Consider the following 56,892-nt stretch of genomic DNA (forward strand, 5'->3'; position numbering starts at 1 on the left):
GAATCTCCTGTTTTTTCCAAAGAGTATCCAACATTACCACCTACTAAAAGTGAATTTTTTTGTGCGCTTGCAATTGTTGAAATAAGGATTGCAGCTGCAAATAATAATTTTTTCATGCTTATTTTTATTTTTAATTCTGCAAACATAAAACAAATTAAATTGTAAGAAAAAGTCTTTTATTTTATTTTTTAAAAGAAAGTATATTTTTACAAATAAGATTGTGGTTTGATTTTTAAATTTGGGAAAGGAAAAGCTTTTATTTGTTTTAGCTGCTTTTTCCTGATGTTTTTAAGATTTTATCTGCGATAACAATAAATTGAGAAATTCGCAAAATCAGCAATCTATTGGTTTATTATGTTTTGTTTTTGAATGGATAGACTGTTTTTTTTGCGAAAATGAGTTATATTCGCAGAACTTAAATAAAATAACATGAAAAAAATAGTTTTATTCTTGACTATGTGTCTCATGGCTTTTCCTGTAAGGGCTGATGAGGGAATGTGGTTCCTGATGTTTATCGAAAGATTAAATCACAGGGATATGCAAAAAATGGGCTTACAATTAACAGCCGAAGAAATTTACAGTATTAACAATCATAGTTTAAAAGATGCGATTGTACAGTTTAATGGAGGCTGTACAGCTGAAATCGTTTCTAAAAACGGTTTGGTGTTAACCAATCACCATTGTGGTTATAATGCGATTGCAGAACTTTCGACTGCAGAGAAAAATTATCTGAAAGATGGTTTTTGGGCAAAAGAAAAAAGTGCCGAAATGAAACCTAAATCTTTATACGTTCGTTTCTTTGTTCGTATGGATGATGTTTCTAAAAGAATTTTATCAAAAGTAAATGATGCAATGACTGAAACTGAAAGAAATAAAATCATTCAGCAGGAAATTGCTTTGATCGAAAAAGAAAACAGCGAAAATGGAAAATACACTGTTTCTGTTCGTCCTTTCTTTCAGGGAAATGAATATTACTATTTCGTTTACCAGGATTACACAGACGTTCGTTTAGTAGGAACACCGCCGGAAAGCGTTGGTAAATTTGGAGGAGATACAGATAACTGGGAATGGCCTCGCCAGACAGGAGATTTCTCTATGTTTAGAGTATATGCTGATAAAGACGGAAATCCAGCCGCTTACTCTAAAGACAATGTGCCTTTAAAACCAAAGCATTATTTGCCGGTAAGTTTAAAAGGGGTAAAAGAAAATGATTTTGCAATGATTTTAGGATATCCGGGAAGAACAAACCGCTGGATGCCGGCAGGAGGAATTGAGCAGAATATTAAATTTGCTTATCCTGCATGGGTTGAAGGTGCTAAAACCGGAATGGATGTAATGAAAAAGTATATGGATAAAGATGCTACTGTTCGTTTACAGTACGCTTCTAAATATGCTTCGACTGCAAATTACTGGAAAAACCGTCAGGGTATGATTGATGCTTTAACAAAAGCAGGAACAGTAGATACAAAAGCAGAGCAGGAAGATAAATTCTATGAGTGGGCAAGTAAACCGGCTAATAAAGAGAAATACGAAAACGTAATTCCAACTATTAACGATTATTACAGAGAAACAAACTTAAAAGCGCGTCATGATAATTATTTAATGCAGCTTTTACGTACTTCAAGCTACGCAACAGGTCCTGCTAATTTAGGAAATGCATTAATCGCATATTTCAATGAAAATGATGCTAAAAAAGCAGAAATGCTTCCTAAGATCAATTCAATGATCGAAAGTATTTACGGTGAATTCTATGAGCCGTTAGAAAAAGATATTTTAATTGCACAGTTAAACTTATATGCTGCAAAAGCTTCTGAATATGGTTTAGCAACTCAAATTGCAGCTATGAAAGCGGCTAACAATGGTGATTTTACATCAGATGTTAATAAAGGTGCTGAAATGAGTTATTTTTCATCTAAAGAAAAAATTCAGGCATTTATGGCTAATCCAAAACCATTGGCAATTGTACATGATCCTTTGTATATTATTTCTAATGATTTATTGACTAAATACCGTACTAAAACAGACGATCAGTCAAAAGCAGATGATGGTTTTGCCATTGCTTACCGTAAATTAGTTGAAGGTTTAAGAGAATCAAAATTAAACGCAATTAAATATCCGGATGCCAACTCTACTTTAAGATTAACTTACGGAAAAGTACGCGCTTTACCTGCTGATCCTCGCAACGATGCTGCGATCAATAACTATACTACTATGGAAAGCATGGTGAAAAAGTATAAAGCAGGAGATCAGGAATTTGATTTGCCGTCTCGTTTATTAGAGTTGAACAAGAAAAAAGATTACGGACAATATGCTGATAAAGCAGGATATATGCCGGTAAACTTTTTAACTGATAACGATATTACAGGAGGAAATTCTGGTTCACCGGTTCTTAATGGAAAAGGAGAATTAGTAGGAATTGCTTTTGATGGAAATATCGAAGCTATGGCCGGAGATGTTATTTTCGATTCTAATTTACAAAGAACTATTAACGTTGATATTCGTTATGTACTTTGGATTATCGATAAATACGCGGGAGCTAAAAACATTATTGATGAATTGACGATTGTGAAATAATCTCAATTTTTTATAAAATTAAACCCGACAAGTCCTGGAACTTGTCGGGTTTTTTATTTTTTTCCGTCGCGAATTCACGTGTTTTTTCCATACGATTCCTGTGATGGTAAACTCTAAAGTAATTCAGGAATAATTTTGATAAGTCCGTAAATTACTTCGTCAGTTCGCTGTCGCTTGGGTTGCGGTGGCATCTTTTTAAATTTTAATCAACCGTAACTCTGATTCCTTTTGTGTGGCTTGCAAATTCCGGAGCGTACATGCTTTGAATCGTTGTGATTCCGTTTGAGAATTCACCGCTGTTGTTTACACGAATGTCGTATTCGAGGATATAAGTTCCTTTTTTTATTCGATCAAAGAAGAAATGTGTTGCAGCATCTTTTGTACTCATATAATATCCTAATCCATCTTTGTATTTATATTCCGAAAGAACATTTACAGGTTCAAAACAAGAAGCCCGCATATCTTTTAAATGAATATATTCTACATCTTCTCTGGCGGTAATAATTAAACGGACAGTAACTAAATCCCCTGTTTTTAAATGATTTTTAGCCGTAATTTTTTCCAATTGATTTCCTTCTAAAGTGTTTTTCTTTAAATACAATTCTTTGGAAAGATTTAACCCTGAACCCGAATCATTTTTTATTTTTTCCAAATCTTCAAAATACTGCCAGTACACACCGCCATAACCCGGAACTTTAGATTTGTTTTCAATTTTTATCGAAGCCATTTCTTTTTTGATTTCATCGGCTTTCCAATTTAGTTTGATGTAACCGGTTTCAGCTTCTTTTTCGTTTTCGGATAATTTTTTGGTCATGATTTTTTCATCTCCCAATTTTATAATTGTATTATCTTTTATAGAAAGCCAGCCGGTTCCCTGCATCAATAAGGCATAAACGGCCTCTGTGGTTGATTTTGTGGTAGGCCAGTTTTTGGTTTGTTTATTTTTTAATAACCAGACTTTCATTGCATCTACAGATTTTGTGTCGTTATTTATTTCGGCGAAAGCCTCAATTAGTAAAGCCTGAGTTTCTATAGGCGCCTGATACCAATACCATCCGGCTTTGTTGGCAATCCAGTACATTCCCCAGTCTTCGTTGTTCGAAGAAGTTTCTTTTAAACTCTCAAGAATTTTTTTCGCACTGTCTTTTTCTCCAAAACGGTTTAAAGTCAATGCAGCCAGTCCTTTTTCATAGATAGAATAGTTGAGCCAGTCTTTTTTAGCCGTTTCAAGATATAGTTTCGTCGCTTTTTTTAGTGTATCAGAAAGCGGATATTTCTCTAAATAAAAACTTCTGGTATATAAATAATGAAGATCAGAATACGGATTGAACCAAATGAGCTTTTCTGATGCTTTTAAATCTCTGGTTCTTGCTTGATGATATTCTAAAAATTTACGGTCTATAAAGGGTATTCCGGTTTTAGCAATTTCTTCAATTTTGGAATTATTAGTGTTTTTGCTGAGTCTTTCCAAATGTCCTAAACCAGCCAGAATATGTCTGGTAATATATTCGCTTTCGTCGCTTCCGTCAAACCAGCTAAATCCGCCTGAAGGTTTTTGCTTTTGTTTTAATTTTTCAAAAATACTTTCCTGTGAAGATTTCATTTTTTCTAAATCAAATAAAAGAGATAGGTTCTTTTTCTTTTCGTCTTCATTTTGTGCATCCTGAATCCACGGAGTTTCGGCGAGAATAAGTGATTTTAGCTCTTCGTTTTCTTCAAGTTTAGAAGCTGGTTTTCCTTTTTTTCTCCACTCTTCAAAAACAGCTGCAATTTTAGGATTATTTGAAATGATTTCAGTAGCCAAAGCATTCGCATAAAATCTTGCAAAAGTCTGTTCGGCACATTCATGCTCGTATTCCATTAAATAAGGAAGTGACTGAATTGCCAGCCAGGTTGGGTTAGATGTATATTCAAAAGTAAACAGATGGTTTCTTAAAGTTGTCGACGTATTGTTTTTTAAGTTCTCAAACGTATATTCTTTCGCTGAATTCTCACGAACCCAAACCGGAATACTTTCTGTTACGAGCATAGTATTGGTTAGAACAGGAATTATACTTTCTTCTCCATCCGAAAAATTACCAGCTTTGGCTGCGATTTTATACTGAACGCCTTGTAAACCTTCGGGAATTGTGATTTTCCAGTTTGCGATTGTATTTCCGTACGCCGGAATTGTAAAGTTTTTAATATTTTGTGCGTTGAGCATTTTTGCATCAATTGGTTCCATAGTTACGGCATCAAAAAACTGCAGACTGGCGATTCCGGTTTTTGCTTCAGCGGTAACATTTGAGATCTTGGCACTTATTACAATGGTATCTTTTTCTCTTAGGAAACGCGGTAAATTCGGCATAACCATTATTTCTTTTTGGGTAATTACGCTTTTCTCCAGATAACCTGAAACAGCATCTTTATTATGCGCCAGTAAACGAAGTTTCCATGCAGTCAAGGATTCGGGAGAAGTAAAGTTGAAACTTACTTTTCCTTTAGCATCGGTTCTTAAATCAGGAAAAAAGAACGCGGTTTCAGAAAGGTTTTTTCTGGCTTTAACCTGGTTTAGTTCCTCGAGGGCATTTTTGGTTGTGATGATGATTACGCCATTTGATGCTTTTGATCCGTAAGAAGCTAAGAGGTTTTTATCTTTTACCACAGAGATGTCTAGTATGTCTTGTGTTTTTAGACTTTTAAAATCAGTTTGAGAGATTATTTTGCCGTCAAGAATAAATAAAGGAGAAGAGTCTCCTATATCGGCGGCACCTCTAATTTGAATTCCCGAGGCCATTCCGCTAACCATTTCTGCCATAGAGCTACTGCTGAAAACACCTTCGTCTTCTTCTCCTTCTTCTATCACCTGCGATTTTATTGCAACTACTGATGCGGTCATAGATTTTTTTTTCTGTGTTCCGTAAGCTGTAACAACAACTTCTTGTAATTTACTTGTGTTTTCGATTAAGCTGATGTCAATTGTTTTTTTATTACCTACTTTGACAGACTCAGTGTCAAAAGCTAAGTATGAAAATATAAGTTCTTCTTTTGGAGCAGCTTCAATTTCATAATAACCGTCAAAATCACTGCTTGTCATTCTTTGAGTTCCTTTAACGGTAATTGAAACCCCTGGAAGACCTTCATTATTTTGATCTGTAATAATTCCCGAAATCATTTTGGCATTTGCCGGTTTTGGGATTTTCTTATTCAGCTGTTTTTGATATTCCTGCTGCTGTTTATAAGAATTACTTGTTGTATTGAAATTGAATCCAAACCAGATTAATTTAAGCGCTTCATCTTTCAATATAATACGATTCGAACGTTTGTTTAAATTTTGAAACGGAATGTACAGTTTTTGTGAGCCAAGCATAGATTTAGTATTAACCTGCATGCTGTACGAGTCATTGATGTTTAGTAAATTCCAGTTCTGTTTGGTAAATTGATCCAAAGAGCTGTCGTACATAGATGCCAGAATTTCAGCTTCATTTTTTGTTCCTGAAGCATTTAGTTTAAATGACCAGTTTTCTTTAATTCCGGGTTCCAGTTTGTTTCTAAAAGTTTGTACATCGAATTTTAATTCTGGAGTTTCTGATTTTAGAAATACATATAAATTGCTGTTGAATTTTTCGTTTTCAAAAACAGATTCAAAATTGAATGTAAGAGCATTTTGAAATTCTTTTTGAATAGGAATCTTAACCATAGTTTCATTGTTTTTCAAATGATAAGTTTCTTCTGAAAAAACATTGTTGTCAAAGCTTCCTGTGGCTGTTATGTAAAGTTCGGGAATAACGGAGGTTATTTTTAACTGAACAAAACCGTCTTTTTTTGGATCTGTATTGATTTGCGAAACAGTAAAAAGTTTATCGGTGTCAAATTTGTCTCTGCTTTGTTTGATGGTAACATTTGAAATGTCTTCTATTAAATTGTCATAACTGTCTTTTGCAGAAAAAACAATCTTGTAGTTTCCGGATTTATAATCTGAAATAAAATCGAGAGGAAGGATTTTGTCTTTCTCTGTATCGATATTTTTAGAATAAACGAGTGTTTCTTTTATTTCCTCTTTTGGATTTTCGTTGTTTTCAAAAGGAAATAATTGTTCGAAGTCCTCTTTTGTGATGTCTTCAAAATCCGGTTTGTTGAAAATTCTGGTTTTAAATTTTGTTGATGACGGATTTACAAAATAGATTTTCAGTTCTCCTTTTGCAGCTAAAAATTCATCGTTTAAATTGGTACTGTGAAGCTTTATTACGTTTTTATTTTTTGTTTCAATCTGAGTATCAACAGCTGCTTCTAAGTCAAGATTATGATAGCCTGCTTTTAGAATTGTTTCCGCGTCATGTGTTTCACCGTTTATATCGGTAACTGAAACTTCAATTTCATAATTGAAAACAGGAAGGTTTTCTTTTATACTGTTTTTAGAAGGAAGAGCCGTAAAATCAATTGTAAATTTCCCCGAAGAATCGGTTGTAGTTTCTCCCTCAGCTATGGTTTCACGTTCTTCATAAGCATAAAAACGTCTTGAATAATTGGTAAAACGAGTTATTGAGTAGGTTACTTTTGCATTAGAAATACTGCTTCCTGCAAAAGCCTTAGCGCTTCCTTTTATTTTAACGGACTGGTTGATCTGATAATTTCCTTTCTTAGCATCAAATACAACTTCAAATTTAGGACGTTTGTATTCTTCAACCTTAAAAGCAATATGTGAATTTTCAAAATCAATATTTTCCCAAAAAGAATCTTTCTTTTTATTCTTATTATAATTTTTACTGTTTTTATTAGTATTGGGTTCTTCGGCATTTAAGGTAAAGCGGCCTGTAAGTCCGTTGTTAGGAAGCATAAAATCGCCTGAAAATGATCCGAATTCATTTGTAGTTACATCAAATTCTGTAAAATCGTTTCCTTTTGCGTCATCAACGATAATTGTGAAAGTAGTATTGGGAACTACTTTTTTTGTTGCTTTATTTTTAAGAACAGCAATTCCTTTGTAATAAACTTTTTGACCGGGACGATAAATAGCACGGTCAAGATATAACTCAACTTTTAGATTTGATAACTTTTCATCTTCCTCATATTTGTATCTGCCATTGTACGGGATATAGCCTTTTTGAACAGAAAGAGTGTCATTCTCAGTTGTTATGAGAATAGGATCATTTCTGTAGTTTTCTTTTTTGTTAGTATAAAGAGCAGTGCCGTTTTTGTTTGTTTTAATTTTAAAAACGTCATTTTTAATTACAGCATTTTCTACAGGTTTTCCGGTTTTTCGATCCACAACCTGATAGCTTTCTCCTTTACTGCTTTGACTTGCCAGTGCAGTAAGGTTAGAAACAGTCATGGTTTCAAATGTATAAGTCTTTTTTTCTTCTGTATCTGAATCACTTTCAAAACAAACTAAGTAGGATCCCTTTTTTAATTGAGGGAGCAGCACCTCGGTTGAATATTCAAAAAAGTCCTTTTTATCTTTAAGTACGTATAATTTTGCAGCCGAGGGTTGTACTTTTTGAATAATATCATTTCTGAGACTGTCTTTTTTTCTGCCGTATTTTTCTAATTCTAAAAGTTGTTTGTTTGCAATTTTAAAGAAAGAAATTTTTAAATGGGCAGCATTTTTATGTCTTATTAAAGCTCTCGTATTTTCCTGTTCATAAGTATATTTTTGAAGCTCGGCACGAAGTGATTTATAAAGTATATTTTCTTTTTTTTGATAGGCTAATCTGTAAGCATTTGATCTAACGCCGCTGTTCAGAATGCTGTCCAGTAAACTAATCGCTTTTATGTTATAATCTGGATGTAATTCTTTTGAAGCATTTTGAGTGTAAAAAACTGCTTTTTCAAACTGTATTTTTTGAGTTAATGAAAGATCACTATTCTTTTTTTGCAGAGTATTCAGCGCATGGATGTAATCTTCGTTTACAACGAGCAGGTATTTTTTGCAGAATTCAATTCGGTTCCAAAGATTTTCTAAATCAGGATTGTTCTTTTCCTGTTTTTGATATAATTGAAGAACAGTTTTGATTCTCTCATTTGTTAGTAATCCAAAATCAGCATTTATAAAATCATTAGATTCTCCTAGCAGAACTTTTTTATATTCATTATAATCATTTTTTTGAAAAGTATATATGTCAATTCTGCTTGTACAAATACTGATATTTTCTTTTACAATAAAGTCAAAGAGATTTTGCTTTTTGAATTTTTCTAAAACAGGATAGTCAAAAATCAATTCATATTTTGTTAAAGGAGTATTTTTTAAGATATTTTCATTCTCCAGACTTTGCTTTAAAATGGCAGTAATCTGATTAGTTAAATTCTTTTCGGTCCAGGTTAGGAAATTATCATCAATAGTTTCAAGGTTGGTGCGCTGCCTTATTTTATATTCATTTAAGCTGAAATAATCATTTAGACATTTAGCATAAACTACATTTAAAATAGCTTTTGAAGGAATAGATGCTTGATCTTTAATCGATTTGAGGTTGTCGATAATCTTAGCCTGTGCATTTTCTTCGAGAGTCTGGATGTATTTTGACTGAAAGAAAAAGCATTTTATCATTTGTACTTCATCTTTTTCTAAAACAGCTTTTTTGTAGATTTTCTCCACTATTTCATTTGCTGATTTTATTTTGCCTTCGTTTTCAAAAGTCATAACGTTCTTCCAGTTTCTATCATTTTGCTGCGCAAATGCAATTGTAGAAAGGAATAGAAAAGCAAGTAATATTTTTTTCATAAAGTAGTTTTAGAATATAGAGGACTTTTAGAAGATAAAGGTTGGGAAGATTAAAAATAATTTTCGTACAAAGTAGTAATTTATCAGTAAATGCAATAAGAGATTTTATATTTCTTATTTTTGAAGCATGAAAAAACTGCTCATCATTCTGTTAATTCTCCCAATATATGGCTGGGCTCAGACTAATTTTGAAAAGGCAGAAAAATTGTTTCATTCTAAGAAGTACAATGAAGCAGAAGTTCTTTTTGAAGGAATTTTAAAAAGCAGTCCATCTGATATAAAAACACTGGAATATTTGGGTGAAATAGCAGGGCATCAAAAATCCTGGGTAAAAGGAGCGGCATATTTTAAAAAACTAAAAACATTAAAACCCAATACAGCAGATTATTTCTTTAAATATGGAGGCTGTCTGGCTATGAGGGCGGTAGAAGTAAACCGGTTAAAAGCTTTTACTATGGTAGGAGACATGAAAGAGGCTTTTGAAAAAGCAATTGAACTAAATCCGAAGCATGTTCAGGCAAGATGGGCTTTAATCGAAATATATTTGCAACTGCCCGGCATTTTGGGAGGCAGTGAATCCAAAGCTATTGCATATTCTAATGAACTGGCTCAGTTTTCGCCTGTTGATGGGTATTTATCTAGAGGCAGGATCGAAGATTATTTTAAAAGATACAATCTGGCCGAGAAAAATTATAGGAAAGCACATGAAATTGGCAATTCAAAAGTAACATTTCAAAAATTATATAATTTATATTTGAACAAATTAAAAGACCCTAAAAAAGCAGGGGAATTAAAACAAAAATTCGAATCATCATAACTCAATTGCAATAGTACGTTTGACAGTCTATTTTGATTGGGATTTTTATAAAAATGGATTTTAAATGAAAACACATTTTATCGCTATTGGCGGCAGCGCGATGCACAATTTGGCATTGGCATTACATAATAAAGGATATCAGGTTACAGGAAGCGACGATGCTATTTTTGAACCTTCAAAATCAAGACTGGAGAAAAAAGGAATTCTTCCTGCAGAGATGGGATGGTTTCCTGAGAAAATAACTTCGGATATTGATGCCATTATTTTAGGCATGCACGCAAAAGCTGATAACCCTGAATTATTGAAAGCACAGGAATTAGGATTGAAAATTTATTCGTATCCTGAATTTTTATACGAGCAGTCTAAAAATAAAACGCGTGTGGTAATTGGAGGTTCACACGGTAAAACAACCATTACTTCAATGATTTTGCATGTAATGCACTATCATAATATTGCGGTAGATTATATGGTAGGGGCACAGTTGGAAGGTTTTGACACGATGGTGCATCTTACGGAAGAAAATGATTTTATGGTTCTGGAAGGCGATGAATATTTGTCATCTCCAATAGACCGTCGTCCAAAGTTTCATTTATACCAGCCAAATATTGCTTTAATTTCAGGAATTGCATGGGATCACATTAATGTTTTTCCAACGTATGAGAATTATGTAGAGCAGTTTGAGATCTTTATAGAAAAAATTACCAACGGTGGTATTTTGGTTTATAACGAAAATGATTCTGAAGTGAAACGTGTTTCAGAAGCTGCAGCAAATCCAATTCGTAAACTGCCTTACCATACTCCGGAATATTCTGTAAATGATGGCGTGACTTTATTAAAAACTCCGGAAGGCGATATGCCAATCGAAGTTTTTGGCGCGCATAATTTAAATAACCTTGCCGGAGCAAAATGGATCTGCCAGAATATGGGAGTTGACGAAGCTGATTTTTACGAAGCTATTGCCAGTTTTAAAGGTGCCTCTAAACGTCTTGAAAAAATAGCAGAAGGAAAAGGAAAAGTTGCCTATAAAGATTTTGCACACTCACCAAGTAAAGTTGCCGCAACGACTAAAGCAGTTAAAGAACAATACCCGGATAGAACTTTAGTTGCCTGTCTGGAATTACACACCTACAGCAGTTTAAATGCCGAATTTTTAAAAGAATACGAAGGTGCTTTAGAATATGCCGATACAGCAGTTGTATTTTATTCTCCGGATGCTGTAAAAATTAAACAGCTTGAAGAAGTGACTTACGAGCAGATTGCAAAAGCTTTTAATCGCGAAGATTTAGTAATTTATACCAATCCAGCTGAGTTTAAAGAATATTTATTCAATTTAAATCTGGATAATTCTGCCCTTTTATTAATGAGTTCAGGAAATTACGGAGGTTTGAATTTTGATGAAGTAAAAGGTTTAATAGAGTAATTAATCAATTAGAAAATTTTATAAGGTGCCAATTGTTATGCAGTTGGCACTTTTTTTTTATCTATTTCCTAGTTTGAGATTTCTTCTCCAAATTTATAATGTCCCGCGATTTTGTACTTAAATAAACAATCTTCTAAAACTTGCCCGCGGCCAACATTATGAACGATTAAATTTCTCTTTCCATCTTTGGATTTTTTGTTGGTTACAATTCCAATATGAGGCAATTTTTCATTAATAAGCCAGGTTACGATTTCTCCGGTTTTATAATCTTTCGGATTTTTTGTAACAGATAGTTTTGAACCTTTTCTTTCAAAAAATGTTTCAAGGTTTGGTACTCTTCGATGATCAATATTGGTATCGGTTTTGGTTAGTCCCCATTTTTTAGGATAAACAGCGAAATTTTCAAGCATATCTTCATGAACTTCCTGCTGTAAGTCTATATTTAATTTGCGGTAAGAACGAATTATAACATCTGTACATACCCCTTTATTTTTAGGCACATCTCCGTTTGGATATTGTATGCTGAAATAAGCAGGATCATAATCGATAGAAGGATCGATTATTGAGATTGAGGCTTGAGAAAGTTTTTCTGAAAAAGTATCTGCGATTGAATCGTTGCCGTTTAAGAAAGTATTTGTTTCTTTTTGATGGCATGAAATAAAATTAACAAAAACTAGAAGAAGCGTTAGTTTTTTCATTGTGAATAGTTTACGTTGCAAAGTAAGGGAATTTGAAATGAACAAAAGTTTTTGAATGATTTTTCTTTCTTTTTAATTTATATTCGCTCCTTGAAAATTTTATTTTATGGAACCAACTTACTTTGCTATAAAACACTGGGCTGATGATGACAAACCTCGTGAAAAATTAATGCAGAAGGGGAAAGAAGCATTAAGTAATGCCGAATTGATTGCGATTTTGATTGGATCCGGAAGCCGAAAAGAATCTGCTGTTGATTTAAGTAAACGCATTTTGGCCAGCGTTGAGAATTTAAATGCTTTGGGAAAAATGACGCTTACTCAGTTAATGAAGTTTAAAGGAGTAGGGGCAGCTAAGGCTGTAACGATCATTGCTGCTTTAGAATTAGGAAGACGGCAAAGATCAGAAGATGTGCTGAAACTTAAAAAAATAACATCAAGCAAAAATGTTTTTGAAATTATGCAGCCTGTTATAGGAGAACTGCCCCATGAAGAATTTTGGGTGCTTTTTCTGAATAATTCGAATAAGATAATTTCTAAATCGCAATTAAGCAAAGGAGGTATATCGGCAACTGTTGTTGATGTAAGGCTGGTTTTTAAAATGGCTCTCGAAATTGGTGCTACAGCCTTGATTTTGTGCCATAATCATCCATCAGGTTCATTGATTCCAAGTGAAGGTGATAAGGAGATTACAAAAAAGATGAAAATTGCAGGAAATAGTTTAGATGTTAAAATTTTAGATCATATCATCATTACTGAAACAAAATATTATAGTTTTGTAGATGAAGGAATATTTTAATCTATGAATACCAATATAACCGACATCTTTTTTGATTTAGATCATACGCTATGGGATTTCGATAAAAACTCTGAAATGGCTTTTGACCGAATCTTTAAAAGTAAATATGCCGAAATTAAAACAGAGGATTTTATCAAAGAATATCTGCCGATTAATCAGGAATGCTGGCGATTGTATCAGAATGATTTAATCACTCATGAAGAATTACGTTATAACCGTTTGAAGCTTTCTTTTAATGCATTGAATTATGTGATTTCAGATGAAAATATTCTTCAGATTGCCAATGATTATATAGAATTCCTGACAGATAATAATTACTTGTTTGACGGAGCTATCGAAGTATTGGAATATCTTAAACCGAAATACAGACTGCATATTATAACCAATGGTTTTGCTAATGTTCAGGACAAAAAAATAGCAAATGCTGCTCTGGGAGGTTATTTTACCACAATTACAAATTCGGAACTGGCTGGTGTAAAAAAGCCAAATAGTATTATCTTTGATTATGCTGTTAATCTGGCTCAGTCCTCAAAAGAAAACAGTATTATGATTGGTGATGATTTCGAAGCTGATATTAATGGTGCATTAAATGCCGGTTTAGATGCCATCTTTTTTAATATTAGAAATATTGATACGCCTAAAGATTTTAAACAAATTAACCATTTATTAGAACTAAAAAAATATCTATAGCTATGAAAATAAAAGTTTTATTGACTTTTCTATTGTGTTCGGTTGTTGGATTTTCACAATCAATAAACGACTACAAAGGTGTTATTATACCTTTGAAATATGAATTTATGAAATCAGATAACCAGTACAGACTGGCAACATTAACGAAACAGAACTTGCAGAAAGCAGGATTTGAGGCTTATTATATAAACGAAACACTTCCTGCCGGTTTTGGCGACAGATGTGATTTGTTATACATCGATGTAAAAAGAGATAATGGATTTTTGGTAACTAAGCTTTACGTTGAGTTTAAAGATTGTTACGGAAAAGTAGTCTACACATCTGAGATAGGGAAAAGCAGGGAAAAAGAATATGAAGTGGCGTATAAAGAAAGTTTAGACAATGCTTTTGTCTCTGTCATTGGCCAGCATTACAAGTACAACGGAAAAACTATTGCTGCATCAAGAGAGACTGCGGCTGCAACAACTCCTGCTGTTTCAAATACTCCTACTCCTGTCACTGCAACAGTTGCAGCTCCGACTGTAAATCTTTCAGATCCTAATTTGTTATATGCACAGCCAACAGAAAACGGATATCAATTGATTGATAAAACGCCAAAAGTTGTAATGAAACTTTTAAAAACATCTCGTCCTGATTCTTTTATAGCTATTAAAGAAGGAATTCAGGGATCTTTAAATGCCAAGGATAATCAATGGTATTTTGAGTATTACCAAAATGACAAACTAATTTCTGAAAAAGTTTCAGTTAAGTTTTAGATTTTAGATTTTAGATTTTAGATTAAGAAGGTTAAGAACCTCTATTTCTATTTAAAACAATAAAATAAATAAGGAAGTTTAATATCCATATTTATCTTTCCAGCGGTTCTTTAAGAATTCACGGGTACTGTTCTCTCTCGAGTTGTTTCCTGGATTGTAAAGAACCGTTTCTTTTACGGCATCCGGAAGAAATTCCTGCTCGGCAAAATTATTGGCATAGTCATGCGAATATTTGTAATCTTCGCCATAACCTAATTCTTTCATAAGTTTTGTAGGAGCATTTCGCAGATGAATAGGAACAGGCAAATCTCCGGTTTGTTTTACTAATTGCTGCGCACTGCCTATGGCTAAATAAGAAGCATTGCTTTTTGGCGAAGTTGCCAGATAAATGGCGCATTGGCTTAAAATAATGCGGCTTTCAGGATAACCAATAGTGGTAACAGCCTGAAAAGTATTGTTTGCCATTATAAGAGCAGTAGGATTGGCGTTGCCAATATCTTCACTGGAAAGGATCAGCATCCTGCGGGCGATAAATTTTACATCTTCGCCTCCTTCAATCATTCTGGCAAGCCAGTAAACAGCTCCATTAGGATCACTGCCTCGTATAGATTTTATAAAAGCAGAAACAATGTCATAATGCTGTTCTCCTGTTTTATCATACAAAACAGTATTTTGCTGTACAAGTTCCAGTACGCGGTCATTGGTAATGGTTACAGTGTCGCCGGCAGAAGCATTAATTACAAGTTCAAATACATTTAGCAGTTTTCTTCCATCGCCTCCTGAGATCCTGAGTAAAGCTTCAGTTTCTTTTAAATTGATTTTTTTAGAAGCAAGGTAACTGTCAACTTTCATAGCACGGTATAAAAGTGCCTCGAGATCAGCTTTTGTAAAGGCATTTAGTATGTAAACCTGGCAGCGGGATAATAATGCGGGAATTACTTCAAAACTGGGATTCTCGGTTGTGGCGCCAATAAGTGTAATCCATCCTTTTTCTACTGCTGCCAAAAGTGAATCTTGTTGTGATTTGCTAAAACGATGAATCTCGTCAATAAATAGTATAGGATTTTTGGCAGTAAATAAACCACCGCTTTGTTTTGCTTTGTCGATTACTTCGCGAATATCTTTCACACCTGAATTAATGGCGCTTAAAACATAAAACGGACGTTTGGATTCCTGAGCAATAATTTGTGCCAAAGTAGTTTTTCCGGTTCCGGGCGGGCCCCAAAAAATTAAGGAGGGAATTATTCCTTTTGAAATTTGTTGTGTCAATGATCCATTTGGTCCAACCAAATGATGCTGACTAACATAATCTTCTAATTTCTGTGGGCGGATTCGTTCTGCTAAAGGTGCTTCCATTTTGTAAAATTACTATTTTCAGTTTTTATTGAAGAAATTTTAAGGGCTTTTAACCTTTTTTTGCTGATTATAATTTTTTTGACCAAACTGACAAAATATCAGTACGAAGTTATTGGAAAGTTTTTTGATGTGAACCTTAAAAATCAAAATTTCTAAAAATGAATGATAACCAATTTAAGTTTTCAACTTCGGTTGTGGGATTGCCTATTCTTTTTGTTTTATTACTTTGGATAGTGTATTGGGTTCAGATTCGGTTTGACTTTGATTTTTATCAGAACGGAATTTATCCCCGAGACCTTTCAGGTTTACAGGGCATTGTGTTTAGTCCTTTTATACATGAAAATTTAGATCATTTATATAACAATTCCCTGCCGCTTTTAATACTTCTGGCCGCAATGCCCTATTTTTATCCAAAGCAGACTTTTGGTGTTATTGTTTATGGAATATTGTTTTCCGGATTCATAACATGGTTAATTGGCCGTACAAATTTTCATATTGGTGCCAGCGGATTAATTTATGTTTTGGTTAGTTTTATTTTTTTTAAAGGCCTGCAGACTAAGTATTATAGATTAGTCGCCTTGTCTCTAGCGGTTATTCTAATTTATGGCGGAATGATATGGTACATTTTTCCAGATGTAGATCAGTCTATTTCGTGGGAAGGACATCTTGGCGGACTGATCAGCGGCTTTGTTTTAACCCAATATTATAAAACCCCGGAATATTCAAAACCTTTAATTTATGACTGGCAGTTTCCTGATTTTGATCCACAATCAGATCCTTTTATGAAACACTTTGATGAAAACGGAAACTTTGTTAATACTAAACCAGAAGAGGAAGTTGAAGAAGGAAATGATTATTTTACTTCAAACTATCCCGTTCGGTATATTGTAACTAAGACAGAATCAGAAGATAAAGAGGATTAGAGATGGTGTTTTTAGATTAAAAGATTAAATTTGTTGTCATCAACCCATTTAATTATTGTATCATGAAAACATTTACTTATTTAATTTTATTGGGGTTTGTTTCTTTTAATGCTAATGTTTTGGCTCAATGTGAAATTAAAAACAAAATTCAGGCCGATGGGAGTATGGTATATTTTTTTGATCCGGCTGTCTTTTATACTACCAAATCAAAATCTTTAAAAATTAATATTCTTACAGATAAGGAACATTATTTTATAGCATTGCAACCAACACCTTTTCCAAATAGAAAAGAGGGTAAAAAGATCAAAGACGATTTAATAATAATTCTCGCAGATAACAATACTTATACTTTGTCACATTATGATACGGAATATCGTAACAACGATTCGATAATGCAGGTTTTGTATTTAATGGACAAGAAAGATGTTGAAGCTTTTTCTAATTACGAAGCCAAGACTGCCAGAATAAATATGCAGGGAACCGAGTTTGTGAGGGATTACAATTTTAAACTGCGCAAAGGGGCAATTATGGAACAATTAAAATGTTTTCGTAAAGAAGAGTAGGTGGTCTTAATCTTCTTCCTGATGTTTGTTGTGGATGTTGTCCACTATTTTCTTTTTGATGTTTCGCAGAAGATTGTTGAAACTGATATTTAATGAAGCGGCATTCATTATTTGATTTCCCTGATTTCTTGGCAGGTATTCATTGGCATAAGTTAATTCGATCTGAATATTATCCGTCAGTAAATAACCGGCGCCAATGTTAAACCGATTTCTGTCAAAGAAGCTTTCTCCGGTAACTTTTGTGCCTGATTTTAAATAAATTTCATCTGATGCGACACCATAAATAACACCTTCTCTTAAAACTTTGCTGTTTATGGGCTGGATGTATTTTATCTGCTGACGGTATCTAAAAACATTTTCATAATCACCATCCTGATTTCGCATATGACGAAATTCAGCCCTGCTCCGTGTGCTTAAAGTATAGCCGGTTTTATGGAAATAATAGATTCCCTGTAAGGCAAACCGCCACTCCGGCGATTCAAACTGTCCGATCTCCGGAACATCCTTGTTGCTGTAATAAGCTGTAAAAGCTGACAATTTCCATCTTGGAGAAAAGTAATGATGAACCCATCCTCGTACAGATCGTTGAATAGTTTTTTCGAATAAATTAGAAGAAGTTTCGGTACTGCTGTGAGTCGTTCCAAGATCTATTTCTGTTGACCATTTTTTACTTATAGACTGATTGAACTGAATTTCATTCCAAAATTGGCCATAAGTAGTATGTTGTCCGTAGCTATTTGTAATGTTAAACAATACAAATAAGCTGCAGACTAAATTAAATAATGATTTTAGAATAGATTTTGAAAGCATTAATTAATAGTATTAATTACTGATTCTAATTCAAATTCCAGCCAATGTTTTTTTTTATTTTCTCTGACGAACGGCTTCGTATAAAAATGCCCCGCAGGCAACAGAAACGTTTAGTGATCCTATTGAGCCAAACATTGGTAATTTTGCTTTTTCATCAACAATTTTAAGAACCGAAGGATTGATTCCTCTGTCTTCAGAACCCATGATAATTGCTAATGGTTCATTTAATGATATATCGTAAATATTCTGATCTGTTTTTTCGGTAGCAGCTACTGTTTTTATGCCAGATCCCTGAAGATAAAAAATAGCATCTTTAATATGTTCAACTTTGCAGATAGGAACATTAAAAACAGCCCCGGCAGAAGTTTTAACAGTATCACCATTTACAGGTGCTGATCCTGCTTTTTGAACTATAATTCCGTTTACACCAGTACATTCGGCAGTTCTAATAATAGCGCCAAAATTACGCGCATCAGAAATCTGATCTAATATTAAAAACAAAGGTTTAGATCCGGATTCAACAGTTGATTCAACCAGATGTTCCAGCTCAATAAACCCAATTGGAGAAATGGTTGCAACCGCCCCTTGGTGATTGTTTGGAGTTAGTCGGTTTAGCTTTTCAACCGGTACGTATGAGAAATTAATGTTGGCACGTTTCATTACCTTCATCAAATCCTTCATTAACTCTCCGGAGATATCTTTCTGAATAAATACTTTGTCAACTTCTTTACCAGCCTGAATAGCTTCTATAATGGCTCTTATGCCGAATATTTGGTGTTCTTTTTCCATGGAACAAATATAGGTATTATGTTTATATAAAAAAACCACTCTGAATTAACAGAGTGGTTTAGTGTATTTATACTTGAGATTAAATTAGAATTTATCCCAGAATAATTTTGTAGTTAACAAATCTCCACCAATTGCATCAGAAGCTGCTTTCCAGTTAGAGTTGTTTGCTTGCTGCTCAAGAACAGGGTAAGCCATTCTTACAGGAACTTTTCCCCCAGCATTGTTGATAGCTGTCGGAGGAGCCAATAGAACAGGGAAGTCTAATCTTCTCCAGAAATTCCAAGAAGTTAACGCTTGGTTAAACATCGCTACCCAAGCTTGCTCTCCAATTGATTTTTTCCAGTTTGTAGCATCATATGGATTAGCTGCAAGATAAGTTGCAGCTTCTGCTGCTGTACCGCCCCATTCTAAGATAGAAGCAGTAACCGCTGTGTTATATGATGCAACAGCTGCACCCGTATTCCAACGAGCATTAGCCTCAGCAACGTAAAAAGCAACTTCTGTATAGTTTAAAATAACACCAGGAGTTGTAGGAGTGTAAGCGAACTCTCCAATGTGAGAGAATTCTACGAACTCACCACCTTGACCAATTGTCTGTCCTATGTAGCCTTTTCCAGGTACTTCGTCATAGTAATGGCTGATTCTAGGATCATTCGATGCTAGCATATAATCAATTAATGTTTTACCTGCTATAAAGTCTTCTCTACCACTAGCTTCCAAATTTTCATACAATGGATTGTAGTTTGGAGAAGCTTCTAAGTATTGTAATTGGCAATTATCCGAAGGAGAGGTCATTACTCCTGCAGCAATAGCAGAAAGAGCAGTTGTTTGTGCTAAAGTGGGATTTGAATCAGCTATTCCAATCGCAAGCTTCAGTTTTAATGAGTTAGCAAATGTAATCCATTTTGCAATAGCTCCGCGGTAAAATTTATCACCAGAATCAAAAGTTGCAAAGCCAACGGAAGAAGTGTCTAAATTAGCTAAATCAGTGTTTATTCTTTTAATCAGATCTTCATAAATAGTTGCTCCATCATCATATGCTGGCAGAGGAAATACAGTAAGGTTTGCTGCCTGCGTATATGGAACATTACCAAATGTGTCAACTAAACGCTGATAAGTAAAAACCTGTAGAATATCAATTATAGCTAGCTGATTTTGTTTGTTTTTTGGCCATCCTAGTTCTTCAGTTGCCGTTGGTTCGTAAGCACTGATGATTTCTTTAGCTCTACTAAGATTGTTTATAACATTTACGTAGTTGATTGAGTAAATTTGATTAGAAACATTTCTATTTGTAAAGTCGTAATTACTTTCATTGACATAAGTTGTTTCCTGCCAATATTGCATTGTTAATCTGAAATTGTTTTCATTTACACTCGGGGTATTTGCATAATCACTCATCTCCTTTTGTGCATAAGTAATTAACGATCCTGGTACAGTGGTGTATGCGCTGTTTGGATCTGTGTTTACATCCTCATTAACACACGCTGTCATAGACAGACCAATTGTTAATATTGCTATGATTTTTTTCATCTTCATTTTTTTTAAAAATTAACTTTGACATTAAAAGAAATATTTCTAGTTGTCGGCATAGGTCCAGACTGGTATCCTTGAGTGTTACCTGAAGATAATCCAGCTTCCGGATCTGCATAAGGAAGGTCTTTGTCTATGATCCATAGGTTGTTACCTATTACACTAAATGAAGCACCTTTTATAGAAGTTCCTAATATGCTTGAAGGTAAGTTGTAAGTTAATACTACCTCTCTTAATTTTACAAATCCTGCATCGTAAACAAACGCAGCAGCAGGTGGATCTGTACCTAAAACTTGGCTAGATTGAGATCTGTCTAATCTTGTTGTGTTTGTTACATATTGTGGCTGACCATTTGTTGGCGTGTAAGCAGGATTTGCCATTACACCTTTTAAAATTTCACCACCACCAGTAGCTAATGTGTTTCTAATAGGGTTTCCTAAGTCGTTAGTTCCAACTGAGTTAGCGTAAATACCTGTTCCGTATCCATAGTATTGGTCAAGAGAGAAAACGCTTCCTCCTTTTTTAACGTCAATTAAGAAACTGAAAGAGATGTTTTTGTAAGAGAATTTATTATTAATACCCCCTGTCCAGTCAGCTTGGTATGTACCAAGTTTATTGTCGGTAGTAGTAGATACTAAGTAAGCGCCATTTTCTCCAATAATTCTGTTTCCGGCATCATCTAATACGTAAGTTGTTCCCCAGATCTGACCATAATCTTGATTAAGAGGAGCGTTTATACTCACACCGCCTTGTAGAGAATTGATATTTATGTTCTCGATACCAGGAGCTAATTCTGTAACTTTTGTATTAGGATTAGACCAGTTCACGTTAATGTCCCAAGCAAAGTTTGCAGTTTTGATAGGTGTAGCATTAAGAGTAACCTCAAATCCTTTTGTAGTTAAAGTACCTGCATTTACAGTATTGAAATTTGATCCTGTAGAAGTTGAAACCGGTAATGGTAGGATTTGATCGTAGGCTTTATTTTGAAACCAAGCGACATCAAATCCTAGTCTGTTATTAGCAAATTGCATATTCAAACCTAATTCAACATTGTCTAATTGCTGTGGTTTTAAATGTGCATTTTTAGCAGTAGTATTGAACGAATAAGATGGAGTTTCAAATGGGTTACGAGCAGTATAAGTATTTAATAATTGATTAGGATCAGTGTCAGAACCTACCTGAGCATAAGCTGCTCTGAATTTACCAAAATTAATAAATTCAACATCTTTTAACCAGTTTGAGAAAACAACACTTCCAGATATTGCAGAATACCAATAAGCATTATTGTCAGCTGGTAAAGCAGAAGATTCGTCTCTTCGAACAGAGCCTTCAAGATAATACGTTCCTTTGTACCCTAATGTTGCCTGACCAAATAAACCAAGAACTTCTTTTCTTGTGTCTATAATTCTAGGCAAAGCTGGAGAAGATAATGAGTTTGAAAGAGTGTATAATCCAGGAATGTATAATCCTCCAGATGTCATTTGCTGATTAATATATCTGCTTTGTACGTTATAGTTGGTACCAAGAACAACGTTAAGGTTTAAATCTTCAGTTAAGTCTTTCTTGTACGTTGCCAAGAAATCGTAGTTTTGTTCACTAATGTCGTATATGTCTAATGCATAACCAGATGGCTGGGCAGGAAGATTTTGACCGTTAGAGTTTGATCCAAGAGTAGCAGGAACTGATCCTTGTGCAATTCTGTCTTCAGTTCTCATGGTAAAACCGTCTGTACCCATTCTACCTGTAAAACTAAGTTCTTTAGAGACATCATATGTTAAGCTTGCATTGGCTGCAAATCTTTTTCTGCTGTCATTGTTATAGTTTTCGTATCTCTGGAAATAAGGGTTGTCCCAGTAGGCTGGAGCAATATCTGCAGCGCTTTTCATATTCCAAGAATAGTTTTGCTGTTTTGCAAAATAGAAGTCTCTTTGCTCTTTGATGTCAACGTTGTTGGCCCACCATTGTCTGAAACCGGCTATCTGGTTACCACCGTATCCAGTTGTATTTCTGTTACGAGTGTTTTGAGCTACATAAGTTGCGTTGAATGTAGAGCTTAATTTATCGTTAAATTTGTAAGTTGCGGCAGCATTGAAGTTATTCTTGCTTAATAATGAATTAGGAAGAATGTCGCTGCTTGTAGTGTTTGCATAAGTTAATCTGTAAGTTGCTTTATCAGTACCTCCACTTAAAGAGATATTGTTTACAGTTGATGTTGCGGTTTCAAAAAATTCAATAGGACCATTTTTAGCAGCTACCCATGGAGTTGCTTGTCCAAACGTTGGAGAACCTGGAACAAAAGCGTCATATTGGTAAACTAAAGATCCATCGTACTTAGGTCCGTAGGAAGCATCATCTCCAGTTCTTGCTCTTGGCTGTCCATTGTAAGTTGAAAATCTTTGTCCGAAATATCCTTGTCCATATTCAGTCTGATATTTTGCAAAAGTGTCTTTGTCAACAGTAGACATAGTGTAAGAAGATGAAAATTCTACAGCCATGTCATTTCTTGCTTTTCCTTTTTTAGTTGTAATGATGATCGCACCATTTTGCGCTCTTGATCCGTAAAGAGCTGTTGCAGCAGCACCTTTTAATACGTTGATCTCAGCGATGTTATTTGGGTTGATATCAGAAGCTGCGTTACCGTAGTCATAACCACCTCTACCGCTTTTTTGATCAGCACTGTTTACGTTGTTGTTAAGAATTGGCACACCGTCCACAACAAATAAAGCCTGGTTATCTCCTAAAAGAGATTTGAAACCTCTAAGAACTACGTTTGTAGATCCTCCAAAGTTAGTACCATTTGTAACATTAAGACCAGCAACTTTTCCTGATAAGTTGTTTACGAAGTTTCCTGTAGGAACAGTTGAAACTTGTTCTGCTGATACTGACTGAGCAGAGTAACCAAGAGATTTTTTCTCTCTTTTAATACCTAAAGCTGTTGTTACTACAACTGCTTCAAGTTCATTTGCGTCAGCACCTAATTTTACATTGATTGGTGATGAACCTGCTGCTACTTCCTGAGTTTTCATTCCGATGTAGCTAAATACCAAAACTTGGCTTGGAGATGCTTTGATAGAGAATTTACCATCAAAATCAGTTTGTGTTCCAGATTTTGTTCCTTTGATCAATACACTAACACCTGGAAGAGGCATACCTGTATTGTCAGAAACTGTTCCTGAAACAGCTCTTTCTTGCGCGAAAGTTAATTGCGCCACTAATGCTAAAAACAGCACTAGGAATCCATTGAACTTTAGTTTCATTTTTAAATATTTTGAATTAGTTTCGCAAAACTCTTAATAATTTGTTAACTTTCCTAATAAATAAAAATCTTTTTTTGGTAAACTTTAAAATTTAACATTATAACATATGTTTACGATAGTGTTATATAATTGTATTTCTTGTTGATTTTCGACTCCATTGGTGAGAATAATTCGCAAAAATCCGCTTTTTGTTTGTATTCCTGTACCAATGCCAATTCCTATTAATTTCTTAATTTTTTGGGGATTTGAAATATTCGTGAGGTCTTGATATATAGCGTAATCCGCCACTGTATGTGCATATACGCTCTTTGAAAAGAGATATCGGTATTCTGTAAGAATTGATGATGAATAATTAGCTTGTAGACTGTTCTCTAAAAAACCGCGAATAGAGTTTATGCCACCAAACCTAAATAATTCGTTTGAAATATAATTTTTGCTCTTCAGGTAAAAGTTTTGAGAAGTTATATTGATGAAATTTTTATCATTTAACTCAAAATTGTATGCTGCATTTAGATTAATATTAAATTGATTGCTTGTTCCGGCTGTATTGATGTCGTTGTTTGTTTTTCGTTTTCCAAATCCTACAAGGAAATTTAGATAAGCTTTTCTTGAAAAAAAAGAGTTTTCGCTATCGTTTTTTTTATAATCTAAGCTAAGAGTTGTAAAAGTGTTTTTAAAGTCGCTGAGTGCTGAATTGTTTATGTTTTGGATGTCGCTGGATTCAGTTGACTGATGTCCGATATAGATTTTGGAATTGTAATTTAAGTAATAACCAAGATCAATTGCAGTTTTTGTATTTTGAAAAGTGCTGTCTTGTTTAAAAATGTTTAGTTGTGCTTTAACTCCTAATGAAGACTGGAATATGTAAGGCAGTTCAATTTTTGTATTAAAAGTGGTCTGCTGGTTTCCATCGTTTTTCCAGTACAATGAAAATTGCTCTCCGCTATGCAGTATATTCTGAAGCGTGATGTCAAGATAACCATTTAATCTGATTTTATCTTTGTCGTTATTTGAAAAACCGATATAACCGTCGAAGTTGTTGTTTTTTCTTTTTTCGACATAAGTATATATTTTAGTTGAATCTTTTGTTAGTAATATTTCCGGGTATTTTGTCTGGCTTACAAATTCAAAATTGTTTATGTCGTCGTAAAGTTGTTTGACGATATTCTGGTTGAATGTTTTATTTAGGTATTTTTTGTTAAGTTGTTTTAGGTGTGATTTTGGGAAAAAATCACTTTTTGACTCATTCGTGTAATTGAGGATAATGGAATTTAAGTTTCGTTTTTTTTCGGATTTAAAATTTAAGTCGGCATAAATTATTGAATTCTTTCTTTGAATGTTTTCTAGTTTTATTTTGCTTAGGGTGAAACCTCTGTTTTCTGCTTCGGTTATTCTTTTCGCTAAGAAGGTTTCTATTTCGTCATAAGGTATAATCAGGCTGTCATTTTTGAATTTTTCAGAATTAGGAAAAGAATTATTTCTACCTATATATATATGTATTTTTGTTATTCTGTTTTTTAGGTTAATAATCGTGCGATATGTAGAGTCATTTATTTTTAAAGTTTGGGTTATTTCATGATCTAAAAAACCTTTTTTGGATAGTTTTTCTGAAGTATTTTTGATCTCGTTTGTTAGAGATTTTATGTTGGGATGAATTTGAAGATAATTTAATGAGTCTATGATTTTATTTTCAATTTCACTTGATCCGCTGATATTCAAATAAAAAGATTGTGTATAGCCTGAAAAGCTTATAAGTAAAAAAAATAATGACTGAAAAAACTTTTTCAAGGGTAGAGGGTTTTGTGGTAATTAAATGAATTGCAAATATCTAATGTTTGTTTCTAAAAACATACATGATAAATAATGTTGTTGAAAATTAATAGATTAACGTTTGTATAGTGAAATTTATTTTATACATTTGCAACCCCGTAAAAAGCGGGAATTTAATATCATATTAATTTTTAGTATTAATTATGCCAACAATTCAACAATTAGTAAGAACAGGAAGAACTCAGATCACTAAGAAGAGTAAATCGGTTGCTTTAGATTCTTGTCCTCAAAGAAGAGGGGTTTGTACGCGTGTTTACACTACTACACCAAAAAAACCAAACTCTGCAATGCGTAAAGTTGCGCGTGTACGTTTGACAAATGGTAATGAGGTGAATGCTTACATCCCTGGAGAAGGACACAATCTACAAGAGCACTCGATAGTATTAGTGAGAGGCGGAAGGGTAAAAGATTTACCAGGTGTTAGATATCATATCGTTCGTGGAGCGCTTGACACATCAGGTGTTGCAGGAAGAACGCAAAGAAGATCTAAGTACGGTGCTAAACGCCCAAAAGAAGCAAAAAAGTAATTTAAAAACTTTTAAGAAAAAGACATGAGAAAAAGAGCGGCAAAGAAAAGACCACTTTTACCGGATCCTAGGTTTAACGACCAATTAGTAACACGTTTTGTGAATAACTTAATGTGGGATGGTAAGAAATCTACAGCTTTTAAAGTATTTTATGATGCTATTGATATCATTGAAACTAAAAAGCAAAATGATGAAAAAACTTCATTAGAAATTTGGAAAGATGCTTTAACAAACGTTATGCCTCACGTAGAAGTACGTAGCCGTAGAGTAGGTGGAGCTACATTTCAAATCCCAATGCAGATTCGTCCGGACAGAAAAATTTCTATGGCTATGAAGTGGTTAATACTTTATGCTAGAAGAAGAAACGAAAAATCTATGGCACAACGTTTAGCATCAGAGTGTTTAGCTGCTGCTAAAGAAGAAGGTGCTGCGGTTAAGAAAAGAATGGATACTCACAAAATGGCAGAGGCTAATAAAGCATTCTCTCACTTTAGATTTTAATTCGTAAAGAAATGGCTAGAGATTTAAAATATACAAGAAATATCGGGATTGCTGCTCACATTGATGCTGGTAAAACAACAACTACTGAGCGTATTCTTTTTTATACTGGAAAATCACACAAAATTGGTGAGGTGCACGATGGTGCTGCTACAATGGACTGGATGGCGCAAGAGCAAGAAAGAGGTATTACAATTACTTCTGCTGCTACAACTTGTACCTGGAACTTTCCAACTGAGCAAGGAAAAGTTATTCCTCAATCATTACCTTACCACTTTAATATTATTGATACTCCTGGACACGTTGACTTTACTGTAGAGGTAAATCGTTCTTTACGTGTACTTGATGGTTTGGTTTTCTTATTTAGTGCTGTTGATGGTGTTGAGCCTCAGTCAGAAACTAACTGGAGACTTGCTGATCAATATAGAGTTCCTCGTATGGGATTCGTAAACAAAATGGACCGTCAAGGTGCTAACTTTTTAGCTGTATGCGGACAGGTTAAAGATATGTTGAAATCGAACGCGGTTGCAATTACTTTGCCTATTGGTGATGAAGCAGATTTTAAAGGTATTGTTGACTTAGTGAAAAATCAAGCTATTGTATGGCATGATGAAACTCAAGGAGCTACTTTTGATATTGTTGATATCCCGGCTGATATGGTTGATGATGTGAAGCATTATCGTTCTATTCTTATCGAAGAGATTGCAACTTATGATGAAAATCTTTTAGATAAGTATATGGAGGATGAGAACTCTATTACTGAAGAAGAAATCAATAACGCTTTAAGAGCGGCTACTATTGATATGGCGATCATTCCAATGCTTGCTGGTTCTTCTTTCAAAAATAAAGGGGTTCAATTTATGTTAGATGCTGTTTGTAAGTATTTACCATCTCCATTAGATAAAGAAGGTATTGAAGGAATTCATCCTGATGATGCTGATTTGTTAGAAGAAGATCAAAAGAAAATCTTACGTAGACCAGATGTAAAAGAGCCGTTCGCAGCTTTAGCATTTAAAATTGCTACTGACCCATTCGTAGGTCGTTTAGCTTTCTTCCGTGCTTATTCTGGACGTTTAGATGCTGGTTCTTATGTTTTAAATACTCGTTCTGGTAATAAAGAGAGAATCTCTCGTATCTACCAAATGCACGCAAACAAACAAAATCCAATCGAATTTATTGAGGCTGGAGATATTGGGGCTGCTGTAGGATTTAAGGATATTAAAACTGGAGATACACTTTCTGATGAGAAGAATCCAATTATCTTGGAATCTATGAAATTCCCAGATCCTGTAATTGGTATCGCTATTGAGCCAAAAACTAAAGCTGACGTTGATAAAATGGGTATGGCTTTAGCAAAATTAGCTGAAGAGGATCCAACATTTACAGTTAGAACTGATGAGGCTTCTGGTCAAACAATTATCTCGGGTATGGGTGAGCTTCACTTAGATATCTTAGTTGATCGTATGAAACGTGAATTTAAAGTAGAGGTAAATCAAGGTGAGCCTCAGGTTGAATATAAAGAAGCGTTTACAAGATCTGCTCAACATAGAGAAACTTACAAAAAACAATCTGGAGGTCGTGGTAAATTCGGTGATATCGTATTTAGAATCGAGCCTGCTGATGAAGTTGATGGAAAAGTTCCTGTTGGATTACAGTTTGTGAATGAAGTAAAAGGAGGTAACGTTCCTAAAGAGTATGTTCCTGCGGTTGAAAAAGGTTTCCGTGAAGCTATGAAAACTGGGCCTTTAGCTGGATATGCTGTTGATAGTTTAAAGGTTACTTTATTGGATGGATCTTTCCACCCTGTGGATTCTGATGCTCTTTCTTTTGAATTAGCGGCGAGAATGGGTTATAAAGAGTCTGGTAAAGCTGCTGGAGCTGTTATCTTAGAGCCAATCATGAAAATCGAAGTTATTACTCCAGAAGAAAACATGGGTGATATCGTAGGTGACTTGAACCGTCGTAGAGGTCAGGTTAATGATATGGGTGATAGAAACGGAGCGAAAACTATTAAAGCAGATGTGCCGTTAGCTGAGATGTTTGGTTATGTTACTACATTAAGAACATTATCATCTGGTAGAGCAACATCTACAATGGAGTTTTCTCATTATGCAGAAACACCTTCTAACATTTCAGAAGAGGTAATCAAAAAAGCAAAAGGTAACGCTTAATTTTAAGGAAAATGAGTCAAAAAATCAGAATAAAACTAAAATCTTACGATCACATGTTGGTAGATAAATCTGCTGAAAAGATCGTAAAAACAGTAAAAACTACTGGAGCGGTTGTAACAGGTCCAATCCCGTTGCCAACTCACAAAAAACTTTTCACTGTATTGCGTTCTCCGCATGTTAATAAAAAAGCGAGAGAGCAATTTGAAGTAATGTCATACAAGAGATTGATTGATATTTATTCATCTTCATCTAAAACTATTGATGCTTTAATGAAACTTGAATTGCCAAGTGGAGTTGAAGTAGAGATTAAAGTATAATTTTATTATATTTTTTATATAAAAAGCGAGTCAGAAATGTCTCGCTTTTTTTTGTTTCTAAATTGAGGTTTTTTGTGTGATTTTAAGAGGTTTTAAGTTTGATGTTTTTTTTGTAAATTTTTGGGAAACCCTTTGTTTTAAAGCTATTGGCGTGGTTTTTATTGTTTTTGTGTTGGTAAATTGTTAAGAATAGGTCGGTTGCAAATGGATAAAAGAGTTTGGAAAATTGTATTAGAAAAAGTTGTTTTTGATGCTGGTTTGAAGCTTGGATTTTGATTATGAGCGATTTAATTTTTGTAACTGTTTGGTATATTCAATTTTAATGTCTACTTTTGCACTCCCTGTTTGGAAATTTCTGTTATTTTCAAATTGAAGGGAATTTTAGTAATTAATAATTAATATTTATGTCTGGGTTAATTGGTAAAAAAATCGGCATGACTAGTATTTTCGACGAAAACGGGAAAAACATTCCTTGTACAGTAATCGAAGCTGGACCATGTGTTGTTACCCAAGTCAGAACCAACGAGGTTGACGGGTATGAAGCGTTGCAACTTGGTTTCGATGACAAAAACGAGAAACATTCCACTAAAGCTGCTTTAGGGCACTTTAAAAAAGCTGGAACTGTTGCTAAGAAAAAAGTCGTTGAATTTCAAGATTTTGCAACTGAACAAAAATTAGGAGATCTTATCGATGTTTCTATTTTTGAAGAAGGAGAGTTTGTAGATGTACAAGGTGTTTCTAAAGGTAAAGGTTTTCAGGGTGTTGTTAAACGTCACGGTTTTGGTGGGGTTGGACAAGCTACTCATGGTCAGCACAACCGTTTAAGAGCGCCAGGTTCTGTAGGAGCTTCTTCTTATCCATCTAGAGTATTCAAAGGAATGCGTATGGCTGGAAGAATGGGAGGAGATAATGTAAAAGTTCAAAACCTTAGAGTTTTAAAAGTAGTTGCTGAAAAGAATCTACTTGTTGTTAAAGGGTGTATTCCTGGTCACAAAAACTCTTACGTAATCATTCAGAAGTAATGGAAGTAAAAGTATTAGATTTCAACGGAAAAGATACTGGTAGAAAAGTTCAACTTTCTGATTCAGTATTCGCAATTGAGCCAAACAATCACGCAGTATATCTTGATGTTAAGCAATATCTTGCTAATCAAAGACAAGGTACTCACAAAGCTAAAGAAAGAGCTGAAGTAACTGGAAGTACGCGTAAGATTAAAAAACAAAAAGGTACGGGTACGGCTCGTGCGGGAAGTGTTAAAAATCCTTTATTTAAAGGAGGAGGAACAGTTTTCGGGCCAAGACCAAGAAGTTATTCATTTAAATTGAATAAAAACTTAAAAAGATTGGCTAGAAAATCAGCTTTCTCAATCAAAGCAAAAGAGTCGAACATTATCGTTCTTGAAGACTTTAATTTTGAAGCGCCAAACACTAAAAATTTCATTAACGTTTTGAAAGCTTTAGGGTTAGAAAATAAAAAATCTCTATTTGTATTGGGTGAGTCAAATAAAAATGTATATTTGTCGTCACGTAATTTAAAGGCTTCTAATGTCGTAACTAGCTCGGAATTAAGCACTTACGCAATATTAAACACTAATAATTTAGTGCTTTTGGAGGGTTCTTTAGAGTTAATTGAAGAAAATTTAAGTAAATAATAGGAGTATGAGTATCATAATTAGACCTATAGTAACTGAAAAAGTAACCAAAGAAAGTGAAGTTCTTAACCGCTTCGGGTTCGTTGTTGACAAAAAAGCAAACAAAGTTCAAATTAAGAAAGCTGTTGAGGCTGCTTATGGAGTAACTATTGTTTCTGTTAACACAATGAATGTGAGACCAGACAGATCTACTAAATACACTAAAAGTGGTTTAATCAGTGGAAAGACAAATGCAATTAAAAAAGCAATTGTTCAAGTACAAGAAGGAGAAACAATTGATTTTTACAACAATATCTAAGATAGAAAAATGTCAGTAAGAAAATTAAAACCTATTACCCCGGGTCAGCGATTTAGAGTTGTGAATGGTTATGACGCTATTACAACTGATAAGCCGGAACGCTCTTTGATAGCGCCGATAAAAAACTCAGGAGGTAGAAATAGTCAAGGAAAGATGACCATGCGTTATACGGGTGGTGGTCACAAGCAGAGATATCGTATTATTGATTTCAAAAGAACTAAAGATGGAATTCCAGCTACAGTGAAATCAATCGAATACGATCCAAATCGAACTGCGTTTATCGCTTTGTTAGCTTATGCTGATGGAGAGAAAACTTATATTATCGCTCAAAACGGATTGAAAGTTGGTCAGAAATTAGTTTCTGGACCAGAATCTCAACCAGAGATTGGTAATACTTTACCTTTAAGCAGAATTCCTCTTGGAACTGTTATATCTTGTATTGAGTTACGTCCAGGACAAGGAGCTGTTATTGCTCGTTCAGCTGGAACTTTTGCTCAGTTAATGGCAAGAGACGGGAAATATGCTACAATTAAAATGCCATCTGGAGAAACAAGATTAATCTTGTTAACTTGTTCGGCTACAATTGGAGCTGTTTCTAACTCTGACCACCAATTAGTTGTATCTGGAAAAGCAGGTAGAACAAGATGGTTAGGAAGAAGACCTAGAACTAGACCAGTAGCGATGAACCCAGTTGATCACCCTATGGGAGGTGGTGAAGGACGTTCTTCTGGAGGGCACCCACGTTCAAGAAACGGATTGCCAGCTAAAGGTTACAGAACTCGTTCTAAGAAAAACCCGAGTAACAAGTATATCGTAGAACGTAGAAAGAAATAATAAGATATGGCACGTTCATTAAAAAAAGGACCTTTCGTTCATTATAAATTAGACAAGAAAGTTCAAGAAAACGTAGAAAGTGGTAAGAATAGTGTAGTTAAGACTTGGTCTAGAGCTTCTATGATTACTCCGGATTTCGTTGGACAGACTATCGCAGTTCATAACGGTCGTCAATTTGTACCAGTTTACGTAACAGAAAACATGGTAGGTCACAAATTAGGAGAGTTTTCACCAACTAGATCTTTTAGAGGTCATGCTGGAGCAAAAAATAAAGGTAAAAAATAAAAGAAGCAATGGGAGTTCGTAAAAGAGAAACAGCAGATGCGAGAAAAGAGGCTAATAAGTCTATCGCTTTCGCAAAATTGAATAACTGCCCTACTTCACCTAGAAAAATGCGCTTAGTAGCGGACTTGGTAAGAGGTCAGAAGGTAGAAAGAGCACTTAACATTTTAAGATTCAGTTCTAAAGAAGCTTCAAGAAAATTAGAAAAACTATTATTATCTGCAATCAATAACTGGGAGCAAAAAAATAGTGAAGGTAATTTAGAAGAAGCTGGATTATTTGTTAAAGAGATCAGAGTAGATGGTGGAATGATGTTAAAAAGACTTCGTCCAGCTCCACAAGGTCGTGCACACAGAATAAGAAAACGTTCTAATCACGTAACAATCGTGCTTGGAGCTATCAATAACACACAAAGCAATTCTTAAGCAGCATGGGACAAAAGACAAATCCAATTGGAAATAGACTTGGTATCATCAGAGGATGGGACTCAAACTGGTATGGTGGAAATGATTACGGCGATAAATTAGCTGAGGATCACAAAATCAGAAAGTATATCCACGCTCGTTTATCAAAAGCTAGTGTATCTAAAGTAATCATCGAGAGAACTTTAAAGCTTGTAACCGTTACTATCACTACTGCTAGACCTGGTATTATTATCGGAAAAGGCGGACAAGAGGTAGACAAGTTAAAAGAGGAACTTAAGAAAGTTACTGATAAAGAGGTTCAAATTAACATCTTTGAAATTAAAAGACCTGAGTTAGATGCTTATCTTGTGGCGACAAGCATCGCTCGTCAAATCGAAAGCCGTATTTCTTACAGACGTGCAATCAAAATGGCTATTGCTGCTTCTATGCGTATGAACGCTGAAGGTATCAAAGTTTTGATTTCTGGTCGTTTGAATGGAGCTGAGATGGCACGTTCTGAAGGTTTCAAAGAAGGTAGAATTCCTCTATCAACTTTCAGAGCTGATATTGATTATGCTTTGGCTGAAGCTCACACTACTTACGGTAGAATGGGTATCAAAGTATGGATCATGAAAGGTGAAGTTTATGGAAAGAGAGATCTTTCTCCACTTGCTGGAATGGATAAAAAACAATCTGGTACTGGCGGTGGTAAAGGTGGAGATGCCCCTAGAGGTAAATCTAACTTTAATAAAGGTGGAAAACCAGACGCTCGTAAAAGAAAGTAAATTTTTAAACTAAAGAAAAATGTTACAGCCTAAAAGAACAAAATACCGTAAGGTACAAAAAGGTAGAATGAAGGGTAACTCTCAAAGAGGGCATGAACTTTCAAATGGAATGTTTGGTATTAAATCTGTGCATGAAGATGGAATGTTCTTAACTTCACGTCAAATCGAAGCTGCGCGTATCGCTGCAACTCGTTACATGAAGAGAGAAGGACAATTGTGGATTAAAATTTTTCCAGACAAACCTATCACTAAGAAACCTCTTGAAGTACGTATGGGTAAAGGTAAAGGAGCAGTTGAATATTGGGCTGCTGTTGTTAAACCAGGAAGAATTATGTTTGAAGTTGGAGGGGTTCCATTGTCAGTTGCAAAAGAGGCTTTACGTCTTGCAGCTCAAAAACTTCCAGTAAAAACTAAGTTCGTCGTTGCTAGAGATTTCGAAGCATAATTTATATTTATTATGAAACAATCAGAAATAAAAGATCTTTCTGCAGCGGAGTTGCAAGAAAAGCTTAGTCAAACTAAGAAAGTATATGCTGACCTAAAAATGGCTCACGCTATTTCTCCAATTGCTAACCCACTTCAAATTAGAAGCGTTAGAAGAACAGTTGCTAGATTAGCTACAGAGTTAACTAAAAGAGAGTTACAATAATTGTATTCTGCTGAAAGATGGAAGAAAAAAGAAATTTAAGAAAAGAAAGAATAGGTGTTGTTACTTCAAATAAGATGGATAAATCTATCGTTATTTCAGAAGTAAGAAAAGTAAAACACCCATTATACGGTAAGTTCGTGTTAAAAACTAAGAAATATGTTGCACACGACGAAACAAACGACTGTAACATTGGAGATACTGTAAGAATTAGCGAAACGCGTCCTTTAAGTAAAACAAAATGTTGGAGATTAGTTGAAATCTTAGAAAGAGCTAAATAATTATGGTACAACAAGAATCAAGACTAAAAGTAGCAGATAACACGGGAGCTAAAGAAGTTTTAACTATTCGTGTTTTAGGAGGTACTAAAAGAAGATATGCCTCTGTTGGTGACAAAATTGTAGTTTCTATCAAAGATGCAACTCCAAACGGGAACGTTAAAAAAGGAGCTGTTTCAACTGCAGTTGTTGTACGTACTAAAAAAGAAGTGAGAAGAGCTGATGGTTCTTATATCCGTTTCGATGACAATGCGTGTGTTCTTTTGAATGCAGCAGGAGAAATGAGAGGAACTCGTGTTTTTGGTCCGGTAGCAAGAGAACTTCGTGAAAAACAATTCATGAAAATTGTATCATTAGCACCAGAAGTGCTTTAATTCGTTTTAAGATGATAAAGCTAAAAATAAAATCAGGAGATATCGTAAGAGTTATTGCTGGAGACCATAAAGGTGCTGAAGGTAAAGTTTTACGTGTTTACCGTGAAAAAAACAAAGCGATCGTTGAAGGTGTAAACCTGGTTTCAAAACATACTAAACCAAGTGCTAAAAACCCTCAAGGTGGTATCGTTAAGAAAGAGGCTTCTATTCAAATTTCTAACATTGCTTTAATTGATCCTAAAACTAAGGAAACAACTAGAGTAGGTATTAGAGTAGAAGGAGATAAGAAAGTAAGATTTTCAAAAAAATCTAATCAAGTACTATAGTAATGGCATATACACCTAGACTAAAAGAAGAATATAAGAGTAGAGTAATCTCTGCTCTTAAAGAAGAGTTCGGATATACAAACGTAATGCAAGTTCCTAAACTTGAAAAAATCGTTTTGAGCCGTGGAGTTGGTGCAGCTGTATCTGATAAAAAACTTATTGACTATGCAGTTGATGAGTTAACTAAGATCACTGGACAAAAAGCAGTATCTACAATTTCTAAGAAAGACGTTGCGTCTTTCAAATTAAGAAAAGGGATGCCTATTGGAGCAAAAGTTACTTTACGTGGAGAAAGAATGTATGAGTTTTTAGATAGACTTATCACTTCTGCTTTACCACGTGTTAGAGATTTTAGTGGTATTAAAGCTACTGGTTTCGACGGAAGAGGTAACTACAATCTTGGAGTTTTAGAGCAAATCATTTTCCCAGAAATTGATATTGACAAAGTAAACAAAATTTCAGGAATGGATATTACATTTGTTACTACTGCAAAGACAGACAAGGAAGCAAAGTCATTATTGGCTGAATTAGGATTACCTTTTAAAAAGAATTAAGACATGGCTAAAGAATCAATGAAAGCCCGCGAGGTGAAAAGAGAGAAAACGGTAGCTAAGTATGCTGAAAAGAGAAAAGCTTTATTAGAAGCTGGAGACTATGAAGGTTTACAAAGATTACCAAAAAATGCTTCACCTGTTCGTTTACACAATCGTTGCAAATTAACTGGAAGACCAAGAGGTTATATCCGTCAATTCGGAATCTCTCGTGTAACTTTCCGTGAAATGGCTAACAATGGATTAATTCCAGGTGTGAAAAAAGCCAGCTGGTAATTTAAAAAGTTTATAAATTGATTAAAGGTTCAGGAAGCGGGTGCTTCCTGAAAACCATAATCGCAATCAAATACATATGTATACAGATCCTATTGCAGATTATTTGACTAGAGTTCGTAACGCTGTGGCTGCAAACCACAAAGTTGTTGAAATTCCAGCTTCTAATCTTAAAAAAGAAATAACTAAGATCTTATTTGATCAAGGTTATATCTTAAGTTACAAATTTGAGCAGAACACAGTTCAAGGTTCTATCAAAATTGCTTTAAAGTATGATAAAGATACTAAAGAGCCTGTAATTAAAGATATCCAAAGAATTAGTAAACCTGGTTTACGTAAGTACGCAGGTGCTGCCAAATTACCAAGAATCCTTAACGGATTAGGAATTGCTATTGTTTCTACATCAAAAGGTTTGATGACAGGAAAACAAGCTAAGCAGTTAAATGTAGGTGGTGAAGTAATTTGTTACGTATACTAATTTTAAACACTAGATAAGATGTCAAGAATAGGTAAAAGCCCAATTGTAATCCCTGCTGGTGTAACTGTAGAAGTTAAAGACGGTATTATTACAGTAAAAGGAAAAAAAGGTCAACTAGTTCAGGAGTTTTCGGACGTAAATGTAACTGTTGAAGGCGATCAGGTTTTAGTAGAAAGATCGTCTGATCATAAAGACCATAGAGCAAAACACGGATTATTCAGATCTTTGATCAGTAATATGGTTGTTGGTGTATCTGAAGGTTTCACAAAAGAACTAGAATTAGTTGGAGTTGGTTATAGAGCTTCAAACCAAGGTCAAAAATTAGATTTAGCTCTTGGATATTCTCACAATATTGTTTTAGAAATTGCTCCAGAAGTAGCTTTAGAAACAATATCTGAAAAAGGTAAGAACCCAATCGTAAAATTAACATCATTTGATAAACAACTTTTAGGACAAGTTGCTGCGAAAATCAGAGGTTTCCGTAAGCCAGAGCCATATAAAGGAAAAGGTGTTAAATTTGTGGGTGAAGTATTAAGAAGAAAAGCAGGTAAATCAGCTTAAAATATAAGATTATGTCATTAACAAAATCTGAAAGAAGACAGAGAATTAAATTCAGAATTAGAAAAACAATTAGTGGTTCTGCTGCTAAACCAAGACTATCTGTATTTAGAAGTAACAAAGAAATTTACGCTCAACTTATTGATGATGTAAATGGAGTTACTATATTAGCTGCATCTTCAAGAGAAAAAGAAATAGCAAAAGGTACTAACGTTGAAATCGCTGCTGCTGTTGGAAAACTAGTTGCAGAAAAAGCGTTAAAAGCTGGGATCGATACCATCACTTTTGATAGAGGTGGATATTTATATCACGGTCGTATTAAATCATTAGCAGAAGGCGCAAGAGCCGCTGGACTTAAATTCTAATATATTATGTCTAAATACAAAAATGTAGAATTGGTAAAACCTAGTGGTCTTGAACTTAAAGATCGTCTGGTTAGTGTAAATCGTGTTACTAAAGTTACAAAAGGAGGTAGAGCTTTCGGTTTTTCTGCTATTGTAGTTGTAGGTGATGAAAATGGAGTAGTTGGTCACGGATTAGGAAAATCAAAAGACGTTTCTGAAGCAATTGCGAAAGCAGTAGAAGATGCTAAGAAAAACTTAGTGAGAATTCCTTTAAATGGCCAGTCAGTTCCTCACGAACAAAAAGGAAAATTTGGTGGTGCACGTGTATTCTTAATTCCTGCTTCTCATGGTACAGGAGTTATTGCTGGTGGAGCTGTTCGTTCAGTTCTTGAATCAGTAGGTATTCACGACGTATTATCTAAATCTCAAGGATCATCAAATCCTCATAACGTAGTTAAAGCAACTTTTGATGCTTTATTACAAATGAGAAGCGCTCATACTGTTGCAAAACAGAGAGGAGTTTCTTTAGAAAAAGTTTTTAAAGGTTAATCAAGGAAATTATGGCTAAATTATTAGTAAAACAAGTAAGAAGCAAGATCAACTGTCCTCTTTCTCAAAAGAGAGGTTTAGAAGCTTTAGGTCTACGTAAATTAGGACAAGTTGTGGAGCATGAGTCAAATCCTGCTATCCTTGGGATGATAAACAAAGTTAAACACTTAGTTTCTGTAGAAGAAGCTAAATAACAAATACTGTTATGAATTTAAGTAACTTACAGCCTGCTGAAGGATCAACGCACAATCAAAATAAAAGAGTAGGTAGAGGAGAAGGTTCTGGAAAAGGTGGTACTGCTGCACGTGGACACAAAGGAGCAAAATCTCGTTCTGGTTATTCTAAAAAGATTGGTTTTGAGGGTGGACAAATGCCACTTCAAAGACGTGTTCCTAAGTTCGGTTTCAAAAACATCAATCGTAAAGAATACGAAGGTGTTAATTTAGATACGCTTCAATTATTAGTAGACAATGGTGTGATTACTGATTCTGTTTCTATGACAGATTTCGTAGCAAATCGTCTAGCTTCAAAAAATGAAATCGTTAAGATTTTAGGTAGAGGTGAATTGAAAGCAAAATTAAAAGTAACTGCCCACAAATTTACTGCTACTGCAAAAGCTGCTATTGAAGCTGCTGGTGGTGAAGCTGTAACTATATAACTTATCTATTAAGATGAAGAAATTTATTGAATCACTAAGTAATGTTTGGAAAATCGAAGAACTGAAAAACAGAATCTTAATTACATTAGGATTGCTTTTAGTATATCGTTTTGGTGCACACGTTACGCTTCCTGGAATTGACGCAACTCAATTAACAGGTTTAGCGGGACAAACTAAAAATGGTTTAGGGTCAATCCTAGACATGTTTACTGGGGGTGCTTTCTCTAAAGCTTCAGTTTTTGCTTTAGGTATCATGCCTTATATTTCTGCATCTATTGTTGTTCAGTTAATGGGAATTGCTATTCCTTATTTGCAAAAGCTTCAAAATGATGGAGAAAGTGGTAGAAAAAAGATTAATCAAATCACTCGTTGGTTGACTATAGCTATTACACTGGTTCAAGGTCCAACTTATATCTATAATTTATACAGAACATTGCCTGGTAGTGCTTTTCTACTGGGCTTTAATTCACCTGAATTTTTGTTCTCGTCAGTTATCATCTTAGTTACAGGTACAATTTTTGCTATGTGGCTTGGTGAGAAGATTACAGATAAAGGTATTGGAAATGGAATTTCATTATTAATTATGGTTGGTATCCTGGCTCGTTTACCGCAAGCTTTTATTCAAGAGTTTACAACGAGAGTTACCAATAACAATGGAGGTCCAATGTTGTTAGTTATTGAAATTATTGTGTGGTTATTAGTTATTATTTCTTGTGTATTGCTTACTATGGCAGTACGTAGAATCCCGGTTCAATACGCTCGTCGTACAACAACTGGTGATTATGAGCAAGATTTAGCAGGTGGTAATAGACAATGGATTCCTCTTAAGCTTAATGCTTCTGGAGTTATGCCAATCATTTTTGCTCAGGCAATTATGTTTATCCCTGCAGCTGTAGCTGGACTGTCTAAGTCAGATACATCACAATCAATTGTTGGTGCATTTAGTAATATGTTTGGTTTCTGGTATAATTTTGTTTTTGCAACTTTAATTATTGTATTTACATTCTTTTATACTGCAATCACTGTACCTACTAACAAAATGGCTGATGATTTGAAAAGAAGCGGTGGTTTTATTCCAGGGGTTCGCCCAGGAGCAGAAACTTCTGATTTCTTAGATAAAGTGATGTCTTTAATAACTTTCCCAGGATCTTTATTCCTTGCTTTGATTGCTGTGTTCCCAGCTATTGTTGTAAGTATTATGGATGTACAACAATCTTGGGCAATGTTTTTTGGAGGTACCTCATTAATAATTATGGTTGGGGTTGCAATAGACACTATTCAACAAATCAATTCATATTTGTTAAACAAACATTATGATGGTTTAATGAAGACTGGTAAAAATAGAAAAGCAGTAGCTTAATATATTTATGGCAAAACAATCAGCAATAGAACAAGACGGATCAATTATTGAGGCATTATCAAATGCTATGTTCCGTGTGGAGTTAGAAAATGGACATATTGTAATTGCTCATATTTCTGGAAAGATGCGAATGCATTATATCAAATTATTACCTGGTGATAAAGTGAAATTGGAAATGAGCCCTTACGACTTGTCAAAAGCAAGAATTACTTATCGATATTAAAAGATATTCAGTATGAAAGTTAGAGCATCAGTAAAAAAGAGAAGTGCCGAGTGCATTATCGTGCGTAGAAAAGGAAGATTGTACGTGATAAACAAAAAGAATCCTAGATTTAAACAAAGACAAGGATAATTATGGCAAGAATAGCAGGGGTAGATATCCCAAAAAACAAAAGAGGTGTTATAGCACTTACCTATATCTTCGGATTAGGAAAAAGTAGAGCTATTGAGATTTTAGAGAAAGCTCAAGTTAGCCAGGATAAAAAAGTTCAAGATTGGAATGATGACGAGATCGGAGCGATTCGTGATGCTGTTTCATTTTACAAAATTGAAGGAGAATTACGTTCTGAAGTTTCTTTGAACATCAAACGTTTAATGGATATTGGTTGTTATAGAGGTATTCGTCATAGATCTGGTCTTCCATTAAGAGGTCAAAGAACTAAAAATAACTCTAGAACAAGAAAAGGAAAAAGAAAAACTGTTGCTAACAAGAAAAAAGCAACTAAATAATAAGTAATATGGCTAAAGCAACTGCAAAAAAACGTAAAGTTATCGTTGAATCAACGGGTGAAGCTCATATTTCTTCGACTTTCAACAATATTATCATTTCTTTGACAAATAAGAAAGGTGAAGTTATTGCTTGGTCTTCAGCTGGTAAAATGGGTTTCAGAGGTTCTAAAAAGAACACTCCGTACGCAGCTCAAATGGCAGCAGAAGATTGCAGCAAAGTAGCTCTTGAGGCAGGACTTAAAAAAGTAAAAGTTTATGTAAAAGGACCAGGAAACGGACGTGAGTCTGCAATCCGTTCTATTCATAACGGTGGAATTGAAGTTACTGAGATCATCGATGTTACTCCAATGCCACACAACGGATGTCGTCCTCCAAAAAGACGTAGAGTTTAATTTTTTATTTTTATAGTATAATCAAGGTAGAATATAGATTATCGGAGGATTAGACCTGAATTCATAATCTCTACCTTAAAATTTTTTTAAAATGGCAAGATATACTGGTCCTAAAACCAAAATCGCTCGTAAATTTGGCGAAGCAATCTTCGGAGATGACAGATCTTTCGAAAAAAGAAATTACCCACCTGGACAACACGGGATGGCTAAAAAAAGAGGAAAAAAATCTGAATATGCTGTTCAGTTAATGGAAAAGCAAAAAGCTAAATATTCTTATGGAATTTTAGAAAAACAATTCAGAAATTTATTCGAAAAAGCATCAGCTACTAAAGGAGTAACGGGTGAAGTTTTATTACAATTATGTGAAGCAAGATTAGATAATGTTGTTTTTAGAATGGGAATTGCTCCATCTAGAAGAGGTGCTCGTCAAATTGTATCTCACAGACACATTACAGTAAATGGAGAAGTTGTAAATATTCCTTCTTACCACCTTAAGCCTGGTGATAAAGTTGCAGTTCGTGAAAAATCTAAATCTTTAGAAGCTATCGAGCGTTCTTTATCAAATTCAAGTCATGTTTATGAATGGATTACTTGGAACAATGATCTTAAAGAAGGAACTTTTGTTTCTGTACCTGCGAGACTTCAAATTCCAGAAAACATTAAAGAGCAATTAATCGTAGAGTTGTACAACAAATAATAATTGACTTAGTCGAAATTTATGGCAATATTTAATTTTCAAAAGCCCGATAAAGTTATCATGATCGATTCAACCGATTTTGAAGGTAAATTTGAATTTAGACCTTTAGAACCTGGTTACGGATTGACAGTTGGTAATGCACTTAGAAGAGTTTTGCTTTCAGCATTAGAAGGTTATGCAATTACATCTGTTCGTATCGAAGGTGTAGATCATGAGTTTTCTACTATTTCAGGTGTTGTTGAAGATGTTACCGAAATTATCCTTAATCTAAAACAAGTACGTTTCAAACGTCAGATCGAAGATATCGATAATGAATCAGTTACTATTTCTGTTTATGGTAAAGATCAGTTGACAGCAGGTGATTTTCAAAAATTTATCTCAGGTTTTCAAGTTTTGAATCCAGACCTTGTTATCTGTAATTTAGATTCTAAAATCAAATTGAACTTCGATTTAACAATCGAAAAAGGTAGAGGATACGTTCCTGCTGAAGAGAACAAAAAACAGAATGCTGCAATTGGAACAATTTTTACAGATTCTATTTTTACTCCGGTAAAAAATGTAAAATATGCAATCGAAAACTTCCGTGTTGAGCAAAAGACAGATTACGAAAAATTAGTTTTTGAGATTAAAACTGATGGATCGATTAATCCTAAAGATGCTCTTACTGAAGCTGCTAAAGTTTTAATTCACCATTTTATGTTGTTTTCTGATGAAAGAATTACACTTGAGGCTGACGAAATTGCACAAACAGAATCGTATGATGAAGAGTCATTGCATATGAGACAATTGCTTAAAACTAAGCTTGTTGATATGGATTTATCTGTGAGAGCATTAAATTGCTTGAAAGCGGCTGAAGTTGATACACTTGGTGATTTAGTATCTTTCAATAAAAATGACCTGATGAAATTCCGTAATTTCGGTAAAAAATCTTTAACTGAACTTGATGAACTTGTTGCAGTTAAGAATTTAACCTTCGGAATGGATTTAGCTAAATACAAATTAGATAAAGAATAATTCAATCCGCCTCGGCGGATTAAATTTAAAATAGCAATGAGACACGGAAAAAAAATCAATCACTTAAGCAGACAGACTGGACATAGAAAAGCTATGCTGGCTAATATGGCTTGTTCTCTTATCGAGCACAAACGTATTAACACTACTGTTGCTAAAGCTAAAGCGCTTAAACAATTCGTTGAGCCTTTAATTACAAAATCTAAAGAAGATACGACTCATAACCGTCGTGTTGTTTTTGCTTACTTACGTAGTAAATATGCTGTAACTGATTTATTCAGGGATGTTGCTGCAAAAGTAGGTGACCGTCCAGGAGGATACACTCGTATCATTAAAGTTGGAAATCGTTTAGGAGATAATGCTGATATGGCTATGATCGAACTTGTTGATTTCAATGAACTTTACAACGGAGGTAAAAAAGAAGTTAAAAAAGCTAAAAGCCGTCGTGGTGGTAAGGCTAAAAAAGCTGAAGGAACTGCTCCTGAAGCTCCAGCTGCTGAATCTGAAACGACTACAGAAGCTTCTGAATAATTATGAAAGTGATTGTTCTATAAAATCAAGGATAAACTAATTTTTAGTTTATCCTTTTTTTTTGATTTTTTGAGAGCAAAATTTAACTTATTTCAAGTTCGGGGTTTTATTTTCATGAATGAAAGTTTTAAAAAATCTTGGCAGGGCTCTTTTAAAGGTTTAAATTTGCAAAATATCTAATTACACGTGATACTTTTAAGTTTCATAAGACAATTAAAAAAAACAATACAAATTAAATAATGAAATACACTACACGACAAAGCGCCATTTTATTACTTAGCGATGGAACTATTTTTCATGGTAAATCGATTGGAATCAGCGGTAAAACATTTGGAGAGGTTTGTTTTAATACAGGAATGACGGGCTATCAGGAGATTTTTACTGATCCTTCTTACTTTGGACAAATTATGGTTACCACTAATCCGCATATTGGAAATTATGGTATTAATGATTTAGAGGTTGAATCTGAAAGCGTTAAAATTGCTGGTTTAGTTTGTAAAAATTTTAGTTTTAACTATTCTAGAGAAGGTGCTTCCGGTAGTTTAGAAGATTATTTCACTAAACAAAATCTAATATGCATTTCAGATGTTGATACTCGTGCGCTTGTAAGTTATATACGTGATAACGGTGCGATGAATGCAGTTATTTGTACAGACGGTACTTCAATTGAGGATTTAAAGAGAGAATTAGCGGATGTGCCTAATATGGAAGGTTTAGAACTGGCATCAAAAGTTTCAACTAAAGAACCTTATTTTGTTGGTGATGAAAATGCTAAATATAAGATATCTGCATTAGACCTTGGTATTAAAAAGAACATTTTAAGAAATCTTGCAAAAAGAGATTGTTACATTAAAGTTTTTCCATACGATTCAACTTATGAAGATTTGACTGCTTTTAATCCAGATGGTTATTTCTTATCAAATGGGCCTGGTGATCCTGATCCGCTGTATGGGGCGATTGAAGTTGCGAAAAAGATTATAGCTGATGATAAACCTTTGTTTGGAATCTGTTTAGGGCATCAGGTAATTGCGCTTGCAAATGGTGTAAAAACATATAAAATGTTTGGAGGACACAGAGGGATAAATCATCCGGTAAAAAACCTTCTTACAGGTAAAGGAGAGATTACTTCTCAAAATCATGGCTTTGCAGTTAAGAGGGAAGCATTAGAAGGGCACCCGGAATTAGAGCTTACTCATATTCACTTAAATGATGATACTGTAGCAGGTATGCGTATGAAAAATAAGAATTGTTTTTCAGTACAATATCATCCTGAAGCAAGCCCGGGACCTCATGATTCGTCCTATTTGTTTGATCAGTTTGTTGAGAACATAAAACTTGCTGCCTCTAAAACGATGTAGTTAATAAATAAAGGTATTTAATAATTAAATTTCGTTTTTGCTATCGGATATTTTTATAATTTCGAAAAAAATATATAATTTATTAATAAAAAAACAAAAAATAATGAGTATTATAATTAAAGTTCACGCAAGACAAATTCTTGATTCCAGAGGGAATCCTACTATTGAAGTTGATGTAGTAACAGAAAATGGAGTTTTAGGTAGAGCAGCTGTGCCATCTGGAGCTTCAACTGGAGAACATGAAGCTGTCGAATTACGTGACGGAGGTAAGGCTTATCTAGGAAAAGGAGTTTTGAACGCAGTGAATAATGTAAATACTGTTATTGCTGAAGAATTAGTTGGGACTTCTGTTTTTGAACAAAATACTATCGATCAGCTTATGATCGATTTAGACGGAACTCCAAACAAATCTAAATTAGGTGCTAATGCAATTTTAGGAGTTTCTCTTGCCGCTGCAAAAGCTGCTGCAAATGAATTAGGATTGCCATTATACAGATACGTTGGCGGGGTTTCTGCTAATACATTACCAGTTCCAATGATGAACATCATCAACGGTGGTTCTCACTCTGATGCACCAATCGCATTCCAGGAGTTTATGATTTTCCCGGTAAAAGCAACTTCTTTTACGCATGCTATGCAAATGGGAACTGAAATTTTCCACAACTTGAAAAAAGTATTACACGATAGAGGTTTAAGTACTGCTGTTGGTGACGAAGGAGGTTTTGCTCCTAATTTAGCTGGCGGAACTGAAGATGCTTTAGATACTATTAAATTGGCAGTTGAAAAAGCTGGATATTCTTTCGGAGATGAAATTATGATTGCCCTTGACTGTGCTGCTTCTGAGTTTTATGTAAACGGTAAATACGATTACACTAAATTTGAAGGTGAAACAGGAAAAATCAGAACTTCTGAAGAACAAGCTCAATACTTAGCAGAACTTGCTGCTAAATATCCAATTATCTCTATCGAAGACGGTATGTACGAAGATGACTGGGATGGATGGAAAGCTTTAACTGAAAAAATTGGTGATAAAGTTCAATTAGTAGGTGATGATTTATTCGTAACTAACGTTGCTCGTTTGTCAACTGGTATCGAAAAAGGAATTGCTAACTCAATCTTAGTAAAAGTAAACCAAATTGGTACTTTAACTGAAACTATTGCTGCTGTAAACATGGCGAAAAACGCTGGTTACACATCTGTAATGTCTCACCGTTCTGGAGAAACAGAAGATAATACAATTGCTGATTTAGCTGTTGCTTTAAATTGCGGACAAATTAAAACAGGATCTGCTTCTCGTTCTGACCGTATGGCAAAATACAATCAATTGTTAAGAATTGAAGAAGAGCTGGGAGCTACTGCTTATTTCCCTGGTTTAAATGCTTTCAAGATCAAATAATTGTAAGTTATACTTATTGAAAAAAGGCCATTCGTTTTTAACGGATGGTTTTTTTTTTGGAGTTTTAACAAATTCATAGCAGTATTCTTTTTTTAATTAGTCTTAAATTGCTTAGATTTGATAAATTATTATTTTATAGAATTATTTCCTATGTCAAAAATAGCTACATTAGAAGTCGATGGGAAGAAGATTGAACTTCCTGTAATTACAGGAAGCGAAAATGAATCTGCTATCGATATTAACAAATTACGAGATTTAACCGGTCTTATTACACTTGACCCGGGATATAAAAATTCTGGATCTTGTAAAAGTGAAATCACTTTCTTGGACGGAGAGTTAGGAATTTTGCGTTACAGAGGATATTCTATCGAAGATTTAGCAGAAAAAGCAAGTTTCCTTGAGGTGTCTTATCTTTTGATTTTTGGTGAATTACCTACTTCAGCAGAATTAGAACAATTCGAAAATGGTATTAAAAAACATTCTTTGGTAAACGAAGAAATGAAAAATATCATTGATGGTTTCCCAAAAACAGCCCACCCAATGGGAGTTTTGTCTGCTTTGACAAGTGCTTTAACAGCATTCAATCCAAAGTCTGTAAATGTTGATAATGAAAAAGATGTGTATGAAGCTATTTGCAAAACAATGGCTAAATTCCTTGTAATTGCTACATGGACATACAGAAAATCAATGGGATATCCTTTAAATTATTATGATAATACACAAGGATATGTTGAGAGCTTTATGCAGTTAATGTTTAAGCTGCCTACTGGTCCATATACTGCAAATCCAGTAATTGTAAATGCTTTAGATAAATTATTCATTCTTCATGCTGATCATGAACAAAACTGTTCTACTTCAACGGTTAGAATGGTAGGTTCTTCGCATGCAGGTTTATTTGCTTCTGTTTCTGCCGGAGTTTCTGCTCTTTGGGGACCATTACACGGAGGGGCAAATCAAGCTGTACTTGAAATGCTGGAGGAAATTAATAAAGACGGAGGAGATACTGATAAATTTTTGGCAAAAGCTAAAGATAAAAATGATCCTTTCCGTTTAATGGGATTCGGACACAGAGTTTATAAAAACTTTGATCCGCGAGCAAGAATTATTAAACAAGCAGCTAAAGAGGTTTTAGAAACTTTAGGTGTTGAAGATCCGATTTTGGAAATTGCTAAAAAATTAGAATCGGCAGCTCTTGAAGATGATTACTTCAAGTCAAGAAACTTATATCCAAATGTTGACTTTTACTCTGGAATTATTTACAGAGCATTAGGAATTCCTACAGATATGTTTACTGTAATGTTTGCAATTGGAAGATTACCGGGATGGATCGCACAATGGAAAGAAATGCGTGAAAACAAAGAACCAATTGGAAGACCAAGACAAATTTATACAGGACATCCTTTACGAGAGTTTAAGTCTAATAAATAAAAAACGAAAGCTTCACTTTACTGTGAAGCTTTTTTTATATTTGCTCAAAATACAATAAAGTTATGTTGCAATTAAATGTAAAGAACGAAACGTCAAGATTGCGTGCAGTAGTTTTGGGTTCGGCCGTTCATAATGGGCCAACTCCGTCAATTGATGAAGCCTATGATCCCAAATCGTTGGAACATATTAAAGCAGGGACCTATCCTGTAGAAAGAGACATGGTTGCTGAAATGGATGCTTTTAATGCTGTTTTTCAGAAATACGATGTAAAAGTATACCGTCCTGAAATGATTGAAAATTATAATCAGATTTTCGCAAGGGATATTGGATTTGTAATTGATGATGTGTTTGTAAAGTCGAATATACTTCCTGATCGTGAGCGTGAATTGGATGCTATTCAATATGTGATTGATCAGATCGATCCTTTAAAAATCGTTCGTCCACCAGAGGAAGTTCATATTGAAGGCGGTGATGTTATGCTTTGGAATGATCATATTTTTATAGGTACCTATAAAGGAAGTGATTATAAAGATTATATTACAGCGAGAACTAATATGTATGGTGTTAACTTTATTAAAGAACTTTTTCCAAATAAAATTGTAAAGGAATTTGATTTAGTTAAATCTAAATTAGAAGCCAGAGATAATGCACTTCATCTGGATTGTTGTTTTCAGCCTGTTGGTACGAATAAAGGAATTATTTATAAAAGAGGTTTTCGCGAAGAAGCAGATTATTTATATCTCGTAAATCTTTTTGGAAAAGAAAATCTATTTCATATTGAAAGAGAGGAAATGTATAATATGTTTTCAAATGTGTTTTCAATTGATAAAGATGTTGTAGTTTCCGAGAAAAACTTCACCCGATTAAATAACTGGCTTCGAAGCAATGGCTTTACTGTTGAAGAAATACCTTATGCTGAGATAGCAAAACAAGAAGGGTTGTTAAGATGTTCAACGCTTCCACTAATTAGAGACTAAAAAATAGTTTCAGGTTTCATGTTGTGTCAATTTGAAACATTAAACTTGAAACAAAAAAATATAATGATGAAACAAACTACTAATGCGATCGTTATGATTCGGCCTGTTGCTTTCAGAATGAATGAACAGACTGCTGTGAACAATTATTACCAAAAGGTTTTGGATGGATTGCTGCCAAGTACTGTAAATGCAAAAGCGCAACAGGAATTTGACGCTTTTGTTGAAAAATTAAGAGCTGTTGGTGTTGATGTAACTGTAATTGATGATAATTTGGAAACAGATACTCCGGATAGTATTTTTCCGAATAATTGGGTTTCCTTTCATGAAAATGGAGATGTCGCTCTTTATCCAATGTTTGCGGAAAACAGACGTCAGGAGCGACGCGAAGATATTTTAGACACTCTTGAAGAAAAAGGATTCGAGATTTCTAACATAATGGATTATACTTCTGCAGAAGACGATGGTTACTTCTTGGAAGGAACAGGAAGTTTACTCTTAGATCGTGCAAACGGAAAAGCATATTGTGCCTTATCTCCGCGCGCAGATGAAGAATTGTTTATCGAGTTTTGTGAAGATTTTGATTATGCACCGGTAATTTTCGAAGCTTTTCAAACTGTTGAAGGAGAGCGTAAGCTGATTTATCATACAAATGTAATGATGTGTTTAGGTGAAACATTTGCGGTAATTTGTGCAGATTGCATTGATGATAAGAAAGAACGTAAGATGGTTCTTGATAATCTGAAAGATGATAAAAAGGAAATTATTTTAATTACAGAGGACCAAGTAAATAATTTTGCTGGAAATATGCTGGAAGTTCGTGGTACGAATGATAAACGATATATCGTTATGAGCGCTTCGGCGCATCAAAGTCTAACTTCAAAACAAATTGAACAATTAGAAAAACATGCAGAAATTTTAAGTTCTAGTTTAGATACCATTGAAGCCTGCGGAGGCGGAAGTGCGAGATGTATGATGGCGGAAGTGTTTCTGCCACGAAATTAAGGTTAGAAAATAGTAATAAAAAATGGGATAAAACTTTAGTTCTATCCCATTTTTTATATTTTTAAAAGATTGAAATTACATTAGATTACCTCTTATTATATTTACAATTGAACTAACGATATACTGAATTCCAATAGAAATTACAATAAAACCAACGATTCTGGAAATTGCAACAATTCCTGACGCACCCAATATACGGGCGAGATAATGTGCACTTTTTAAAATCAGGTAAATAGCAATTCCAATTGCTAAAATTGCCAAGCATGAAATTATGATTTCTTTTATTTCATGATGTTCCTGATAAAACGCAATTAATAACGAAATTGAACCAGGACCTGCCAGCATTGGGATCGCAAGAGGTGTTAATGCAATATCATTTCTCTGCTGTGCATCAGTTTCAATTTTTTTATTGATTCCTCTCTTTTTGCTGATTTTGCCGGATAATAATGAAAATCCTGAGTTAACGATAATAATACCGCCTGCAATTCTAAGAGCATCGATGCTTATTCCAAAAAAAGTCAACACATATTGGCCAATGAAATAAGATACCAATAGAATAATAAATACGTTGACAGCTGTCCAGAGTGAAATTCTTGAGCGTTCTTTTTGAGAATCATGCTGTGTTAATCCAACGAAAATAGGAACTGTTCCTATTGGGTTTAGCACCGAAAAGAGTGCTGCAAATAAATAAATGAATAAATCCATAGAGTATTGGTTTGTAAAGTAAAAGTAGGTAAATTTTAATTTGCAGATAAAAATGTGTTTATGTTTTATTTTTTACAGTCAATATTGTAGTGTAAGAGGACATTCTGTGCTGGTTCTTTTTGTCTACCTTTGTCGATATATTATAAAACGATGAAAAATAAAAAAACTTTATTGCTGGGAGCAACTACAAAAACGGATCGTTATGCTTTTAGAGCTATTAATATGCTGACACAAAAAGGTCATACCGTAATAGCAATTGGTCAAAACACAGGAGAGGTTGCAGGAGTGAAAATACAAACAAAAGCTATTCCTTTGAAAAATATTGATACTGTAACATTATATTTAAATCCAGCACGTCAACGCGATTACTATAATTACATTATCGAGGCTCAGCCCAAAAGAGTCATTTTTAATCCCGGAACAGAAAACCCGGAGTTATATCAATTATTAGAGTTAAATAATATTGAAGTCGAAATTGCTTGTACTTTGGTTTTGCTGGCAACCAACCAATATTAATTTGCTAATCAAGAGATAAAATACATATTGAACTGCTGCTGTTTCAGAGGATGTTTCCACGAAGTAACAGAATTAAATCTATTTAGTTAATAATTGATTTTAATTCTTTCAAAAGTATATATGAGATTAAAAATAGTACTTTTGTTTTATGGAATTTTCATCAAAATTAATAGAAAAAGCAGTTAATGAAATGTCGCAATTGCCAGGTATAGGAAAACGTACCGCTTTGCGATTAGTTCTTCATCTTCTCAGACAGCCAAAAGAACAAACAGGTTTTTTGTCACAGGCATTGCTGAAAATGCGTGAGGATATTAAATTTTGTGAAAACTGTCATAATATCTCTGATACAAAAGTCTGTGACATTTGTGCCAATACTTCCAGAAACCATCAGACTATTTGTGTGGTTGAAGATATTCGTGATGTTATGGCAATTGAAAATACAGGTCAGTATAGAGGAATATACCATGTACTTGGAGGTAAAATTTCGCCTATTGAAGGAGTTGGTCCGGGTCAGTTAAATATTTCAACATTAATTCAGAAAGTGAAATCGGGAAAAGTAGATGAGATTATTTTTGCCCTGAGTTCTACTATGGAAGGAGATACCACCAATTTCTACATTTACAAACAAATTGGCGAATCAGATATAATAATTTCGACAATTGCCCGAGGAATTGCAGTTGGAGATGAATTAGAATATGCTGATGAAGTGACACTGGGCAGAAGTATCCTGCATCGTGTTCCGTTTGAAAAAACTTTCAAAAACAATTAATTAAGCTCCAAACGTAGAATAGATTTTCTGAAGATTAACGGAAAAGCTATATTTGCCAATAAAATTAAAATAATGACAAGAAACAGCTTTTATTTCCTGATATTAATTAGTTCGCTTTTAACATCTTGTATACCATTAAATGATCTCGTATACCTGCAGAAAAAAAATGGCAATGGAGAACAAAACAATATTGCAGCGGTAGAATCTAAGCCATATAGAATTCAGGTAAATGATGTTTTGAGTATTGATATAAAGGCAATCGATCCTAAATTGGTGTCAATATTTAGCTCAACAGAAAAAAGTTCTGTAGCAGGGAAGTCAGAGGCATCATTATATTTTGAAGGTTTTACAGTTGATGATCATGGTAATGTCAGGATGCCAATATTAGGAGAAATCAATGTTATAGGGTACACATTAGAAGAAATTCGTACTAAAATTGAGAAACAACTGCTTGAAGAATATTTTAAAAGTGAAGCAAATATATTTGTAACCGTAAAATTGGCGGGTTTTAGATATACAATTAATGGTGAAGTTGGGAGTACTGGTACAAAAACACTATTTAAAGATAATGTAAATGTGTTAGAAGCTATTGCAAATGCCGGAGATATTACTACTGTTGGTAATAGAAAGGCAGTGACAATTATTCGTCAAACCCCTACAGGCGTTCAAATGAATGAGATTGATTTAACAGATGTTAATGTTATGAAATCTCCTTATTATTATTTGCAGCCAAATGATTATATATATGTTAAACCTCTTCGCCAAAAAACCTGGGGTACAGGACAAACGGGGATTCAATCAATAGGAACAATTATAACTTTATTGTCACTTGCAACAACAGTGTATTTAATTATCAAAAATTAAAATTAAAGATGTTAGATATAAAAGATTTTTCCATTTTTGAGAATCATTCAAATTTTGATTTTAAAGGGTTTTTATTGAAAATTTTAAGCTACTGGAAATGGTTTGTAGTTAGTTTAATTATTGCTTTTACAATTGCATATCAGGTAAATATTCGAAAAGAAAAAATTTACGGGATGCAGACCATGATTTCAATAAAAGAAGAAAGCAATCCTTTTTTTACCTCAAATACCAGTTTGGTTTTCAATTGGGGAGGAATTTCGGACCAGGTAAACGGTATTTCAACAATTTTTCAGTCAAGATCTCACAATGAGCGGGTTGTTGATAAGCTTCAGTTTTATATAGATTATTTAGAAGAGGGAAAATACAATCTGATAGACTCTTATGGAGCAGTTCCTTTTTATGTTGATATTGATAAAACAAAAGGACAATTAGTTAATACTTTAATTCGGATCAAATTTTTAAGCGAAAATGAATATCAAATTCATATTCCCTTTGAAAGTAATTCGGTTTCGTTAATTACTTATTCAACAAATAATTATAGTAATACAGCTGTTCAGCCGGTTGCTTTTATTAAAAAGTACAAGGTTGGAGAACAGGTCGCATTGCCATTTTTAAATTGGAAACTGCAAATAACAGATAATCCAGGTTATTATAAAGGAAAAGAATACTTTGTAAGATTTAATGATTTTGATGAGACCGTTTCTCGTTATAAAGGGATTAGTGTTGACAGTGAGAAAAGTGGCGGCTCAATTTTAACATTAGGAATGCAAGGTACAAATAAAGCCCGAATGGTTGAGTATTTAAATGCAACAGTCCGAATGTTGATTAAAATTCAGCTGGATGGTAAGAATCAATTTGCAACTAATACTATCAGGTTTATAGATAGTACTCTGGTTGCGATGGAGACACAGTTAAAGCAGACAGGTAATGAATTAAAAACTTTTTCAAAAGATAAAAATATCTTTCAGATTGAGGGAGGAGGAGCAAAGTTTTCAGATAAAATAATGGATTTTGATGTTGAAAAAGATCAAATTACAAGAAAAATTGCATATTACAACTCTCTAAAAGGTTATTTAAATAATAGTGTCGATTATTCAAGACTTCCTGCTCCTTCGGTCGCTGGTATCGAAGATCCTAATATTATTACTAATGTTTCAAAACTTATTGCACTTTCTACCCAAAGATCAGAAATGGCTTACGCGGTAAAAAGTGAAAAGATTTTCAAAGACTTTGATAATCAAATGCAGGCTGTTAAGAATGTTTTATTAGAAAATATTGGATCTGCCAAATCCTCTTTACTTTATGATTTGTCTATGATCAATGCTAAAATTGGGCAGGCAGAAAGTACAGTTAAAAGATTGCCACAAGAACAGCAGGAGCTTCTAAAAATCAAGAGAAAATACGATCTTAATGATAATATTTACACAGAATTTCTTCAGAAAAGAAATGAGGCGGAAATTGTAAAAGCATCGAACTTGTCAGATATTCACTTTATTGATCCCGCCAAAGATATTGGAGGAGGCTTAGTTGGACCCAAAACATCGGTAAATTATATTTTGGCTTTGTTTTTGGGGTTATTAATGCCGCTGATATTTGTATGTGCGATATTCTTTATCAACAATTCGATCCAAAATACTGATGACATTGCGAAATTAACCGATATTCCAATAATTGGAGTGGTTGGTTTAAATAAGGACTCTGTAAATTTGGCTGTTTTTGATAAACCTAAGTCAGCACTTTCAGAAGCTTTTAGAAGTATACGATCATCATTGCAATTCTTATATAAAAGACAGCAGCTGAACGGTTCTAAAACTTTGATGATTACTTCTTCAATCAGTGGTGAAGGAAAAACATTTTGTTCTATAAATATTGCAACTGTTTTTGCGCTAAGTGAAAAAAAGACTGTAATTGTTGGTTTGGATTTGAGAAAACCAAGACTCGCTGATGAATTTTGTCTGACACATAATCAATTAGGAGTAGTTAATTATCTGATTAGACAGAATACTTTAGAGGAAATTACCAACTCGACACAGATAGCTAATTTAGATGTTATACTTTCGGGACCAATTCCGCCAAATCCATCAGAGTTGATTTTGGGAGATGCCATGAAAGAGTTTATAGAAGAACTTAAACAGAAGTATGATTATATTATTCTTGATACACCTCCTGTTGGATTAGTTTCAGATTCATTAGAATTAGTTCAATATGCAGATGTAACCTTGTATATTGTAAGACAGAATTATACTAAAAAAGATATGATAACGTTGCTTAATAATAGAATTAAAAGAGGTGAATTAAGTAATGCAAGTATTGTTTTCAATGGTTTTGAAAATAAAACGAAGTATGGTTCTACTTATGGTTACGGGTATGGTTATGGAGCTTATGCAAATGGGTACCATGAAGAAGATAAACCAACCAGTTTGTGGGGTGTAATTCAGAATAGATTACGAAGAAAATAATTTAATAAATCAAAATTTCGATGCAAAATACGATTCTAATTACAGGAGGAGCTGGTTTTATAGGTTCAAATTTGTGTGAATATTTTCTTGGTTTAGGAAATAAAGTAATTTGTTTAGATAATTTTTCGACTGGCCACCGTCATAATTTACAAGATTTTTTAGAGAACCCAAACTTTAAATTAATTGAAGGAGATATTCGGAACATAGAAGATTGTATGTTAGCAGTTCAAGATGCTGATTATGTTTTGCATGAAGCTGCTTTAGGTTCTGTACCAAGATCGATCAATGATCCTATCACAACAAATGATGTAAATGTTTCCGGTTTTTTAAATATGTTAGTTGCTTCACGTGATGCTAAAGTAAAACGTTTCGTATATGCTGCGAGTTCATCTACTTATGGAGATTCTCAAGGGCTGCCAAAAGTAGAAGATATTATTGGAAAACCTTTGTCTCCTTATGCAATTACGAAATATGTGAATGAATTATATGCTGATATTTTTAGCAAAACTTACGGATTAGAAACAATAGGCTTGCGCTATTTTAATGTTTTTGGAAGAAAGCAGGATCCCGATGGAGCATATGCGGCGGTAATTCCAAAGTTTGTAAAGCAGCTGATGAAGCTTGAAAGTCCTGTTATTAACGGGGACGGGAACTATTCGCGTGATTTTACATATATAGACAATGTGATCCAAATGAATAAATTGGCAATAGAGGTTAATAATAAAGAAGCTCTTAATACGGTTTATAATACAGCTTATGGAGATCGAAATACCTTAAATGAATTAGTGCAATACTTGAAAAAATATTTAGCCGAATTAAATCCTGAAATTGCTAATGTACAGATTGTTTATGGTGAGAATAGAGCAGGAGATATACCACATTCATTGGCAAGTATAGACAAGGCAAAAAAACAGCTGGGTTATAATCCTAAATATTCTTTACAAGAAGGATTGAAAGAAGCAGTAAGCTGGTATTGGAATAATTTAAAATAAATACAGATAATTAATAGTAAATGGAAATTACAAAAATCTGCTGCATAGGTGCCGGTTACGTAGGAGGGCCTACAATGGCTGTTATTGCACAAAAATGCCCGCATATTCAGGTTACAGTTGTGGATCTGAACGAACAAAGAATTAAAGATTGGAATGATCCAAATACTGATAATATTCCTATATACGAACCGGGTCTTTCAGAAATTGTTGCAGAAGCAAGAGGAAGAAATCTTTTTTTTTCAACCGAAGTAGAAAAAGCAATAGATGAAGCTCAGGTTATATTTATTTCGGTAAATACCCCAACGAAAACCTATGGTAAAGGAAAGGGTATGGCCGCCGATTTAAAGTACATCGAATTATGCGCGAGACAGATTGCAAAAGTTGCAAAGCAAAATAAAATTGTAGTAGAAAAATCTACTCTTCCAGTTCGAACAGCAGAAGCTATTAAAAGCATATTAGATAATACTGGAAATGGTGTTCAATTCCAGATTTTATCAAATCCTGAATTCCTGGCAGAAGGAACAGCTGTTACAGATTTGTTAAGCCCTGATAGAATTTTAATTGGAGGCGATTCATCTTCTGAAGGAGAAAAAGCAATTAATGCATTAGTAGATGTATATGCAAATTGGGTTAGCAGAGATAAAATTCTAACGACAAATGTTTGGTCTTCGGAATTATCTAAATTGACAGCTAATGCTTTTCTCGCGCAGCGTATTTCATCTATAAATGCTATGTCAGAATTATGTGAAAAAACAGGAGCTGATGTAAATGAGGTTGCAAGAGCAATAGGAATGGACAGCCGAATAGGGCCAAAATTTTTAAAAGCTTCAGTAGGGTTTGGAGGTTCTTGTTTTCAAAAAGATATTCTGAATTTAGTTTACATTGCAAAATCTTATGGTTTAAATGAAGTTGCAGACTACTGGGAACAGGTAATTATAATGAATGATCATCAAAAAAGAAGATTTTCTAATAAAATTGTCCAGACATTGTACAATACTGTAGCTGATAAAAAAATAACTTTTCTGGGCTGGGCATTCAAGAAAGATACAAACGATACACGAGAATCAGCTGCAATTTATGTAGCTGATGATTTGATCAATGAGCAGGCAAAAGTATCAGTTTATGATCCAAAAGTTTCAAAAAATAAAATGCTAAGTGATTTAGATTATTTGGAGACAAGATCGTCTGATGAAAATAATAAATCATTAATTGTTTCTGATGATGCATATGATGCTTGTAAAAATGCTCATGCCATTGCTGTTTTAACAGAATGGGATGAATTTACAACTTATAACTGGCAGAAAATTTATGATTCAATGCATAAGCCCGCTTTTATTTTTGATGGCAGAAATATTCTAAATGCAAAAGAATTAGAAAAAATAGGATTTATATACAGCGG

At 34.2% G+C, this 56,892-nt stretch carries 61 protein-coding genes (2 of these 61 only partly in view); 51 read left to right on the forward strand and 10 right to left on the reverse strand.

Annotated elements, in window-relative coordinates; genetic code table 11:
• Window positions 1–116 carry the start of an outer membrane beta-barrel protein gene (locus tag OZP11_RS17460; protein ID WP_281231824.1) on the reverse strand. It extends 415 nt beyond the left edge of the window, so 116 of the gene's 531 nt are visible here — the first part of the coding sequence; the start codon lies at window positions 114–116; the stop codon falls past the left edge of the window.
• A 313-nt stretch (window positions 117–429) separates the two neighbouring features.
• Here OZP11_RS17460 and OZP11_RS17465 point away from each other — a divergent pair, with 313 nt between their 5' ends.
• On the forward strand, window positions 430–2,574 hold the full coding sequence (locus tag OZP11_RS17465) for a S46 family peptidase (RefSeq protein ID WP_281231825.1): 2,145 nt from the start codon (window positions 430–432) through the stop codon (window positions 2,572–2,574).
• A gap of 202 nt (window positions 2,575–2,776) precedes the next feature.
• Here the strand turns inward: OZP11_RS17465 and OZP11_RS17470 are convergent, their stop codons facing one another.
• Window positions 2,777–9,271 carry an alpha-2-macroglobulin family protein gene (locus tag OZP11_RS17470; RefSeq protein WP_281231826.1) on the reverse strand — a complete coding sequence of 2,165 codons (6,495 nt, stop codon included), beginning with the start codon at window positions 9,269–9,271 and terminating at the stop codon, window positions 2,777–2,779.
• A gap of 127 nt (window positions 9,272–9,398) precedes the next feature.
• On the opposite strand from OZP11_RS17470, the gene OZP11_RS17475 reads away from it, so the two are divergent.
• Window positions 9,399–10,088, forward strand: coding sequence for a tetratricopeptide repeat protein (locus OZP11_RS17475; RefSeq protein WP_281231827.1), 690 nt, complete (start codon window positions 9,399–9,401; stop codon window positions 10,086–10,088).
• A 64-nt stretch (window positions 10,089–10,152) separates the two neighbouring features.
• Complete coding sequence (locus tag OZP11_RS17480; RefSeq protein ID WP_281231828.1) at window positions 10,153–11,508, forward strand: UDP-N-acetylmuramate--L-alanine ligase; 1,356 nt, start codon at window positions 10,153–10,155, stop codon at window positions 11,506–11,508.
• Window positions 11,509–11,576: 68 nt separating this feature from the next.
• Here the strand turns inward: OZP11_RS17480 and OZP11_RS17485 are convergent, their stop codons facing one another.
• Window positions 11,577–12,206: a DUF1287 domain-containing protein gene (locus OZP11_RS17485; RefSeq protein WP_281231829.1), complete on the reverse strand. Its 630-nt coding sequence runs from the start codon at window positions 12,204–12,206 to the stop codon at window positions 11,577–11,579.
• A 106-nt stretch (window positions 12,207–12,312) separates the two neighbouring features.
• Between OZP11_RS17485 and radC the strand changes: the two genes are divergently transcribed.
• From radC to OZP11_RS17500, 3 genes are read left to right on the forward strand one after another with little or no spacing between them, the layout of a single operon-like run.
• Complete coding sequence (gene radC / locus OZP11_RS17490) at window positions 12,313–13,002, forward strand: RadC family protein (protein WP_281231830.1); 690 nt, start codon at window positions 12,313–12,315, stop codon at window positions 13,000–13,002.
• Between the two features lie 3 nt (window positions 13,003–13,005).
• Window positions 13,006–13,692: a YjjG family noncanonical pyrimidine nucleotidase gene (locus tag OZP11_RS17495; RefSeq protein ID WP_281231831.1), complete on the forward strand. Its 687-nt coding sequence runs from the start codon at window positions 13,006–13,008 to the stop codon at window positions 13,690–13,692.
• Between the two features lie 2 nt (window positions 13,693–13,694).
• Window positions 13,695–14,447 (forward strand): hypothetical protein, encoded by a 753-nt coding sequence (locus OZP11_RS17500; RefSeq protein WP_281231832.1) that lies wholly within the window; start codon window positions 13,695–13,697, stop codon window positions 14,445–14,447.
• 78 nt (window positions 14,448–14,525) lie between these two features.
• Here the strand turns inward: OZP11_RS17500 and OZP11_RS17505 are convergent, their stop codons facing one another.
• Window positions 14,526–15,803 (reverse strand): replication-associated recombination protein A, encoded by a 1,278-nt coding sequence (locus tag OZP11_RS17505; RefSeq protein WP_281231833.1) that lies wholly within the window; start codon window positions 15,801–15,803, stop codon window positions 14,526–14,528.
• 158 nt (window positions 15,804–15,961) lie between these two features.
• Here OZP11_RS17505 and OZP11_RS17510 point away from each other — a divergent pair, with 158 nt between their 5' ends.
• Window positions 15,962–16,726: a rhomboid family intramembrane serine protease gene (locus OZP11_RS17510; RefSeq protein WP_281231834.1), complete on the forward strand. Its 765-nt coding sequence runs from the start codon at window positions 15,962–15,964 to the stop codon at window positions 16,724–16,726.
• A 62-nt stretch (window positions 16,727–16,788) separates the two neighbouring features.
• Window positions 16,789–17,289, forward strand: coding sequence for a hypothetical protein (locus OZP11_RS17515; RefSeq protein WP_281231835.1), 501 nt, complete (start codon window positions 16,789–16,791; stop codon window positions 17,287–17,289).
• Window positions 17,290–17,295: 6 nt separating this feature from the next.
• On the opposite strand, the gene OZP11_RS17520 is transcribed toward OZP11_RS17515, so the two are convergent.
• From OZP11_RS17520 to OZP11_RS17540, 5 genes are all read right to left on the reverse strand, one after another.
• A complete protein-coding gene (locus tag OZP11_RS17520; RefSeq protein ID WP_281231836.1) occupies window positions 17,296–18,099 on the reverse strand; it encodes a DUF2490 domain-containing protein in 804 nt (267 codons plus the stop codon).
• Between the two features lie 54 nt (window positions 18,100–18,153).
• Window positions 18,154–18,888 (reverse strand): 23S rRNA (guanosine(2251)-2'-O)-methyltransferase RlmB, encoded by a 735-nt coding sequence (gene rlmB / locus OZP11_RS17525; RefSeq protein ID WP_281231837.1) that lies wholly within the window; start codon window positions 18,886–18,888, stop codon window positions 18,154–18,156.
• A gap of 84 nt (window positions 18,889–18,972) precedes the next feature.
• A complete protein-coding gene (locus tag OZP11_RS17530) occupies window positions 18,973–20,418 on the reverse strand; it encodes a SusD/RagB family nutrient-binding outer membrane lipoprotein (RefSeq protein WP_281231838.1) in 1,446 nt (481 codons plus the stop codon).
• Window positions 20,419–20,429: 11 nt separating this feature from the next.
• The gene (locus OZP11_RS17535; protein ID WP_281231839.1) at window positions 20,430–23,675 is read right to left on the reverse strand and encodes a SusC/RagA family TonB-linked outer membrane protein; all 3,246 of its coding nucleotides are present in this window, start codon (window positions 23,673–23,675) and stop codon (window positions 20,430–20,432) included.
• 84 nt (window positions 23,676–23,759) lie between these two features.
• Window positions 23,760–25,463: a BamA/TamA family outer membrane protein gene (locus OZP11_RS17540; protein WP_281231840.1), complete on the reverse strand. Its 1,704-nt coding sequence runs from the start codon at window positions 25,461–25,463 to the stop codon at window positions 23,760–23,762.
• Window positions 25,464–25,648: 185 nt separating this feature from the next.
• Between OZP11_RS17540 and rpsL the strand changes: the two genes are divergently transcribed.
• The 37 genes from rpsL to ctlX all read left to right on the forward strand — a co-directional run bounded on the left by rpsL (window position 25,649) and on the right by ctlX (window position 49,188).
• The gene (gene rpsL, locus OZP11_RS17545) at window positions 25,649–26,032 is read left to right on the forward strand and encodes a 30S ribosomal protein S12 (protein WP_007136570.1); all 384 of its coding nucleotides are present in this window, start codon (window positions 25,649–25,651) and stop codon (window positions 26,030–26,032) included.
• A gap of 24 nt (window positions 26,033–26,056) precedes the next feature.
• Window positions 26,057–26,533: a 30S ribosomal protein S7 gene (gene rpsG / locus OZP11_RS17550; protein WP_012022493.1), complete on the forward strand. Its 477-nt coding sequence runs from the start codon at window positions 26,057–26,059 to the stop codon at window positions 26,531–26,533.
• An 11-nt stretch (window positions 26,534–26,544) separates the two neighbouring features.
• The gene (gene fusA, locus OZP11_RS17555) at window positions 26,545–28,701 is read left to right on the forward strand and encodes an elongation factor G (protein ID WP_281231841.1); all 2,157 of its coding nucleotides are present in this window, start codon (window positions 26,545–26,547) and stop codon (window positions 28,699–28,701) included.
• An 11-nt stretch (window positions 28,702–28,712) separates the two neighbouring features.
• Complete coding sequence (rpsJ, locus tag OZP11_RS17560; protein WP_007803605.1) at window positions 28,713–29,018, forward strand: 30S ribosomal protein S10; 306 nt, start codon at window positions 28,713–28,715, stop codon at window positions 29,016–29,018.
• Between the two features lie 404 nt (window positions 29,019–29,422).
• Window positions 29,423–30,040, forward strand: coding sequence for a 50S ribosomal protein L3 (gene rplC, locus OZP11_RS17565; protein ID WP_012022491.1), 618 nt, complete (start codon window positions 29,423–29,425; stop codon window positions 30,038–30,040).
• The gene (gene rplD, locus OZP11_RS17570) at window positions 30,040–30,669 is read left to right on the forward strand and encodes a 50S ribosomal protein L4 (protein ID WP_012022490.1); all 630 of its coding nucleotides are present in this window, start codon (window positions 30,040–30,042) and stop codon (window positions 30,667–30,669) included. Before rplC ends, rplD begins: the two co-directional genes overlap by 1 nt.
• 7 nt (window positions 30,670–30,676) lie before the next feature.
• Window positions 30,677–30,967 carry a 50S ribosomal protein L23 gene (gene rplW / locus OZP11_RS17575; protein WP_012022489.1) on the forward strand — a complete coding sequence of 97 codons (291 nt, stop codon included), beginning with the start codon at window positions 30,677–30,679 and terminating at the stop codon, window positions 30,965–30,967.
• Between the two features lie 9 nt (window positions 30,968–30,976).
• Window positions 30,977–31,801, forward strand: coding sequence for a 50S ribosomal protein L2 (gene rplB / locus OZP11_RS17580; RefSeq protein WP_008464287.1), 825 nt, complete (start codon window positions 30,977–30,979; stop codon window positions 31,799–31,801).
• Window positions 31,802–31,807: 6 nt separating this feature from the next.
• Complete coding sequence (rpsS, locus tag OZP11_RS17585; RefSeq protein ID WP_012022488.1) at window positions 31,808–32,086, forward strand: 30S ribosomal protein S19; 279 nt, start codon at window positions 31,808–31,810, stop codon at window positions 32,084–32,086.
• An 8-nt stretch (window positions 32,087–32,094) separates the two neighbouring features.
• Window positions 32,095–32,508 (forward strand): 50S ribosomal protein L22, encoded by a 414-nt coding sequence (gene rplV, locus OZP11_RS17590; RefSeq protein WP_007803631.1) that lies wholly within the window; start codon window positions 32,095–32,097, stop codon window positions 32,506–32,508.
• A gap of 5 nt (window positions 32,509–32,513) precedes the next feature.
• Complete coding sequence (gene rpsC, locus OZP11_RS17595) at window positions 32,514–33,272, forward strand: 30S ribosomal protein S3 (RefSeq protein WP_012022487.1); 759 nt, start codon at window positions 32,514–32,516, stop codon at window positions 33,270–33,272.
• A gap of 19 nt (window positions 33,273–33,291) precedes the next feature.
• Window positions 33,292–33,717, forward strand: a complete 426-nt coding sequence (gene rplP / locus OZP11_RS17600; RefSeq protein WP_008464295.1) for a 50S ribosomal protein L16 — start codon at window positions 33,292–33,294, stop codon at window positions 33,715–33,717.
• Window positions 33,718–33,729: 12 nt separating this feature from the next.
• Window positions 33,730–33,921 (forward strand): 50S ribosomal protein L29, encoded by a 192-nt coding sequence (rpmC, locus tag OZP11_RS17605; RefSeq protein ID WP_008464297.1) that lies wholly within the window; start codon window positions 33,730–33,732, stop codon window positions 33,919–33,921.
• A 17-nt stretch (window positions 33,922–33,938) separates the two neighbouring features.
• Window positions 33,939–34,199, forward strand: coding sequence for a 30S ribosomal protein S17 (rpsQ, locus tag OZP11_RS17610; protein ID WP_012022485.1), 261 nt, complete (start codon window positions 33,939–33,941; stop codon window positions 34,197–34,199).
• A 2-nt stretch (window positions 34,200–34,201) separates the two neighbouring features.
• Entirely contained in the window at window positions 34,202–34,570 is a 369-nt protein-coding gene (gene rplN / locus OZP11_RS17615; protein ID WP_007803649.1) for a 50S ribosomal protein L14, read from the forward strand.
• Window positions 34,571–34,581: 11 nt separating this feature from the next.
• Window positions 34,582–34,896, forward strand: coding sequence for a 50S ribosomal protein L24 (gene rplX / locus OZP11_RS17620; protein WP_008464300.1), 315 nt, complete (start codon window positions 34,582–34,584; stop codon window positions 34,894–34,896).
• A 2-nt stretch (window positions 34,897–34,898) separates the two neighbouring features.
• Entirely contained in the window at window positions 34,899–35,450 is a 552-nt protein-coding gene (rplE, locus tag OZP11_RS17625; RefSeq protein ID WP_017495015.1) for a 50S ribosomal protein L5, read from the forward strand.
• A gap of 3 nt (window positions 35,451–35,453) precedes the next feature.
• Window positions 35,454–35,723 (forward strand): 30S ribosomal protein S14, encoded by a 270-nt coding sequence (gene rpsN / locus OZP11_RS17630; RefSeq protein ID WP_008464305.1) that lies wholly within the window; start codon window positions 35,454–35,456, stop codon window positions 35,721–35,723.
• Between the two features lie 76 nt (window positions 35,724–35,799).
• The gene (gene rpsH, locus OZP11_RS17635) at window positions 35,800–36,198 is read left to right on the forward strand and encodes a 30S ribosomal protein S8 (RefSeq protein ID WP_008464306.1); all 399 of its coding nucleotides are present in this window, start codon (window positions 35,800–35,802) and stop codon (window positions 36,196–36,198) included.
• Between the two features lie 18 nt (window positions 36,199–36,216).
• On the forward strand, window positions 36,217–36,759 hold the full coding sequence (gene rplF / locus OZP11_RS17640; RefSeq protein WP_035650454.1) for a 50S ribosomal protein L6: 543 nt from the start codon (window positions 36,217–36,219) through the stop codon (window positions 36,757–36,759).
• 11 nt (window positions 36,760–36,770) lie between these two features.
• Window positions 36,771–37,121 carry a 50S ribosomal protein L18 gene (gene rplR, locus OZP11_RS17645; protein ID WP_012022482.1) on the forward strand — a complete coding sequence of 117 codons (351 nt, stop codon included), beginning with the start codon at window positions 36,771–36,773 and terminating at the stop codon, window positions 37,119–37,121.
• A gap of 3 nt (window positions 37,122–37,124) precedes the next feature.
• Window positions 37,125–37,649: a 30S ribosomal protein S5 gene (gene rpsE, locus OZP11_RS17650; protein ID WP_085949269.1), complete on the forward strand. Its 525-nt coding sequence runs from the start codon at window positions 37,125–37,127 to the stop codon at window positions 37,647–37,649.
• Window positions 37,650–37,660: 11 nt separating this feature from the next.
• Window positions 37,661–37,843 (forward strand): 50S ribosomal protein L30, encoded by a 183-nt coding sequence (rpmD, locus tag OZP11_RS17655; protein WP_012022481.1) that lies wholly within the window; start codon window positions 37,661–37,663, stop codon window positions 37,841–37,843.
• A gap of 11 nt (window positions 37,844–37,854) precedes the next feature.
• A complete protein-coding gene (rplO, locus tag OZP11_RS17660; RefSeq protein WP_012022480.1) occupies window positions 37,855–38,307 on the forward strand; it encodes a 50S ribosomal protein L15 in 453 nt (150 codons plus the stop codon).
• A 13-nt stretch (window positions 38,308–38,320) separates the two neighbouring features.
• Entirely contained in the window at window positions 38,321–39,667 is a 1,347-nt protein-coding gene (gene secY, locus OZP11_RS17665; RefSeq protein WP_012022479.1) for a preprotein translocase subunit SecY, read from the forward strand.
• A gap of 7 nt (window positions 39,668–39,674) precedes the next feature.
• Window positions 39,675–39,890: a translation initiation factor IF-1 gene (gene infA, locus OZP11_RS17670; protein WP_007136545.1), complete on the forward strand. Its 216-nt coding sequence runs from the start codon at window positions 39,675–39,677 to the stop codon at window positions 39,888–39,890.
• Window positions 39,891–39,902: 12 nt separating this feature from the next.
• Window positions 39,903–40,019 (forward strand): type B 50S ribosomal protein L36, encoded by a 117-nt coding sequence (ykgO, locus tag OZP11_RS17675; RefSeq protein WP_002987490.1) that lies wholly within the window; start codon window positions 39,903–39,905, stop codon window positions 40,017–40,019.
• A 2-nt stretch (window positions 40,020–40,021) separates the two neighbouring features.
• The gene (rpsM, locus tag OZP11_RS17680) at window positions 40,022–40,396 is read left to right on the forward strand and encodes a 30S ribosomal protein S13 (protein ID WP_012022478.1); all 375 of its coding nucleotides are present in this window, start codon (window positions 40,022–40,024) and stop codon (window positions 40,394–40,396) included.
• 8 nt (window positions 40,397–40,404) lie between these two features.
• Window positions 40,405–40,788 (forward strand): 30S ribosomal protein S11, encoded by a 384-nt coding sequence (gene rpsK, locus OZP11_RS17685; protein ID WP_012022477.1) that lies wholly within the window; start codon window positions 40,405–40,407, stop codon window positions 40,786–40,788.
• Window positions 40,789–40,879: 91 nt separating this feature from the next.
• Window positions 40,880–41,485, forward strand: a complete 606-nt coding sequence (gene rpsD / locus OZP11_RS17690) for a 30S ribosomal protein S4 (RefSeq protein ID WP_111364450.1) — start codon at window positions 40,880–40,882, stop codon at window positions 41,483–41,485.
• Between the two features lie 21 nt (window positions 41,486–41,506).
• Window positions 41,507–42,499, forward strand: coding sequence for a DNA-directed RNA polymerase subunit alpha (locus tag OZP11_RS17695; protein ID WP_281231842.1), 993 nt, complete (start codon window positions 41,507–41,509; stop codon window positions 42,497–42,499).
• Between the two features lie 36 nt (window positions 42,500–42,535).
• Complete coding sequence (rplQ, locus tag OZP11_RS17700) at window positions 42,536–43,027, forward strand: 50S ribosomal protein L17 (protein WP_281231843.1); 492 nt, start codon at window positions 42,536–42,538, stop codon at window positions 43,025–43,027.
• 239 nt (window positions 43,028–43,266) lie between these two features.
• Window positions 43,267–44,385 (forward strand): glutamine-hydrolyzing carbamoyl-phosphate synthase small subunit, encoded by a 1,119-nt coding sequence (gene carA, locus OZP11_RS17705; RefSeq protein WP_281231844.1) that lies wholly within the window; start codon window positions 43,267–43,269, stop codon window positions 44,383–44,385.
• Window positions 44,386–44,488: 103 nt separating this feature from the next.
• Entirely contained in the window at window positions 44,489–45,781 is a 1,293-nt protein-coding gene (gene eno, locus OZP11_RS17710) for a phosphopyruvate hydratase (RefSeq protein WP_281231845.1), read from the forward strand.
• A gap of 150 nt (window positions 45,782–45,931) precedes the next feature.
• Window positions 45,932–47,209, forward strand: coding sequence for a citrate synthase (locus OZP11_RS17715; RefSeq protein ID WP_281231846.1), 1,278 nt, complete (start codon window positions 45,932–45,934; stop codon window positions 47,207–47,209).
• 62 nt (window positions 47,210–47,271) lie between these two features.
• Entirely contained in the window at window positions 47,272–48,186 is a 915-nt protein-coding gene (locus OZP11_RS17720; RefSeq protein WP_281231847.1) for a dimethylarginine dimethylaminohydrolase family protein, read from the forward strand.
• Between the two features lie 66 nt (window positions 48,187–48,252).
• Complete coding sequence (ctlX, locus tag OZP11_RS17725) at window positions 48,253–49,188, forward strand: citrulline utilization hydrolase CtlX (protein ID WP_281235545.1); 936 nt, start codon at window positions 48,253–48,255, stop codon at window positions 49,186–49,188.
• A 75-nt stretch (window positions 49,189–49,263) separates the two neighbouring features.
• On the opposite strand, the gene OZP11_RS17730 is transcribed toward ctlX, so the two are convergent.
• Window positions 49,264–49,893 carry a MarC family NAAT transporter gene (locus tag OZP11_RS17730; RefSeq protein WP_281231848.1) on the reverse strand — a complete coding sequence of 210 codons (630 nt, stop codon included), beginning with the start codon at window positions 49,891–49,893 and terminating at the stop codon, window positions 49,264–49,266.
• Window positions 49,894–50,043: 150 nt separating this feature from the next.
• Between OZP11_RS17730 and OZP11_RS17735 the strand changes: the two genes are divergently transcribed.
• The 6 genes from OZP11_RS17735 to OZP11_RS17760 all read left to right on the forward strand — a co-directional run.
• A complete protein-coding gene (locus OZP11_RS17735) occupies window positions 50,044–50,409 on the forward strand; it encodes a CoA-binding protein (protein WP_281231849.1) in 366 nt (121 codons plus the stop codon).
• Window positions 50,410–50,557: 148 nt separating this feature from the next.
• Window positions 50,558–51,178, forward strand: coding sequence for a recombination mediator RecR (gene recR, locus OZP11_RS17740; protein ID WP_281231850.1), 621 nt, complete (start codon window positions 50,558–50,560; stop codon window positions 51,176–51,178).
• Window positions 51,179–51,250: 72 nt separating this feature from the next.
• Window positions 51,251–52,042 carry a polysaccharide biosynthesis/export family protein gene (locus OZP11_RS17745; RefSeq protein ID WP_281231851.1) on the forward strand — a complete coding sequence of 264 codons (792 nt, stop codon included), beginning with the start codon at window positions 51,251–51,253 and terminating at the stop codon, window positions 52,040–52,042.
• Window positions 52,043–52,050: 8 nt separating this feature from the next.
• Window positions 52,051–54,501 carry a polysaccharide biosynthesis tyrosine autokinase gene (locus tag OZP11_RS17750; RefSeq protein WP_281231852.1) on the forward strand — a complete coding sequence of 817 codons (2,451 nt, stop codon included), beginning with the start codon at window positions 52,051–52,053 and terminating at the stop codon, window positions 54,499–54,501.
• 20 nt (window positions 54,502–54,521) lie between these two features.
• Window positions 54,522–55,493, forward strand: a complete 972-nt coding sequence (locus OZP11_RS17755) for an SDR family oxidoreductase (RefSeq protein ID WP_281231853.1) — start codon at window positions 54,522–54,524, stop codon at window positions 55,491–55,493.
• Window positions 55,494–55,513: 20 nt separating this feature from the next.
• Window positions 55,514–56,892 carry the 5' portion of a UDP-glucose 6-dehydrogenase gene (locus OZP11_RS17760; RefSeq protein WP_281231854.1) on the forward strand. 13 nt of this gene lie beyond the right edge of the window, so 1,379 of the gene's 1,392 nt are visible here — the first part of the coding sequence; it begins with the start codon at window positions 55,514–55,516; its stop codon lies off the right edge, out of view.

This window comes from Flavobacterium gelatinilyticum, assembly GCF_027111295.1.
GTDB lineage: Bacteria > Bacteroidota > Bacteroidia > Flavobacteriales > Flavobacteriaceae > Flavobacterium > Flavobacterium gelatinilyticum.

What these genes read in the sequence shown, in the direction of transcription:
- OZP11_RS17465 (WP_281231825.1), top strand. Translation starts at nt 430, where the DNA reads ATGAAAAAAATAGTTTTATTCTTGACTATGTGTCTCATGGCTTTTCCT.
- OZP11_RS17470 (WP_281231826.1), bottom strand. Translation starts at nt 9,271, where the DNA reads ATGAAAAAAATATTACTTGCTTTTCTATTCCTTTCTACAATTGCATTT.
- OZP11_RS17475 (WP_281231827.1), top strand. Translation starts at nt 9,399, where the DNA reads ATGAAAAAACTGCTCATCATTCTGTTAATTCTCCCAATATATGGCTGG.
- OZP11_RS17480 (WP_281231828.1), top strand. Translation starts at nt 10,153, where the DNA reads ATGAAAACACATTTTATCGCTATTGGCGGCAGCGCGATGCACAATTTG.
- OZP11_RS17485 (WP_281231829.1), bottom strand. Translation starts at nt 12,206, where the DNA reads ATGAAAAAACTAACGCTTCTTCTAGTTTTTGTTAATTTTATTTCATGC.
- radC (WP_281231830.1), top strand. Translation starts at nt 12,313, where the DNA reads ATGGAACCAACTTACTTTGCTATAAAACACTGGGCTGATGATGACAAA.
- OZP11_RS17495 (WP_281231831.1), top strand. Translation starts at nt 13,006, where the DNA reads ATGAATACCAATATAACCGACATCTTTTTTGATTTAGATCATACGCTA.
- OZP11_RS17500 (WP_281231832.1), top strand. Translation starts at nt 13,695, where the DNA reads ATGAAAATAAAAGTTTTATTGACTTTTCTATTGTGTTCGGTTGTTGGA.
- OZP11_RS17505 (WP_281231833.1), bottom strand. Translation starts at nt 15,803, where the DNA reads ATGGAAGCACCTTTAGCAGAACGAATCCGCCCACAGAAATTAGAAGAT.
- OZP11_RS17510 (WP_281231834.1), top strand. Translation starts at nt 15,962, where the DNA reads ATGAATGATAACCAATTTAAGTTTTCAACTTCGGTTGTGGGATTGCCT.
- OZP11_RS17515 (WP_281231835.1), top strand. Translation starts at nt 16,789, where the DNA reads ATGAAAACATTTACTTATTTAATTTTATTGGGGTTTGTTTCTTTTAAT.
- OZP11_RS17520 (WP_281231836.1), bottom strand. Translation starts at nt 18,099, where the DNA reads ATGCTTTCAAAATCTATTCTAAAATCATTATTTAATTTAGTCTGCAGC.
- rlmB (WP_281231837.1), bottom strand. Translation starts at nt 18,888, where the DNA reads ATGGAAAAAGAACACCAAATATTCGGCATAAGAGCCATTATAGAAGCT.
- OZP11_RS17530 (WP_281231838.1), bottom strand. Translation starts at nt 20,418, where the DNA reads ATGAAAAAAATCATAGCAATATTAACAATTGGTCTGTCTATGACAGCG.
- OZP11_RS17535 (WP_281231839.1), bottom strand. Translation starts at nt 23,675, where the DNA reads ATGAAACTAAAGTTCAATGGATTCCTAGTGCTGTTTTTAGCATTAGTG.
- rpsL (WP_007136570.1), top strand. Translation starts at nt 25,649, where the DNA reads ATGCCAACAATTCAACAATTAGTAAGAACAGGAAGAACTCAGATCACT.
- rpsG (WP_012022493.1), top strand. Translation starts at nt 26,057, where the DNA reads ATGAGAAAAAGAGCGGCAAAGAAAAGACCACTTTTACCGGATCCTAGG.
- fusA (WP_281231841.1), top strand. Translation starts at nt 26,545, where the DNA reads ATGGCTAGAGATTTAAAATATACAAGAAATATCGGGATTGCTGCTCAC.
- rpsJ (WP_007803605.1), top strand. Translation starts at nt 28,713, where the DNA reads ATGAGTCAAAAAATCAGAATAAAACTAAAATCTTACGATCACATGTTG.
- rplC (WP_012022491.1), top strand. Translation starts at nt 29,423, where the DNA reads ATGTCTGGGTTAATTGGTAAAAAAATCGGCATGACTAGTATTTTCGAC.
- rplD (WP_012022490.1), top strand. Translation starts at nt 30,040, where the DNA reads ATGGAAGTAAAAGTATTAGATTTCAACGGAAAAGATACTGGTAGAAAA.
- rplW (WP_012022489.1), top strand. Translation starts at nt 30,677, where the DNA reads ATGAGTATCATAATTAGACCTATAGTAACTGAAAAAGTAACCAAAGAA.
- rplB (WP_008464287.1), top strand. Translation starts at nt 30,977, where the DNA reads ATGTCAGTAAGAAAATTAAAACCTATTACCCCGGGTCAGCGATTTAGA.
- rpsS (WP_012022488.1), top strand. Translation starts at nt 31,808, where the DNA reads ATGGCACGTTCATTAAAAAAAGGACCTTTCGTTCATTATAAATTAGAC.
- rplV (WP_007803631.1), top strand. Translation starts at nt 32,095, where the DNA reads ATGGGAGTTCGTAAAAGAGAAACAGCAGATGCGAGAAAAGAGGCTAAT.
- rpsC (WP_012022487.1), top strand. Translation starts at nt 32,514, where the DNA reads ATGGGACAAAAGACAAATCCAATTGGAAATAGACTTGGTATCATCAGA.
- rplP (WP_008464295.1), top strand. Translation starts at nt 33,292, where the DNA reads ATGTTACAGCCTAAAAGAACAAAATACCGTAAGGTACAAAAAGGTAGA.
- rpmC (WP_008464297.1), top strand. Translation starts at nt 33,730, where the DNA reads ATGAAACAATCAGAAATAAAAGATCTTTCTGCAGCGGAGTTGCAAGAA.
- rpsQ (WP_012022485.1), top strand. Translation starts at nt 33,939, where the DNA reads ATGGAAGAAAAAAGAAATTTAAGAAAAGAAAGAATAGGTGTTGTTACT.
- rplN (WP_007803649.1), top strand. Translation starts at nt 34,202, where the DNA reads ATGGTACAACAAGAATCAAGACTAAAAGTAGCAGATAACACGGGAGCT.
- rplX (WP_008464300.1), top strand. Translation starts at nt 34,582, where the DNA reads ATGATAAAGCTAAAAATAAAATCAGGAGATATCGTAAGAGTTATTGCT.
- rplE (WP_017495015.1), top strand. Translation starts at nt 34,899, where the DNA reads ATGGCATATACACCTAGACTAAAAGAAGAATATAAGAGTAGAGTAATC.
- rpsN (WP_008464305.1), top strand. Translation starts at nt 35,454, where the DNA reads ATGGCTAAAGAATCAATGAAAGCCCGCGAGGTGAAAAGAGAGAAAACG.
- rpsH (WP_008464306.1), top strand. Translation starts at nt 35,800, where the DNA reads ATGTATACAGATCCTATTGCAGATTATTTGACTAGAGTTCGTAACGCT.
- rplF (WP_035650454.1), top strand. Translation starts at nt 36,217, where the DNA reads ATGTCAAGAATAGGTAAAAGCCCAATTGTAATCCCTGCTGGTGTAACT.
- rplR (WP_012022482.1), top strand. Translation starts at nt 36,771, where the DNA reads ATGTCATTAACAAAATCTGAAAGAAGACAGAGAATTAAATTCAGAATT.
- rpmD (WP_012022481.1), top strand. Translation starts at nt 37,661, where the DNA reads ATGGCTAAATTATTAGTAAAACAAGTAAGAAGCAAGATCAACTGTCCT.
- rplO (WP_012022480.1), top strand. Translation starts at nt 37,855, where the DNA reads ATGAATTTAAGTAACTTACAGCCTGCTGAAGGATCAACGCACAATCAA.
- secY (WP_012022479.1), top strand. Translation starts at nt 38,321, where the DNA reads ATGAAGAAATTTATTGAATCACTAAGTAATGTTTGGAAAATCGAAGAA.
- infA (WP_007136545.1), top strand. Translation starts at nt 39,675, where the DNA reads ATGGCAAAACAATCAGCAATAGAACAAGACGGATCAATTATTGAGGCA.
- ykgO (WP_002987490.1), top strand. Translation starts at nt 39,903, where the DNA reads ATGAAAGTTAGAGCATCAGTAAAAAAGAGAAGTGCCGAGTGCATTATC.
- rpsM (WP_012022478.1), top strand. Translation starts at nt 40,022, where the DNA reads ATGGCAAGAATAGCAGGGGTAGATATCCCAAAAAACAAAAGAGGTGTT.
- rpsK (WP_012022477.1), top strand. Translation starts at nt 40,405, where the DNA reads ATGGCTAAAGCAACTGCAAAAAAACGTAAAGTTATCGTTGAATCAACG.
- rpsD (WP_111364450.1), top strand. Translation starts at nt 40,880, where the DNA reads ATGGCAAGATATACTGGTCCTAAAACCAAAATCGCTCGTAAATTTGGC.
- OZP11_RS17695 (WP_281231842.1), top strand. Translation starts at nt 41,507, where the DNA reads ATGGCAATATTTAATTTTCAAAAGCCCGATAAAGTTATCATGATCGAT.
- rplQ (WP_281231843.1), top strand. Translation starts at nt 42,536, where the DNA reads ATGAGACACGGAAAAAAAATCAATCACTTAAGCAGACAGACTGGACAT.
- carA (WP_281231844.1), top strand. Translation starts at nt 43,267, where the DNA reads ATGAAATACACTACACGACAAAGCGCCATTTTATTACTTAGCGATGGA.
- eno (WP_281231845.1), top strand. Translation starts at nt 44,489, where the DNA reads ATGAGTATTATAATTAAAGTTCACGCAAGACAAATTCTTGATTCCAGA.
- OZP11_RS17715 (WP_281231846.1), top strand. Translation starts at nt 45,932, where the DNA reads ATGTCAAAAATAGCTACATTAGAAGTCGATGGGAAGAAGATTGAACTT.
- OZP11_RS17720 (WP_281231847.1), top strand. Translation starts at nt 47,272, where the DNA reads ATGTTGCAATTAAATGTAAAGAACGAAACGTCAAGATTGCGTGCAGTA.
- ctlX (WP_281235545.1), top strand. Translation starts at nt 48,253, where the DNA reads ATGAAACAAACTACTAATGCGATCGTTATGATTCGGCCTGTTGCTTTC.
- OZP11_RS17730 (WP_281231848.1), bottom strand. Translation starts at nt 49,893, where the DNA reads ATGGATTTATTCATTTATTTATTTGCAGCACTCTTTTCGGTGCTAAAC.
- OZP11_RS17735 (WP_281231849.1), top strand. Translation starts at nt 50,044, where the DNA reads ATGAAAAATAAAAAAACTTTATTGCTGGGAGCAACTACAAAAACGGAT.
- recR (WP_281231850.1), top strand. Translation starts at nt 50,558, where the DNA reads ATGGAATTTTCATCAAAATTAATAGAAAAAGCAGTTAATGAAATGTCG.
- OZP11_RS17745 (WP_281231851.1), top strand. Translation starts at nt 51,251, where the DNA reads ATGACAAGAAACAGCTTTTATTTCCTGATATTAATTAGTTCGCTTTTA.
- OZP11_RS17750 (WP_281231852.1), top strand. Translation starts at nt 52,051, where the DNA reads ATGTTAGATATAAAAGATTTTTCCATTTTTGAGAATCATTCAAATTTT.
- OZP11_RS17755 (WP_281231853.1), top strand. Translation starts at nt 54,522, where the DNA reads ATGCAAAATACGATTCTAATTACAGGAGGAGCTGGTTTTATAGGTTCA.